We start from the raw sequence: 47,512 nt of genomic DNA on the forward strand, positions 1-47,512 counted from the left end.
CCAATCACATAAGCCGTTAAAAAACGCCTACCATCAATCTTTTGTTCAGTATTATCTAATCGAACACTTGCAATGAGTGCGGATAAAATAACGGCAGATGGGTGACCTCGAACATCTGAATGTACATCATCATAATCTAAACAATGCGCTTGAAAGCCATTAAAAAGTGCTGCTTGCCTTGCGCTAGCCAACTTTTTTTGGCCAATTAACCAAGCTCTCGCATTTCCACCTTCATCCGCTATCCATGCTAGCAATTTATAAACATCATCTTCATGGCAAGCTTGTAAAGCGCAAGCAAAATAATCCGTTACCCCATTGATAGCACAATCAATAACTTGAGGGTCACTGATTATTGGCGTATTTTGGATTAAAAAACTTAACTGTTGACCTAAATTCATGCAAAACTCTCAAACTAAGCAAATACGATAAGCGATTAGGGAAATTAGTTTACTTCGAGACAACTAAAATAACCTATCATCAGCTATAAGTTAAAGACTATGTAGTTATATTCTAATAACCCAAAATCATAATGCGTCAGTCACTAATATAATCATTTGGAGCGATTATTTTATATGTTAAAATGGTTTCAACAAAAACAATCAAATCAAAAATTTAACATCTCATTATGTCAACTTGTTATATCGCCTTAGGCAGTAACCTTGAAGATCCATTGGCACAAGCCAATCGTGCAATTGCGGCATTAAAGCAGCTACCTAACACGACAGTTATGGATATTTCCCCTTTTTATCGCAGCAAACCACTTGGTCCACAAGATCAAAATGATTATCTTAATGCCGTCATTAAACTGACGACAAGCCTATCGCCAATCGCCCTGCTGGATGAACTGCAAACCATTGAAAAAGCGCAAGGACGGGTACGCAAAGAAAACCGTTGGGGAGCAAGAACCTTAGATCTCGATATTTTATTGTATGATGATTTAGTCATGCAAAGTGAAAGGCTAACAATCCCTCATTATCATATGAAAAATAGAGAGTTTGTGCTCTATCCTTTATTTGATATTGCTCCTAACCTAATTTTACCTGACAACGATAAGTTAAAAGATTTAGTTGCCAAATGCCCAAAAAATGATTTAAAAATGTGGAATATTTAATTAATTTTATCAATAACAATTGGTTACATTATTTTTTTATTTAAAGTAAAAAAAAATGATAAAAAAAATTTGCCAATGGCTGAATTATTGCTATAGTTTAGCGCTTTCAAATAATCTGTACTTAAGGGGATTGCTGTGAAAAAGGAACAAAAAGTAAATACATCTTCTCTTAGCCTGCTTTCAATTGCTGGGCTTGAGCCTTATAAAGAGGCACAAGGCGAGGAGTACATGAACCCTAAGCAATTAAAACATTTTAAACTTATTTTAGAAGCTTGGCTTGCTCAACTACAAGGTGAAATGGGTAAAACAGTTACCCACATGCAAGATGAAGCTGCGAACTTTCCAGATCCAGCTGACCGAGCAACGCAAGAAGAAGAATTCAGCCTTGAATTACGCGCTCGAGATAGAGAAAGAAGACTGATTAAAAAAATTGAAAAAACATTAAAGAAAATTGAATCAGACGACTTTGGTTATTGTGAATCTTGTGGCGTTGAAATTGGCATTCGTCGCTTAGAAGCAAGACCAACAGCAGATTTATGTATCGATTGTAAAACGCTTGCGGAACTTCGCGAAAAACAGATGGGCATGTAACGCCTGTTTCATCTATCATTCTCAAATTAGACCTATGCATTACATCGGTCGTTTTGCCCCTTCACCATCAGGACCACTACATTTTGGTTCATTGGTAACGGCGCTGGGAAGTTATCTCCAAGCTAAATCTTGCCTCGGTAAATGGCTGGTTCGTATTGAAGATATCGACCCACCACGAGAAGTCAAAGGGGCATCATCACTGATATTAAAAACTCTTGAAGCACTAAATTTATATTGGGATGATGCAGTTTTATACCAATCATCGTGCAGCGAACGTTACCAAGCTATTTTACAAACGCTAATCGATAATCAACAAGCCTATTATTGTGATTGTACTAGACAGCGAATTCAAAGTCTGCCCCATGGTATTTATGATGTTTTTTGTCGTGAACGGCATTTATCTATTAAGAATAAACAGCAATTTGCGATTCGTTTAAAACAAAATCACCCTATTTTTCAATTTACAGATCAAATTCGTGGCCTACAAACCGTTGAAAAAGCTAGCGCACAAGAAGATTTTATTATTCATCGTAAAGATGGCTTATTTGCCTATAATTTAGTGGTGGTATTAGATGATCATCAGCAAGGCATTACTGAAATTGTGCGTGGATCAGATTTATTACCGGTCACCGCTAAACAAATCTCACTGTATCAACTGTTCGGCTTTCCTGTGCCAAGCTACTGCCATTTACCGCTAGTACTGGATAACAACGGCAATAAACTATCAAAACAAAACCATGCCAACCCGATTTATTTAAACAATCTTAAAGCATTAACCGTTCAAGCTCTGCAATTTTTAGGGCAATGTGTGCCAAAAGATTGGCAAGATGCCACACAACAGCAACTTTTAGATTGGGCAATACAGCATTGGCAACTGATAAATGTACCAAAACAAAATATCCAATTATCCACCAATATAGGATAAATTAGGCGTAATACCGACTTTATGAGCATGTAACAGATGTTTTTCTGGTTTGATCATTAGCGAAGAAAAGATTCTTGCGATTAATTGTCGCTTTTGCGCTGGACTTTGGAGCAAATCACGCAAATCAACGGCTGCATCACCAAACAAACAATAATGCAACTTACCTATTGATGATACACGTAATCGATTACAGTTTTTACAAAAATCTGTTGAATACGGCATAATCAGCCCTATTTTACCTTGATAGTCGCCATGGACATAAACTTTAGCTGGACCTGATAGCGGATTTTTAGATTGCAATTGCCAACCCTGTGCAATTAGCTGTGTTTCAATCAAACTACCAGACTGGTGATAACGATTAAACACATCAAGGCTTTCGCCCGTTTCCATAAGCTCAATAAAACGTAACTCTACTGGGCGACATTTAATCCACGACAAATAATCATCTAAATTATCATTCCTGTTTTTCATCAAAACGGTATTAATTTTGACTTTTTTTATACCCACTTCTAATGATCTGTCCACACATTGTATTAGTTCTTTAAGCTTATCTTGACCGGTAATTAATTTAAATAAATGCGGAGACAGACTATCAATACTAATATTGATCGCATTCAAACCTGCTTGATGCCAATGATGAATATTTTTTAATAAACGAGAACCATTGGTTGTAATGGCGAGTTCTTTCACACTTGGGTAAGCAGAGATCATCGACAAAATATCCATAAAATCACGACGCAAAGTAGGCTCACCACCCGTTAACCGAATTTTACGCACACCAAGTTCAGTAAATGTTGCAACAACATGATTAATCTCACTGAGCGACAAAAATTTATGAGCTTTGTTAGGTCGATAACCATTGGGTAAACAGTACTGACACTGAAAATTACACAGCTCGGTAATCGACAAACGCAGATATTGAAATCGACGCTGATAATTATCAACTAATTGCATATATATTAAACACCTTATCCAAATCGGGAAGCATAGCCATTTCTGTGCTATACCGCGGCTAATCCACCATATGAATTGAAATATCACTTAGGCAAAAGAGCTTCAGAGTTTGATTCAGTCTAGCATAGGCTATATTTTTTGACTATGAGCAAATTGATTTTTATAAAGTATCTATTTATTGAACACTTAAAAACGGTAACGCTTTCCTAAAATAACACCGTCAAAACAACAGATCCCCCTATAAAAATAGATCATTTAACGTTTCGATTTTATTTATTTTTTAATGTTTGGATTAACTTCAAACGCTTATTGGATGGTTTTTCATTTTAGGAAAAAGCTTTTTGCTATCTATTTGCAAAAGCGGAAACTCGTACGCTCTGTCTCCTCAATACCCCGCCTAACACGCGGGGGGCTTGGTTCTTGATGCTTGGATGGATTGTCCTTTATTTGCATCATAAGCTCAAGCACATTCTAAGGATTAAGAACTAAGCAACAAATACTAAGGAGTGGTACAAAGTCCATAGTAATTAGTGTTATTCGGCAAAGCATTGTGGTTACCAATATAACCGCCGCCCATGAACACAGTGAACTGGTAATCACCTCCAGCAGCATCACTTGTCCAGTAGAAGTGGTTCTCAAAGCCCGCGCGGGTGTAAATACCCGTATCTCCCCACTCCGCGGAGAAACCTGCGCCTATTCGACGCTGGTAATGATTACCAGTTGAGTGTGGTGTGGCACTAATGGCTCCTCTGCAATGGGGACCTGAGCCAGAACCACGGCAGGCTGAATTAGTCAGGTCCTTAACCTGTACCATACGATAACCCAAACTACTACACCAAGATAATTGATTTTGAAAAGTATCGAATTTACGTCCACGGTTGACATACCACTTCTGTAACACAAATCCATATCTTACGATCTCCTCGCCACTTCTATTTTTACCCACTAACTCAAAGGTCTGCGGCAACTCTATTTCATTGTCTATTCTACGGGGATGAGGATTGTTTATATGAGCTCTTGCATGTTGACCGTTTAGCGTAACACGATATTCGACATCTCCATCGCTATTAAATATTGGTCTTCTCGCCACGGTAACTGTGATCCCCTTCCCTCTAATTGGCGATTCCCATCTTAAGTCTCTTGCTTCTCCCATTATGATTAAATCAAAATATAATCCATCAGCGCCCGTAGTTGGGAAATTAAGCCCGTATGATGCGGGATTGGTTGATTGAACTAGGAATCCATAATGGGGATTCCATATGTCAGCAGGACCGGCGTACCCGTCTGCACCATATTTAATAACTGGTCTTACGAATTTGATCACTTCTAATGGTGACGGTGGCAGTATTATGGCATCACTACGATTACCCGCTCGCCTATTATTAGCGGGTAATGCCTGCAAACTCCATGAATACGACAATAATAACAGCACCAACGCCAGCGAGACTTTTCGAGATAATTTCGATAATAATTTAAGTGATAACTTCGAAGATATAAACGAGGTTCGTGTAAAAACTCGTCTAATGGGATTATTGGGTAAATTTAAAACATAGGTTTGCCAGTGCCTAGTGCTTGGCGACTGATGCCTAATATAGTAGTGCATTACGATTCACCTGCCAAATAAATTTATATTTTACTTCGTTTTTTTCTGTTCATCCGTTCATTAAATAAGCTACTCCCTTAAAACCGGCGAAATTATAGACGTTTAAAGAACTCTTGGCTAGTTTTTTTAAGTTTCTGTAAAATTTTGTTAATGGTACTTAAATTCAACTCTCGGTTGAAGTGAATTTCTAGAGTGTTGATTTATTTAATTAAAATAATTAGTTAGCTTTTTGACGTTTTAGCTTTTTGGGGAATAAATAGCAACATTGACAATGTCCAAGCTATGGAGGATCAGCAAATCCCCTTAGTAATCTCGCGATTGGCTACAGAATGAGGCCTACTTATATTTAATCTTATCATCCTGATACTCGCATCTTCGCTTTGCTCAAATGTTCAAATTTGTTCTTGACAAAACATAAGCACGCCAAATTTCCTTATGTGGCGTGCTTAACCTCACCGAGGAGTCGGCGGGATTAATGGTTATATTGACTTTTTGAAGCTATAAAAATAGCGTATTTTTCTATAAAAACACTGAGATATCTGATTGAGATTATTGCGATAATTTTAAGTAAATCAATAATTTTTTGAGTGTTTTTTATTATTGCGGTGTTTTTTAGATGCTTTTAGCTTTGTTTTTTATGTTGAATGGATAGGCTTTTATTGCTATTGAGCAGCAAAAGCGCATTATCCGTTAATATAAACTGATTGGTTGCCCCCAAGCTGGGGCAATTTGTCTTTAATTACTTAACGTAAATTAAATACACATTATTCCATCTGTAATTCAAGGATTAAGTGCTAAAATTTAAGGATAAGTGCACAATCCGTACTCGGTGATGGAGGGTTTGAAGCTGTCTACGTTGCCTCCGCCTGAGTTGACAGTGAGCTGATCCGCTCCCGTTACATCGCTTGTCCAGTAGGCATAATCAGTGACAAAACCTGCATCAGCGTAATAGCCCATGTATCCCCACTCGTTGAATAGACCACCATTAATTCGACGATGATAATAGTTGCCAATTGATGACGGCTTGGCGCCTTGGCAACTGCTGTGTATCTCAGCACAATTTGCGTTGGTGACATCCTTTACTTGTATAAGCCTATAACCTAGACTTGCACACCACGTTTCTTGTTTGGAAGATGTTTCGCGTATTTCTCCACGATTGACAAACCACTTTTTCAATACAAATCCATATTTGATCACTGTTTTGCCACTACTATCGTAACCGACCAATTCGAATGTCTGCGGTAAGGTTGGTTTGCTAATTCGACTTGGCTCAGCTGTTTGCTTTTTAGTTTCGCTTGCCATTGGACCTGCTAGGGTAACCCGCACACGGTTACCTATCTCATTAGGTATCATTATGGCGGTTATACCTTCATTCTTGACAGTTGGCCAAGTGAGTGGACCACTCCCTCCTATGTCTAAATCAAAGTATAAACCATTAGCGCCCGTGGTCGGGAAGTTACGATCGTAAGATTTGGGCGTAGTTGATTGAGGAATAAAGCCCTTATTTGGACTCCACATATCTGCTGGGCCAGCATACTCACCAGTATCAATTACGGTAAACCCCGCCTTGATGTAACAAAGTTTTGGTTGCGATTTTGGCGTGATAAAGTAACTTACAGTACTGCCGCTGAAAGTGCTGCTATTAGGCACACCGTACCGTGTAATTAACATACCATCGGTGCTAGTTAACACTACTTTATAAGGTGCTCCGCAAATATCTAAGACATGACTGCGACTAACTTTCTGGTTATATCTATCTGTGAAGCTAACACTTAAACTGCCTGTTGCAGTTACGCCATTTTCTTCCTCTCCATCGCCATCATCATCACCCCAGTAGTTATAGGGGGCATCAATGAGTGCCTTTAATTCTATTGAGTTGGTTGATGTTGGTACAAACATGCCCACATTAGCAAAAGTCTCACCAGCATTGGGTAAGACTATCGGGTCTGTCGGGGTTGAGATATTGGTTGCTGGCGTGATAGTTGTACCATCGGATAACGTGATACCTAACAAACCTTCCGTCGTGCTGGCTTTAGTTTTACCGCCATCAAACGTTAAATACGGTGCTGATCCTTGAATCACGTTTTTGGTAACGGCTGATAATGCTTGTATATTTAATGGATACGTCAATAGCAATAACAAAGTTAAGGTGGATAAGCATAATTGTGAATGTTTCGTTAATTGTAATCGCTGTTGTAAAGCAAAGCCTAGACACTTGTGGCTCCTTATTAACAAGAATTTGTAACAATTTTGTGTATGTCTATTAAATAAGTTGGGAGTAAAAATAATGCTTGTTAGATATTTAGAAATAGTTAAAGCATAATGTTGCCAAATTTGATAAAAAAAGTTGTACTGCATAACATCCTATATATCAAGTTTTTTCTTGATAAATCGTTTTTTTATAGTCATCTTCCCATAAAATGGGTTTAATTAGTTGTAATGTCGGCAGTATAACGTTTAAAAAAATTTTAGCTATCCTTTTGTCTGCAAGTTTTACAAATACATTTATATAATGTACAAAAATTCATATGTAATAACAAAAATTAGTCAATAAACCTATATCGAGTCGATTTATATTTTTTAATAATTGGGAACAAGCAAAAGAAGTAATCGAAAAAAGGTTAACCATTTATACTGCTAAAATACGTTATCAAGTATCACATAACCTAAGGTTAATTGAATATAAAACAAAACTTTCCGGGAGGTGGCTAATGATGGGAATTTGCATGATAAACAAATAGAATAAAAATCATAATAATAAAAAGGACGCCAACCGCGTCCTTTCAATATCGTTTGATTTTTTTAAAACTAAAGCGTCTTTAACCACGCTTTAACATCTTTACCTAAACTTTTGTGGCGCATTGCATATTGTACAAAAGTTTGTACATAACCAAGTTTATTACCACAGTCGTGGCTACGACCCTTGATACAATAAGCATCAACACTATCTTCTTCAAGTAGCATGGCAATTGCGTCGGTCAATTGAATTTCACCGCCAGCACCTAATGGTGTTTTGGCAAGTAAAGGCCAAATCTTTTCAGATAATACATAGCGTCCAACTACCGATTGGTTTGATGGCGCTTCTTCAATTGATGGCTTTTCAACAACGCTATACATTTGTGCTACATGACCAGCAGATAACGTTTCACCACGGCAGTCAACAATACCGTAAGAAGAAACTAGCTCTTTTGGCACTGGCTCTACCATAATTTGGCTATGCTTGGTTTGGTGATAATTGTTGATCATTGCCGCTAAATTATCGCTGGTAAGGTCACTTTCGTATTCATCAATAATCACATCAGGTAAAACCACAGCAAAGGGTTCATCACCAACTAAAGGATATGCACATAACACCGCATGGCCAAGCCCTTTAGCCAAACCTTGGCGAACACTGGTTATTGTAACATGTTTAGGTAAAATACCTTGTACTTCTTGCAATAACTGACGTTTAACACGTGCCTCTAACATGGCTTCTAATTCAAAACTGGTATCGAAATGGTTTTCAATTGAATTTTTTGATGAGTGGGTTACAAAAATAATCTCAGTTATGCCAGCTGCAATACACTCTTTAACCACATATTGAATAAGTGGTTTGTCAACAACCGGAAGCATCTCTTTGGGAATTGCTTTAGTTGCAGGTAACATGCGCGTACCCAAACCGGCCACAGGGATAACCGCTTTTTTGACTTTTCTACTTGCACAACTTTCTAAATTTGACGTCATTTTATTTCCTTAATACAATTAACTAACAATGGCACTATAGGTACCATCACACGGCGACCATTAACAAATGTATTGCTGACTCGCACTGACTTTAACATATAAGCAATCCAAATACAGGTATAAATGATTGCTATAACAATATCTTTTATAAGAGAAAAATTAAATTTAAATTCAAATGGTAATACGATAAGACAATACCAACATCTGTGAATTAGCTTAAAAATAATAAAACTGCTACTAAATATAATAAAAAAATTAGTAAATTTATAACTTTTAGTAAAATATAATATAACCGTTTAAAAGCAAAAATAAACAATTTAGACCTATGTCACCTAAAATAAACAGATCCAAATGAATTGTGTGCATTTCCGAGTAGGAATCCAATAATTGTGTCCATATGTCGATAAAATTAATCACACTTAGTCTAGAAAAAATAACATATCCAATAAAAATAATTCAATACCAACTAAAATTAGCCAACCGCCTAATTCTTTAAGTTCTTTTCCCTTGATCATTTTTGCGCCTGTTTAATGATTGATAAATCATTAGATTCAATGAGTGAAGGATTATCCCTATCTTTGGCTAAAGAATCAATAGCGATATAAACGATTTGGCAATTCTGCAATACGGCTTGTCTTACTACGAATTTGGCTTTACGGTCACGCGCTTCTTTTTGAGCTTTACTGATATAAAGGTCATCGTATCCATCATCATATAAAGAAGCCCTTTCAAACAAATTTGGAGTTCGCCAAAATGTTTCTTTGGGATAATCTCGTACCAAAATTTGATCAGTTAATTTACCTTTTATTCCGGCATAATGACTTGGTAAATGTTTGCTTTCTCGGCTTTGGGCAATATAAACACGTTGATAATTTTGTGTATTTGAGGGGAGTTTTTTTAATAAGAATTCAAGACCTGATAGGTTTGAATACTGGCAATTTTCCAGCGTTAAAGGTGCAGTTCGATAGTTTAACGAACCGCACCCAATAAGTAAAAACAATGTAACTATAGACAAAATACGTAACATTTTTACTCTAAAAATAGTTAAAAAGCGAAAATATTGCTAGACATATATAACCTTAGTTACATTTTATCACTTACTTTTTCGGCGGTATGTGAAATGGCCTTTCCGCCAGATTCAACATCTTGACCAACACCTTTAACTGTGTTACATCCAACAACTAAAGTTGCCATTACTATACCTAATATTAACATTAACACTTTATGGAACATAAAATATACTCCTTTTAGTAACATGTTTATTTTAATGTAGCAAATGCTTCTGCCACACGATCAATATTATGGTGATTTAAACCCGCTACACACATCCTTCCGCTGCCCACCAAATAAACAGCAAAATTATCTTTCAATTGTGTAACTTGCTCTTTATTAAAACCGGTATAACTGAACATGCCTCGCTGTTTAACCAAATAATCAAAATTACGATCAGGTACAGCTTTTTTTAATAATTCAACCAGAGTTGATCGCATGGTTACAATGCGATTTCTCATTGATTCGACTTCTTTAAACCATTGCGCTTTAAGCTCTGGATGATTTAATACATAACTAACTAACTGCGCACCATAAGCTGATGGACTTGAATAATTCTGGCGAACGGTAGCTTGTAACTGCCCTAATACGCACCTAGCGGCTTGACTGTTATCGCATAAAACAGATAATCCGCCAACACGTTCACCATAGAGTGAAAATGTTTTCGAAAATGAGTTACTGACAAATCCACACAATCCTGTGTCTGCCATTTTTCGAATCGCATAAGCATCATCATCAATACTTTCGCCAAAACCTTGATAAGCAATATCCATAAATGGAATAAGATCACGGGCCTTTAACACCTCGATCACTTTATCCCACTGCGTATGTGTTAAATCAGCACCGGTTGGGTTATGGCAGCAAGGATGAAGTAACACAATACTTTTAGCTGGTAATTGATTTAATGTTTCAAGCATTGCTTCAAATTTTACGCCACAAGTTTGCTCATCAAAATAGGGATATTTGTTTACCTTAAACCCAGCACCGCTAAAAATAGCGATATGATTTTCCCATGTTGGATTGCTGACCCATACTTCAGATTTTGGGAAATAGCGAAATAAAAAATCAGCTCCTATTTTAAGAGCACCTGAACCACCTAACGTTTGTATCGTTGCGATACGTTTATCTTTATAAGCCGAATGATCTTCACCAAATAATAGAGACTGAATTGATTGGCAATACGCTGGCAAACCACTCATTGGCAAATATAGCTGTGCACCTCGATTGAGATGATAAATATCATCACGAGCAGTTTTTATACATTGCAATTGGGGAACCACGCTGTCTTCATCATAATAATAACCAATACTTAAATTGGTTTTATTATCTCGGCTATCATTCATAAACTCAGCGACTAACGATAAAATGGGATCCCCTGCATACGATTCTACTTTTTCAAACATGTTCACAATCCAATTGGCACAAAAAACAACAATAAATATCTGTAGATTATTGCACCAACTTTATTGGCAATCAATCATTAAATAACAGTTTAACAATAAATAATTAATTTGATTTTTGGTTAGAAAATATCTGTATTTTTGATAGTAAAAAGTAATAGATGAGATAACTAAAAATATAACGTGTTTTAACCCGCTTTTTATACTAAAACGTAGGGTTTCCTGAAACTTTTTGACAAAAATTAGCACCTTGTGGTGCTAATCAGATAAGCAATTTATTTAGCTGCAATAACTTCAATTTCGACTTTAGCATCTTTAGGAATTCGAGCAACTTGCACGCAAGAGCGAGCAGGGAAAGAGGCATTATTTTCAGTAAAAAATGCTTCGTATACCGCATTTACCGCAGCAAAATCATTCATATCAGCTAAAAAAATCGTTGTTTTTACAATATTACTGACTTGATAACCTGCCGCAGTGATAATCGCTTTAACATTGGCTAAACTTTGTTTGGCTTGTTCTTTCACACAACTTGGCATTTCACCTGTGGCGGGATCCAGTGGGATTTGTCCTGAGGCAAATAACATATTACCTAAATCGACCGCCTGAACATAAGGTCCTATAGCGGCTGGTGCTTTGTCAGTACTAATTACTTTTGCCATACTCGATGTTCTCCTTATTTATAATCTACCCTGCTTTTTTATAACTAAAAATGGTTAAGGTATTCGCTTCTTGTTTGTCCTCATTTCAACAGGATCGCAATTTGCTGTCAAGTCGGCGCAAAATTATGATCGTGGGACTTATTGAAATTTTCTGATATGATAATTACAATTTTTTATTTATTACGAGAGTTAATATGTTCGAGAATTTAACCGACCGTTTATCACAAACATTCCGCAATATCAGTGGTCGTGGACGACTATCTGAAGACAATATTAAAGATGCGTTGCGCGATGTGCGTATGGCATTACTCGAAGCTGATGTTGCCCTGCCAGTGGTTCGTGAATTTATTAATCAAGTTAAAGAAAAAGCCGTTGGATTAGACGTCAGCAAGAGCCTAACACCAGGTCAAGAATTTATCAAAATAGTTCAAGATGAACTTACAAGCGCAATGGGTGAAGTCAATAGTTCGCTCAATTTGGCAACCCAACCACCTGCTGTTATGTTAATGGCAGGGTTACAAGGTGCCGGTAAAACAACTAGCGTTGCTAAACTGGCTAAATTCCTAAAAGAAAAACAGAAAAAGAAAGTACTCGTGGTGTCTGCCGATGTTTATCGACCTGCTGCAATTAAACAGTTAGAAACACTGGCTAAAGCGATTGATGTTGAGTTCTTTCCATCTGATATTACTGAAAAACCGGTCAGTATTGTAAATAAAGCTATTTCTCATGCAAAATTGCAATTCTTTGATGTACTTATTGTCGATACTGCGGGTCGTTTGCATGTTGATAACGACATGATGGATGAAATCAAAGCGCTTCATCAAGCCATTAATCCAATTGAGACATTATTTGTGGTTGACGCCATGACTGGGCAAGATGCAGCCAATACAGCTAAAGCTTTCAATGATGCTTTGCCACTTACCGGTGTAATTTTAACCAAAGTTGATGGTGATGCGCGTGGTGGTGCGGCGCTATCCATTCGTCATATTACCGGTAAGCCGATAAAATTCTTAGGGATGGGTGAAAAAACTGACGCTTTAGAGCCGTTTTATCCAGATCGTATTGCTTCGCGCATCTTAGGTATGGGTGATGTGCTATCTTTGATTGAAGAATTACAGCATAATGTCGATCGTGAAAAAGCAGAGAAAATCGCCAAAAAACTGAAAAAAGGTGATAAGTTCGATTTTAATGACTTTCAAGACCAACTCAAGCAGATGCGTAATATGGGCGGAATGGGTGCTCTGCTAGCTAAATTACCCGGTGTTGGTCAACTTCCTGATCATATCAAAGCGCAGATGGATGATAAAATCACCATCAAAATGGAAGCTATTATTGGCTCAATGACATTAAAAGAACGCGCTAATCCTGAAATCATTAAAGGTTCACGCAAACGCCGTATTGCAAACGGTTCTGGCACCCAAGTGCAAGATGTTAACAAACTCTTAAAACAGTTTGAAGATATGCAAAAGATGATGAAGAAAATGAAAGGCGGTGGCATGATGAAGATGATGCGTCAAATGAAAGGGTTAATGGGTAGCGGTATGGGATTCCCGCCTCGTTAAATCATTACAAACGCTTGTTTCAACGAAAATGAGTGATAGCAAACTATCACTTTTCCGCAAAAATATCGCGCTTATAAACAGCGCGATAATACTTGCCATTGACAAATTTAATTGCTTGGTTTAATAGATTTAACCTTTGTTGGCCTGCTCATTGTAAGTACTGTACCTATCGATGATATAATAATAAACACAATGGCTAGCCACTGATAGTGGGTTAATTGTTCATGCAAAACAATAAATCCAGAAAGTGCGGCAAAAACAGGTGACAAACTCATTAATGTACTAAATGTTTGCGCGGGTAATTTGGGAAGTGCAATCATATCCAAACCATAAGGAATGGCCGATGCTAATAACGAAACCACAAAAATCAGTGGTAGCAATTCCAACGAAAACAGAGTACTGCCTGTTTGCCAGATGCCGATAGGAAATAAAAAGCACGATGCAATGCCCGCCCCAATCGCTACACTTGCTGAGCCATAAATAGCACTTGCTTTGCGTCCAAATAAAATATAGCATGCCCAGCCACTTCCCGCTAATAAGGCAAATAAAATACCCTTTGGATCTAAATTACTTGACGCTTGAGTTAGTGGTAAAAGCATAGCTAGTCCTATAATTGCAATACCTAACCAAATAAAATCAAGCACTTTCCGTGAAGCGCACATCGCCACCATAATAGGTCCAGTCAGTTCAATGGCAACAGCAATACCAAGCGGAATTCTGGCGATTGCGTTATAAAATGCTAAATTCATACACCCAATTGAAATACCATATAAAAATATATATTTCAGTGCTTGTTTTGTCATTGCTTTGCGCCATGGTTTGAAGATTAACACTAACATAATTGCCGAAAAAAATAATCGCCAAGCTGTCATCCCCTCTGGCCCTAACACTGGAAATAGATATTTGGCTATAGACGCACTGCCTTGAACCGAAATCATCGAAATAAAAATTAACAAAACAGGCCAAGACCTTTTTAGCATAAATAATTACCTTAATTGAAGTTTGAAGTTGTTGTATATAAAACTCATGACAAGAAGTTTCAGGAAACCATGCGTTTTAGTATAAAAAACGCATGGTTTTATTGATTTATTGGCTCATTGGTAAGTTAGTTTTCTCTTTTTACTGACAATAAGGCAAGATCTTGTAACGCTTGTTTATAAGGCGAATCAGGTAAAATGGCAATAACGTCAAATGCTTTTTGCGCTTCTTTTTGAGCAGTTTGTAACGTAAAATCTAGCGAACCACATTCGTCCATGATGTTTAAAATGCGATCTAACAATTGTCGGCCATTACCTTGCTCTATTGCTTGACGAATTAATGCTGCATCTTGGGCATTTTTAGTGTGGTGCATAGCATGTAAAAGCGGTAAAGTCGGTTTACCTTCATTTAGATCATCGCCTAAATTTTTACCTAATTTTTCATTACTATCGCCGCTATAATCCAGCAAATCATCGATGATTTGAAAGGCTGTACCTAAAAATTTGCCATATTCTTGTAAAGCGAGTTCTTGCTGCGCATTAGCTCCAGCTAGAACCGCAGCCGAATGTGAGGTTGCCTCAAATAAACGTGCTGTTTTGCGATAAATCACCTCTAAATATTGTTCTTTGGTGATATCAGGATCGTTACAATTAATTAACTGTTGCACTTCGCCTTCAGCAATCACATTGGTTGCCGCCGACATAATCGTCAATACTTTAAAAGATTCGGTACGCACCATCATTTGAAAAGAGCGCGTATATATATAATCGCCAACCAGTACGCTTGCGGCATTGCCAAAAAGTGCATTAGCGGTTGATTTGCCACGGCGTAAATCCGATTCATCAACAACATCATCATGTAATAAGGTCGCTGTATGAATAAATTCAATAAAAGCTGCGGTAATAATATGTTTATCGCCTTGATAGTTGAGCGCTTTGGCGATTAACAATGCGATTACTGGACGTATGCGCTTTCCACCACTGCTAATGATGTAATTGCCTAACTGATTGATCAAAGCCACATCAGAACTGAGTTCTGCTTGTATTGCTTGATTCACTTTGATTAAATCTTCTTTAACAAGATCGAGTATTTGATTCATTGATGCAGTATTCATCAGCCTAACCATTATAAATAACAGATATTTACTTTCTATTATCTGATAAATATCATGATGCAACAAGGTGTCATCTATCATATTTCAAAAAACACTACAAATGATAAGCATTTTCATTTAGAATACTGACCTTAAGTTAAAAATGATTATTATTATGAAGATTAACTTTGATATAGACATCGATAATGCCAAGGTTCCTTTGTGTCCGACGAAAAAACAACCTATAAATGCCTATGCATGTACATCGGTATCTATACTGTCACATCTTGTCTTATTTGCACTGATCTTTAGTTCCGCCTTGTTTGCTAAAAATATTGTTGTTGATGAAGGTGATAATTCAATTAAAGCTATTATGGTCGATATCTCGCAATTGGCTGCACCAAAGCAATCATTAGTAGAAAATACCCCCGAAATTCAAGGCGTGGAAAATAGCGAACGGATCGATAACAAACCAATCGAAGAAATTCCCGTTGAACCTGTTATTGAGCCTGAAGTTGTTAAAGAAGAACAGCCTGAACCTATTCTCGAAAAAATCCCCGATAACACTACTGTTGAGCCCAAAAAGGAAATTGTCGTCAAAAAAGAACCAAAACAAAAGAAAAAGCGTCCTCCTGCTCAAAAATCATCACGTCAACAAGTTAGACAAGAAGTGATTAGTGACAACGTTGCTAATACTGCTGTAGCACCGCAGATTTCAGATAATCGTCAATATTCTGGTAATCCTTCACCAATTCGGCGCAACCAACCCGAATACCCTCGCCGAGCACTGGATATGCGCTTAGAGGGTTATGTGGTTGCGCTATTTGATGTAAACAGTGATGGGCGAGTTGAAAATATTCGAATTATAGAAGCAAAGCCTAATAATATCTTTAATCGTTCCGTGATTAATGCCATGAAAACATGGAAATATAAGCCAATTGCGGCCAAAGACTTGAAAATAAAAATTATTTTTAACCGCGATAAATCAATTAGTTTGAACTAATAACAAGTGATATAGACAGCAATAAAAGAGCCATAACTTCTGTTTAAGAAATTACGGCAATAGCGTGACTAATGAGTAGGTATGTTTGCCATCAATTGTTCAATTTGATGCGGATCTTTAGGCACATTACTGGTCAACACATCATTTCCTGTCTCAGTAATTAAAATATTATCTTCAATGCGAATACCAATACCTTTATATTGTGCTGGTACATCTGCGTCTTGATTAATATAGAGTCCCGGTTCAACGGTTAATACCATTCCTGGCGCTAAAATACGATCTCGACCACTACCAACATCATGCACATCTATGCCTAGCCAGTGTCCTAAACCATGCATATAAAATGCGGTATAAGCTTTATTAGCAATTAACGTTTCCACATCACCATGCATAATGCCTAATTTAATTAAACCTGCTACCATCGTTCTGACCACATGATTATTCACTTCCATGATTGATGTACCGGGCTTAAATAATTGAATCGCTTGATATTGCGCTGCTAACACTATGTCATAAATCTCACGTTGAGCTTGGCTAAATTGGCCATTAACAGGGAAAGTACGAGTAATATCGCCTGCATAGTATTGGTATTCACACCCAGCATCAATTAAAACTAAATCTCCATCCTTCAGCTGCTCACTATTATTTTCATAATGTAAAATACAACCATTATTACCCCCACCAACAATAGTGTTATAAGATGGAAAACGTGCACCATGCCAAGCAAATTCGTGTAATATTTCAGCCTCTAGTTGGTATTCAAACATTAATGGTTTACACTTTTGCATTGCTCTAATATGGGCTTGTGCACTAATTTCACAAGCTTGGCGTAAAATTTTGATTTCAAAATCTGATTTAAACATACGCATTTCATGGACTATCGGTCGCCAATCAATCATGCTGTTGGGGGCAGAAAGATTCATTCGGCTACCTTGTCGTAAAATACGCATGGCACTATCAACAATTTTATCGGCATAGGCATACTGTTGATCGGCATGATAAATCGCCGTTTTGCCATTTAATAAATCGGGTAATATTGTATCTATCTCATCAAAGGAATGCGCCTTATCAACCCAAATTGCGCCTAATGCGGCTTGTTGACCTAAACGGTAACCTGTCCATGTTTCTGCAAGTGCATCTTTTTTACGATTAAATAATACATATCTAGGCGTATTATCATTTTGTTTTACCACAGCAAAAACCGCTTCTGGCTCGGCAAAAAGCGTAAAATACCAAAAATCGCTATTTTGCCGATATGGATAATGGGTGTCATTACTACGCGCGGCTTCAGGAGCAGCAAAAAAAAGTGCAATACTATTTGGCACCATTTGAGCTAATAATCTTTCTCGACGTGCAAAAAGTTCTGTTTTGATATCAGTGTTTATCATGGTAATGACCTTGAAAATGTATAATTATTAATGGATTGTTGGGATGATATCTGGTTCATTAAATTCATCAAAACATAGCATAGAAGTGATGCGAACATACTCTTTAATCTCTTCAAAAGCAAAACCAAGCTCTTGTTGATCTTCATTTTCATCATAACCCAGTGTAACAATTTGCCGTAGGTCATAAATCGCTTCGCCAACATCACCTTTGATATGATTAATTTTAGGTTGCACAAGGCCAATACCAAGTAAGAAATGATTTACCCAGCCAACCAAATCATCAAGCTGTGAATATAAATCTTTGTCACTAAGTAATAATTGAAAGCTAAAATCTTCATCAAAGAATTGTTGTTTGATATGTGTGTAAAGTTGACTAATTTTCTCATCTAATGATGCAGGCATTTTTTGACCATTATTTAACATATCTTCAACCAATGGACGCCAGCTTTCATCATAGTTACCGCCAGCTAATATACCCGACAAAAAACCATGCAACTCAGCTGCGGTAATACCGATTTTATTTTGGATTAGTTGACGATTAAATTCGTCGTAATTGATAATATTTGACATAAACTTCACCCTAATTTTATTACATCATGAAAAAATGCACCCTGCACTTTCTCTGATTATTAGTATATAATTCGTATTCAATTGTAAATAATAAACAGGTTACTGTGCTTTATAAAGGAATTATTTTGAACATTGTGGGATTAATCGTGAAATTGCCTTTGCAATTATTATTTCTTGCAGGATTATTATCATTAACCGCCTGTAGCTCATTGTTCTCGAATAAAGGCATCATTATCCTTGATGTGCAAGATAAAATACACACCGATGTAACCAGTCAAAATTTACCTAAAACTTATAAATTAGGTAATAGTGAACAAGAATTACAGCGATTTGAAACTTTCTGTAGAGAAGAGATCCGCGCATCAAAGCTTGATGGCAGTGAAGAAATCGTTTTTGAAAATATTAAACATGGAATCCATGGACAGGTAGAATTTAAAAAGTGTAGCGATAAAGTCACCCGTATCTACCGATACTGACAAAATATAGCTATCTCTATTAATTAAAGCTAATGCGATTGACCTAATATAAAAGATATATGAAATCTTACTAGCCTTTCAGGCGGTTTTTATTTATATTGGTCGTTGAAATAAAAATATTTGGGAGTCAAATAATATGTACAAACAAGATGTAACCATTACTGCATCTAACGGTCTTCATACTCGCCCTGCTGCGCAATTTGTGAAAGAAGCCAAAAACTTTAATGCAGAAATCACCGTCACATCTAATGGAAAAAGTGCAAGCGCTAAAAGCCTATTTAAATTACAAACATTAGGTTTATCACAAGGCACAACCATTACCATTGCTGCCGAAGGTGAAGATGAAAAAGACGCAGTTGATCATTTAGTAAAATTAATTCCTGAATTGGAATAATAACTCCCGATTAGCTATGAAAGGTTTTAAAATTGAATAAGGATTAAATGTTATGGTCTCAGGTATACTTGTTTCTCCCGGTATCGCTTTTGCTAAAGCGCTATTATTAAAAGAAGAACCTATTGTTATTAGCAATAGACAAATTCTTGATAGCAAGATTGACGCTGAAATTGAGCGCTTTAAAGAAGCTCGAGAAAAATCAAGCGAACAATTACATGCGATTATGGAACGCGCAAAATCCACATTAGGCGAAGATAAAGCTGCCATTTTTGAAGGGCATATTATGCTTCTTGAAGATGAGGATCTTGAGCAAGAAGTGATTTCTCGTATTCAAAGTAAACATTCAAGCGCAGATGCCGCTGTTCAATCTGTTTTTGAAACTCAAGCTAAAGAACTAGAAAATTTAGATGATGAATATCTAAAAGAACGTGCTGCAGATATTCGTGATATCGGTAAACGATTACTCAAAAATATTTTAGGCATTGAAATTGTTGATTTGAGTGCCATTAGCCAACCATGTGTTTTAGTTGCAACCGACTTAACGCCGTCTGAAACAGCTCAGCTAAACTTAGATATGGTATTAGGTTTTATTACTGATGCAGGGGGTCGTACTTCACATACCTCTATCATGGCTCGTTCTTTAGAAATCCCAGCTATTGTTGGAACATCAAATGCAACTCAAGCAATCAAACAAGGTGATTTCGTTATTTTAGATGCGATCAATAATGCTATTTATATCAATCCAGATCACACAACTCAAGAAAAGTTAAAACAAGTTCAAACTAAATATATTAGTGATAAAGAAGAATTGGCTAAATTAAAAGATCTACCGGCTGTAACCCTTGATGGTCACCAAGTAGAAATTTGTGGCAACATTGGTACAGTACGTGATATTGCGGGTGCTGAACGTAACGGTTATGAAGGTGTTGGTCTATACCGCACTGAATTCTTATTTATGGATCGCGAAGCTTATCCTGATGAAGAAGAGCAATTTAAAGCCTATAAAGAAGTAGCCGAATCAACCAATGGTTTATCGGTAATTGTCCGTACCATGGATATCGGCGGCGATAAAGATGTGCCATATATGCATTTACCAAAAGAAGAAAATCCATTCCTAGGCTGGCGTGCAATTCGTATCAGTTTAGATCGTAAAGAAGTTCTTCATGCACAATTACGCGCAATTTTACGCGCTTCAGCATTTGGTAAATTGCGTATTATGTTCCCAATGATTATTTCTGTGGAAGAAATCCGTATATTAAAATCTGAAATCAATATTCTTAAAGAACAATTAAATGCCGAAGGCAAAGCGTTTGATAAAAATATTGAAATTGGTGTAATGATTGAAACGCCAGCAGCGGCTGTGATTGCACATCACTTAGCCAAAGAAGTTGATTTCTTTAGTATCGGAACCAATGACTTAACACAATATACGCTGGCTGTTGATCGTGGTAACGAGCTGATCTCTCACCTTTATAACCCTCTTTCACCTTCAGTATTAACACTGATTAAAAAAGTGATCGATGCCTCTCATAAAGAAGGTAAATGGACAGGGATGTGTGGTGAGCTTGCTGGTGATGAAAGAGCGACAATCTTATTACTTGGTATGGGACTTGATGAATTTAGTATGAGTGCTGTATCTATTCCTAAAATTAAGAAATTAATTCGTAATACGAATTATGAAGAGGCAAAGAAATTTGCTGATGCTGCGCTAGAAAAAGCAACTGCTAAAGAAATTATTGATTTAATTGAAAATTACACTGCTGAAAAGCAAATTTGTTAGGAGACAATGATGGGTCTATTCGATAAAATTAAACAATTTGTATCCGATGATAGTAAAAATAGCATCGAGATTATTGCTCCTTTAAGTGGCGAAATTGTCAAAATCGAAGATGTACCAGATGTGGTTTTTGCTGAAAAAATCGTTGGTGATGGAGTAGCAATTAAACCTTCTGGCAATAAAATTGTTGCACCATTAAGTGGTAAAATTGGCAAAATCTTCGAAACCAATCATGCTTTTGCTTTAGAATCAGATGAAGGCATTGAACTTTTTGTTCACTTTGGTATTGATACTGTGGAACTAAAAGGTGAAGGTTTTACGCGAATTGCCGAAGAAGGCCAACAAGTTAAAGCAGGCGATACCATTATTGAAATTGACCTACCACTACTTGAAAGTAAAGCAAAATCCGTATTAACACCTGTGGTTATTTCTAATATGGAAACAATTGTGGAACTCACCAAACTATCAGGTGCAGTAGAAGCAGGTAAAACACCAATAATGCGAATTAAAAAGTAATAAATATTGCTTTATAAAAAAACCTTCAGCTTAAGCTGAAGGTTTTTTGTTTTATACTTACATACAGGTATTTTCTAAAACATCTTAACGCCATTTTTTGTATTGGTTAATTAAGTTATTTGTAGATTTATCATGTGAATTTACTGGTTTATCATCTGCCAATTCAGGTAAAATCCGACCGGCTAATTGCTTACCTAGTTCAACTCCCCATTGATCAAAACTAAAGATATTTAAAATAATCCCCTGAGTAAAGATCTTATGTTCATACATGGCAACTAACGCACCAAGGCTATAAGGGGTGATTTTTTTCACTAATATTGAATTAGTTGGCTTATTGCCATCAAAGACTTTAAATGGTACCACGGACTTCACTTCGTCAAGGTTTTTACCAGCGGCAATAAATTCTTGTTCAACTTGCTCTTTTGTTTTACCAAAAGCTAAAGCTTCGGTTTGTGCAAAAAAGTTAGATAACAATTTAGGATGATGATCACCAACTGGATTATGACTAATAGCTGGTGCAATAAAATCACAAGGAATAAGTTTAGTACCTTGGTGAATTAATTGATAGAACGCATGTTGACCATTGGTTCCCGGTTCACCCCAAATAATTGGACCGGTAGTATAAGGTGTTTTATTGCCACTTCGATCCACACTCTTACCATTTGACTCCATATTACCTTGTTGAAAATAAGCCGCAAAACGGTGCATATATTGATCATAAGGTAAAATCGCTTCGGTTTCTGCACCACAAAAATTGTTGTACCAAATACCAATTAACGCAAGTAAAGTTGGGATATTTTTATCAATTGGCGCACTTTGGAAGTGTTTATCCATAGCATGCCCACCGGCTAAAAATTGTTTGAAATTATCAAAACCGATTGATAACACTATTGATAAACCAATTGCTGACCAAGATGAATAACGTCCACCGACCCAATCCCAAAATTCAAACATATTGGCGGTATCAATACCAAACTTTTCAACTTCCTTTGCATTAGTTGATAGTGCAACAAAGTGCAAAGCAACCGCTTTATCGTCTTTTGCCGCATCAAGTAACCATGATCGTGCCGTTTGTGCATTAGTCATGGTTTCTTGTGTAGTAAAGGTTTTAGATGCCACTAAAAATAAAGTGGTTTCAGGATTTAAACCTTTAAGTGCTTCAACAATATGTGTACCATCAACATTAGAAACAAAATGCATATTTAAATGGTTTTTATAAGGACGTAACGCTTCGGTGATCATATGAGGTCCCAGATCTGAACCGCCAATGCCAATATTAACAACATCAGTAATCGCTTTACCTGTATAACCTTTCCATTCGCCACTAATGATTTTGTTACTGAATGATTCCATCTTAGCTAAGACAGCATTAACATCATCCATCACATTCTTACCATCAACATAAATTGGGGTATTTGATACATTACGTAATGCAACATGTAATACTGCCCGATTTTCTGTGCGATTAATTTTTTCACCACTATACATAGCATTAATCGCACCAGTTAAATCGCATTCATCAGCAAGTTTATACAGCAATTCTAGGGTTTCTTGTGTTACTCTGTTTTTTGATAAATCAACCAAAAACTCATCGTCAAAAGGAATACTCAGTTTTTCAACTCGGTTAGGCTCCTCTTTTAAAAGTTGAGCAATGGTTTTATCTTTATTTGTTTGGTAACTAGCTTGAAGGGATTTCCAAGAATGGGTAGTAGTTGGATCAATTGACTTTAGCATAATTTATTCCTTAAATAATATTACATTATACCCATAATATAACTATGCCTATCATGATGCAAGATAAGGATCTTGCCGATAAAAATAAGTTTAATGGAGAATAATAGATATTATTTTCTTTTTTAATGGAATAACATGAATTAAGAGCATTAAAAATAAGATATCAGATATTTACAGTATTATATTTTAATATTAGTCATTGATTTAAATATAAAAATTATATTTAAGATTTTAGATATTCAAGACGATTATCAATAATACGCTGATTATTCACTATCTCAAATGACACTAAAATTCCTGCAAAAGTAATGCCAAGGACAATTAATTGTTCATCCACTTCATAATAGTAACGCATATGATCTTCATAGATATGATCTTTAAAAATATAGTTATGATTAAACATATCAGTTAAAACAAACGGACATCCTAATTTAAAATCAAAACCCAGAAAATTTAGAATTTGATTGGCTTTATCAAGCAGGAAAGTATTATTCATAACGTCAGAATCAATGGATAAAACCTCAATCTTATCGTCAATATAAAAAAATATAATGTGATAACCACAAATATTAGCCGTTCCGGGTATCTCAGCATATGAAAAATCTTCTTTGATATAATATTCATTTAGATCTAAAAAATGATTGATATCAAGCGCGCTAAACTTATTTTTATTATACATATGCAAATCCTAAATTTTGTACATTTTCCCGTTAAAATTTGATGTTGATCTTATCCTCATATTCTATAATAAACTTATACTTTGTGATTTTCTATTTAGATTCTGTTTTCATATAAAAGGTTATCTAATCACTTCATCAATGAGTAAAATTGTAGCAAGAAATGTGACCGCAAAAAGATATAAAATTCTTGAAATAGTTTATGGGTAGAATGATTCGCATTGCTTACCGTAATTTGGCAAATGGCTGTCTTTTTACTTGTTAGGTTATATTTTTTGTAAAAAATATTCAGGATTCTATACCGTTTCGTGATTATTTGATAATTTGCAGTATCTATTGGTTAAAATGGGTGATAATCATCGTATCAATCAAACATGTACAAAATCTATCTGCCCGCAAATGAATGGAAGCGGAAAGCGATAAGGACTTTAATGAAAATGCGGTGTTCACTCTTTGGGTTATATTTTTGTAAAAAATATTCAGGATTCTATACCGTTTCGTGATTATTTGATAATTTGCAGTATCCAATTTGTTAAAATGGGTGTAGGAGGCAAATGTGATTAAGACAATATTCGTTGATGTTGATTTTAACGGTATAATTATTTTTGACTACCCAGGAATACAGATCCCTTTTGGTGGGAAAATAGACAATGGGCAAAATATACTTAAAACATTTACAACAACAGACAAAGGCGACTTTGTGCTTGATAAGGGAATTGCGTTACCTATCATGGGCATTGATGATGGTGGTTATGTTGTTCGTTTGTTTTTAAATGAATCTCCCTGTAACGAGGAGAGACGGGTTATATTCAGCGATAAATATTTTTATCTTAATGTTACTGGAAACTTATATATTGCCGACATGTCTGTTTTTTGGGAATGGGAAGAATATACAGGTTGGCATAATGCAGATATTCCGAAGGGAATATATAAAGTTTGTTTGGAAGGCGTAACTTTAAAAAAAAATGGCGATACCTTTTATTGCTATGACTTGATCTTAGAAAAAATAAACAAACTCGGAAAAAGAGAAATTGAACCACGTTCAGATGCTAGACTTTATTAAACAATTGCGAATAAAGTCTTTTCAAGGATTTATCGCTAATGGATATTGAATATCAGAAAATAGAATCCCATTTTTTTGAATTAATTTCTTTGCTGTGTAAAAGTTTTACCGTCGAAGAATTAGATGAAATTAAAGCGCTTATTGATTATGGTGAATAGGGAATAGGTTGTTAATAATGAATAAAGAATGGGAACCGATCTTTCAAATAGAGTTAATAGATATTATTAACAGCTTACACATCAAAAAATTGCATGTCGGCTCATCTGATTCTCTTATTGATGAAACGATGGGAGAACCAGAATTACCTGTAGCAAGACTAAACAGAAAATCAAAAATATTTAATCACCTATATGGCAATGTCAGTATTTTATCTGAAAATAACACGGTAATAAGTGTAAATACCCCAAACTTAGTACAAGATTCAAGTAGAAAATCATGCTGCTTTTTTTAGTGTTTTATACTCAATCGGTGTCATATTATTTATTGATTAATTTTCTTCAAAATATTCGTCACTTATCATCGATAGAATATCGACCTGATTAAGTACATTTTTTAAAAAATTATATCTATTTAATTTATCAGCATTTTTTCCATTGATAAAAGATACTTTTATTAATGTACAGAATTCTTTATTTTCTTCATCTAACCACTCGTCGGATAGCGGGATATAATTATCTGTAATAGTTAATGTGTCCGCATAAAAACCACAGTAAGAGAAGTACACCCCAAAATAAGAGCTATCATGTTCAGAGCAAGTTATATCCCATTTATTATTCAACAATTCACTTATCTCTTTTTTAGATTTATTACTGCCATATTTTAGAAAATATAATTTTTTCATTTATCGCCCGCCACATTTCTCTGGAATTCTGATTCCTTTAGCTTTGACTTCAACTGAAGTCTTAAAGATCATAGCATTTACAGGCCTATCTCCAGATATTCTAGATAATCTTTGTAGAATATTATCTATACCTAATTTTTTAGCCGTATCACTACCCATATTAATTGGTCCAGTTCGTCCAGCATTCCAATCGGGACGAGCTAAGTAAATCTACCAATATCTGGATCATAATAACTAAACGTATTGTAATGTAAGCTAGTTTTTCTGTCTAAATATTGTCCCTGTAATATTTGATATTTTACTCTATTGATTCGTACTTGTTTTCCTAAAGTGGTGTTTTGCATCGTATTTGGTTAACAGTAGACAAATTGATAATGCTGATGTTGTCGATCGGATCATAAGCTAGTTTTTGTTTTTATCTGTTACAGTACATATTTTTTCCATTTATTGTCAGAGTCATCATAAACTTCTTTTTTATCAATACGCCACTCATGATTTGTATAATGCAGAGTATAGCGAAATTGATCTTCAACCCCATGTTGTTCTTGGGTATAAATAGCTGCTTTATTACCTTTTAATTCTTCAATTTTTAATATCTTTTCATCTGGCGAATATTCAGGCGGATTTCCACACCCTAATGAAATTTGCCTACCATATTTTCGTTCTTTTTTTGTGCAAAATTTATTAAATATAAAATTTAAATCATTCATCATTTTTAAACGAATATCATTTGATGAATCATTTTTTACTAATGGATAATAATGAACTTCCCAATGATTCATAGCAATAATAAATTCTTTTAATATATTTTTCGCAATTTCAATATCCATTTAGTTCACCTCATTTTTAAAAACATGATTTAACGCATTTTCCCATCTTGGAAAACTGAGTATTCTATTTCGGTTGGACTGGTACCTCCATTGCCATAACAACGTGGCTGTTTGTTGCTGAACCGTACAAGGTCATTGGACTGATATTTATACTTTCCAAACCAATTAAATACTTTTAAACATTATTAAAAGGGTAAATTAATTTTTTTATTAAGTTTTTCTTCAATAAGCGTAGATAATTCTTTAAATAAAGTTTCCCAAATCTGTATGTACTCTAATTTACTGATAACAAGTTTCATATCAGGAATTTTTCCATTATATATGCCTACATCTGGTCCCTTCTTATATTCAAGTTCTACACCTTTATCTTTAATGTCATAATAGAAGTAAAAATCAGCACCTTGCTCACAAAACCAAATATCACCTTTGCCTGTCCAATTATTTTTTACTCGTTTGACAGATTTAACAATCTCTTCATAACATATTGTTATATCAGGATAAAGATCAAGATTTACTTTGTAATCATCTTTCAATTTAATAAAAAACTCACAATCAACATATCTTCTCAATTCTTCCAATGCATATTGAAAAGGAGTTAGTTCATCATCAATATCATTATCAATATCGCCTATAGGATTTTTATATTTAATATTGAATATTGTTTCCATTTTAATTTCCTGGAATATAAGGATAGGCTGTAATAGGTTGGTCTTACAATATCAGTTATTTTTATCAGTCCATCAGGCTGATAGCTACATTCCCATCGTATTTCACTGTTTACATTGCTAAACTCTTCTGGACAACCGTTCAGATTTGACTTTGATGTATGAATCAAGCTGTCTAGTCACAGCATATGTATATATTTAAACCATCATTAAATGATTTTTCTAAAAAATCAATAAAAGAACTAATCGATTCAAGCTGTAACTTTTTTGTTTTAATAAGCCTTTTTAATTCCTTTATTAAGGGCTGAATTTCTCCATATAACACAGTATTATCAGCATAATAATTATGAAATTTTTTTATTGTTGGGTATTGATTTAATGGTATCGCATTATTGAATAATAAATCATGATCAGATTTTCCAAGTGAAAATATCGGTGTGTTTTCATCTATTTTCTTTTGATTATTTGATGCCATAAAATCCAAAGCCATAAATACCTCATATTTTAACTTGATAGGAACACTATATGCCGATTAACAATCACTAAAACCGTAAATAGTTGCATTCCCATAATATTTTGCTGTTTGCATCGATTAGATTTTCCCGTCGCCATTCAGAAATGGTCGCAGCGGTAGTCATTTTGTCCCTGTTTGCTGTATTTTTTGCTCACCAGTCGTTCATGATGTCATACTGGTATTGATATTCAATAAATTAAATATTTTCATATAATTATATAACAAGATGATTTAATTCTAACATTATAATCTCTATTTGATAATGCAGATTTAGATGCACGATCTTTTCTAAATTTATTAATTATGTTAATAATGAAAAAGCATGATGAAATTCTTCGTTTTTTATCAAATCCTGTATTGTTTTATTTATTACATTATTATCCAAACTTTCAACAATAATCATATCTGATGCCCAAAAATATAAACCATTACAACACTCTTTTGTCTCTTTATACCTACTCAAAATTGAAATTATATTTTCGATAGTGAAAAATGTTGCAACATACCGCTTTCCATTATCTAAACAAACTTCAACATCAACATTATCATTTACCACATTAACATCTTGATCATATTTTAAAATTTTAATATTCATAATTCCTAATTTCCTTTACCAAATACTTTTTAAAACTTCATTAATCACTGATTACTGATTAGCCTTATTAGATTTACTTAATATTTCATACCATCATTTATGCTCATGAAATAAATGATCCTCATTTTAAGCTCTAGTTTGAGAAATTCTATGATCTATAGATTTGTTTCTAATAGTTTTTTATTACCTAAAAAAGTTGTTCTGTTAAATGATCGATTCTTGATTAATGCGATTTTCCTGTAATCTCGGCTTCTTTAACAAATTTATTACTTTCTTTTATTCACGAATGAATTTTTAAACAACTCCCCACAAGGATCTCCCAAGTCAAGGCGGGATAGCTGCATACTGGTACAGATTCAAGTCATCTGCAACCCAATCAGGCCTGGCAGAGTAAATCTATCAATATCTGGATCATAATACCTGAAAGTATTGTAATGTAAGCCGGTTTTTCTGTGTAAATATTGTCTTCAATACCAACAGGGATGAGGTTAACCTTACGACTATTATTTATGAACCATATAAATCATCTAGATCATCTTCACATACTAATTTAGAAATAAATTCATTAAAACTATTGCATAGAAAACGAGTATTCATATCTTGATTATCCGTTAAAGATAAATTGTCTGACCATGTGTCAAGAGTGTAGTAGTATATTTTTCCATTATTAATATCGATGCAGAAATAATTACCGCCCGCGTCAATGGCAAAAGGTAAAAAAGTTTCCGGTAATAACTTTCTACCCCATAAATTTTCTGCTTTGGAAGGCATTAAATAGTTCTTGTTATTATTAAACTTTTTATAGTATTTGATGGGAATTAGTTCATGAATTGCAACCTCTTCAAATTCACCTTCAGGATCAAGCCAAGTATTATTCTCTGGCATTCCACCATTGTGTTGTAACAGGAATTGTCTTAATTGAACAGGAATTTTTATCTTTAAGAGTTTTTCAACCTCATTTAGGTCAGCGGTATTAATTGCTTGTTCAGAGTCATAGAATTTGTTGCTTGCTCTTGGTTTAATATCTTCATATTCAAAGGTTTCTTCTTTATCTTGCTCTTCATCATAAGTTAAAGTGTTTAAAAAATTTTCTAATGAATCAGATAAATAGATACTATTTTTTTTAAAATTTTGTTCTGTATTTAGAGTGTCGTCCCATTCTAATCTGAGGTATTGATATATCGCACCAGTATTAATATTTATACACAAAAAACCATTGCTGTAATCAAGAGCAAAAGGCAATAATTCTTTAGGTAAGTTTTCGTTATCCCAAAATTTCGAAGCTGTTCCTTCTATCAAAAAATCCGGATCATTTCTAAAATCTTTGTTATATTTTATTGGAATAAATATTGAGATTTGGAGTTTATATGGAGGGACAGTTGTTTTCCAAATATCTTTATATACCATTCCGCCATTACAATTAAGGTAAAGCTGTCTTAAAGAATCTGGAATTGTGATACCTAACTTCTTTTCACAAGCATTTAAATCTTTATCAGTCAGTTTTTTTTCGCAGTTATAAAAGTTATCTATATTAATCATATTAATTCCCAAATTATATTGCGTCTTTAATTAACAGAATTTACTTTTTAGCTCTTTTAGCCTCTTTGGTACTCTACCTGTTAACCACCCTTGTTTATATGAATAGTCTACAGCTTGTGTTGAACCATATGTCATCCTTGAAAATTCTTCAAATTGAGAAACTGAGCCTTTATGACTAATTGCTTTATGAGTTTCCTTTTTAATTAATTGCATAGTAGTTTTACCAGTTTTCGGATCAAAATCGTCAACATGATGCCAAGTATATCCTTTGGCATCTTTCTTTTTGATTCCAGCCGCTTTAAATGCAGCAGTAAAATCTCTAGACCTACTCCCTTGCATTTTGATTTGAACAATATTTTTTTGACCTTCTTTTACAGGATATAAGTCTGGAGAACCTGTAAAATCCACTCCTTGTAACGCTAATCCCCACGGATCAATCCAAGTCAACCCATTAGGCGCATACTGATACAGATTAAACCCACCAGCTAAACCAATCGGGTCTGGCTGAGTAAATCTACCTATATCCGGATCATAATACCTGAAGGTATTGTAATGTAAGCCGGTTTCCTTGTCTAAATATTGTCCCTGATATCTGAGGTTTTGCCTTCGCGATGTCTATCTGATTGTTTTTCAATGCGCCGGCCAAGAGCGTCATAGATGTAGTTTTAACACTGGCTGTGTGGCTTTGATTTTTCGATACGTACTTTTCGCTCAGAAAGTGTTTGGCGTGGTGGTGTGCTGAGTAGCACCGGTGGTTTTTAGTCTTGGTAGGGCCTGTAGATGTTTTCAGAACGTGAAATTATTTATTTCAAAACCGGTAATCCATACACGGGTGGGTATAAGCAGGTGTTAAATTGATTAACAGATATTGTTTGATGTAAAACCAAGTGGAATTTTTAATTAACCTTAGTATTATTGTGCTGGTTTCAGGGTATAGCACAAGTACTACTCCTGAAATAAATAAAAGCTGGAAAAAGTATCATACCCTTCCCAGCATGGTTTCAGATATCCTTTAATAATTCTTTTCTAATATTATAGTCACCCAATGGCGCTACACGAGGTAGGGATTCGGCTTCTTTTCCAGATATAGGAATTTCATTTTCCCAAATATCCATTTTTTTACACCACGGTTCTTCTCCATAGGTGAAATATACGCCATTCATATCGGTAGGCACATAGTTTTGTTGATGCCCGATTATTCTCCACTCACCTTCTGATTTCCTATCAAATAATGAGTAGCTGTCTAATATCACTGGTTCAATCAATCGCCGGGCTTGTTTGATTTCTGCCTCAGATATATCAGGAGAATTAGAAATGTTATCAAACAGCTCGGCAACATGACCAATAAAAATTTTGATAATAATTCTGCCAAAACAATATCTCTGTTCATCCAGCTTAAAGCAGAATATGTCTCCTGCCTTGATAAACCGTAGCATGGTGCGTGTTTTTTTATCCCAACCCCATAGTTTGAAATCACTCATCAGCATTTTCCTTTCCTATACGATCATTTATACTATTGCCTTGCATACTATGATAAGCTTCTTTGAATACTATAACTCTGTCATCAGAGGGCTTAGCGCTTATGGTCAAACGAGTTATATTTATTTCCTCTATTTGTAGAAGAAATTTCTTCACCTATAGTACCCGTTATGGTTTATATTTTTCTTCAATATTAAACCTAACAGATCAATCCAAGTCAACCCATTAGGTGCATACTGATATTGATTCAATCTGCTAGCTAAACCTATAGTGTCTGTCTGAATAAATCTAACAATATCAGGATTATAATTTCTGAAAGTATTGCAATGTAAGCCAGTTTTTCTGTGTAAATATTGTCCTTGATATCTGAGATTTTGCTCTATTGATTGATGCTCAATTTCCTAAATGCGCTTACCCCAGAGCTGATAGCTGCATTCTCAGACGATTTCGCTGTTTTCGTTGGTTAGCTCTTTTAGTGTGCCCTAACTGCATATTTCTAATTGTTTATACAATAATGAAGATATACTTCATATTCATCATCATTAATAACCAGTATCCTTTCAGGCTCTAAAAACAATAATGATAAATCAAAAGTTTGATTGTATCTAAATATACTATTTAAAAAATCATCTAGATTATTAATATTTAAGTGAATAGCAATTTTTTCTTCAACTAGTTGAATGCATTTTGAAAAGCCATTATTTTTCAAAGTTTTATTAACAATTTCAATCAGCTTTTTTTTGCTAATTGGGTGATCCAATGTCATTCTACTATCAATTTGCTCAATCTTGAAAAAAAGTTTAAGCTGTTTTTTATACCAAACAAAATCTTCATCATTAACATATGAAATTGTAAATGATTCAATTCCTTTTAATTGGCTAACATATTCTTTTGCTTTTATATAAAGTAATTTTTTTTCGAGTTTATTATTCATAATATATGTGATGATCATTTGTTAACGGATCAATAATCTTTAGATATCGCTCTTCTTTGAAGTCATAGGTCATTGAATTGGCGCCACGTTTTGGTTGACCTGCATGTGTATGAGCACTTTTGGCTCTTGGATCATTTGTATGTTCTACAATGACAAGTTTATGTCCTTGTGCATTTTTATATTCATAATATCTTCCATGTGAACCTAAATCTTCTGAATTTGAAGCCTGTCGTCGATTAAGTTTAGGCCCCCCCCTCCCACGGATCCACCCAAGTTAACCCATTGCATCCTGATACAGATTCAATCCACCCAGCAACCCAATCGGGTCTGGCTGAGTAAATCTAACTATATCCGGATCATAGTACCTGAAAGTATTGTAATGTAAGCCGGTTTCTCTGTCTAAATATTGTCCCTGATACCTGAGGTTTTGCTCTATGGATTCGTGTTCGATTTCATGAATCCGCTTTCCCCATAACTGAAAGCTACATTCCTACAGTAATTCGCCGTTGGCATCGGTAAGCTCTTCCGAACAGCCGTTTCGGTCGGTGTGGAAGTACATTACCCTTTCTGGGTCATTACCTCGTTTATCTATCCGCGCCAATGGTTCGTATCTGTTCTGGTCGGTATAGATATACAGGCTGGTAGGGTGATTTGGGCGGGATGGGATTCTGATTACGCTGTATCTGTTTGTGTTGCACACAGCTGTTGCGGTCGTATTTGAACTGGGTGTTGAGGCGGCCATAGGCGTCGTAGTTAAAGCCGAGTTTGCGTCCAGCGGAACCGATGCGAGTGTGTACCAGTCCGCACGGGTCGCGGTGGTAGTGGTGCTGTAGCCGGCAGGGTCGGTATAGGTCAGTAGCTGGCAGCATTAAATAATATAAAACGCATAGCATAGTTTTATATGCGATTTTTTTTGATAAAAATGTATTTTTATACATTTTCTATCGATTAAGGCACTTCTCCATAATCATTTTTCAAGACATTATATTCTATATTTCAGTTGTCATTCTCAATTCTATAAGAAAATTATACGGCTAGTATTATTCATGTTTACAAATATGTCATTCGATATATTTTCCTAAGTGATAAATATCAGTTGCCTCTTTATTCATTTCTAAAGAACCTAAAGCACCTAAATCCAAACTATATATATTATCAGACTCATTATTTTTCTTGACGTATATAAAATAGCCTATATCACCATTTTGGCCTATTAAAAAATAATTGGGTTCAATGTTTTGTATACTATATACATCATTTCTTTCTTGAATGTTATATATGTTATATATGTATATATATTCTTCTTTTTCAGTGATTAATTCATATGGTTCTTTATCTTGAACCTCTTCTGACAAAAATCTTACATATAAACTTGGAAATTTGATATTGATTTCTTTTTCAAGAATATACAACATTTCTATAATTAATTTCTTTTCCATAAAAAATTTACCATTCAATTAATATTCTATAAGTCAAAAAAAGGATTATTTATGTTATCACTTCTAATTCTATCGAAATATTTGTAAGAATCGTTTAACACTTTTCTTGCTTGTGCTTTAGGTACACCGGCGTCAAGCATTTCTCTGTAACTTATGTTGAATTCTTGTTTTAAGGTTGTATTCCATCCTTCATTAAGTGATCTTCTAGCTCTTTGTGCTTGACTAATGTTAGCATGTGGTAAACCAGAAGATTGTAATAATGTTGCTGGTGCAGCATTGCTTCGATAACTAGTTATATTTCTTTTAGCCCAAGCATCTTGTTTTGGATGATGGCTTTGTACGAACCATCAGATCTAGTGTTTCTATGGCCTAAAGCTCTATTTGCATTAGGAGATAAGTTACCATGTACGTCTACATCACCTTTTTTATAGCCATTTGGAGCTTTATATATTAATCCCCACGGATCCACCCAAGTCAATCCATTAGGCGCATACTGATACAGATTAAACCCACCCAGCAACCCAATCGGGTCTGGCTGAGTAAATCTACCTATATCTGGATCATAGTACCTGAAAGTATTGTAATGTAAGCCGGTTTCTCTGTCTAAATATTGTCCCTGATACCTGAGGTTTTGCTCTATGGATTCGTGTTCGATTTCATGAATCTGCTTTCCCCATAACTGAAAGCTACATTCCCACAGTATTTTGCCGTTTGCATCGGTAAGCTCTTCCGGACAGCCGTTCAGGTCGGCGTGGAAGTAGCGGATATGTTATCTTGGTTGCCGTCTGTATCTATCCGCGCCAGTGGTTCATAGCTGTTCTGGTCGGTATAGATATACAGGCTGGTAGGGTGTTCGGGCCGGTTTCCTGAATCATTCTTAATCCGTCCCACAGGAAGCGGGTACGGTGGTAGGGTTGGTTTTCGCGGTCTAGCTGATGCTTTTAGATACGCCGGCCAAGGGCGTCGTAAACGTAGCCGTAGCGCTGGCTGCGGTCTGTTTGTTCGATGCGTACTTCGCTCAGGCGGTGTTCGGCGTCGTAGTGGTAGTGCTGGGTGGCGCCGATGCTTTGTTTGGTTTGGGTTCGACCGTGCTCGTCATAGCGGTAGTGGTGGCTTCTGAAATGCAGTAGCTGGTTACAGCGAATCAGGTTGTGGTTGCTGTGTTTTTTGCTTACCAGCCGGTCGAGGTTGTCGTACTGGTAGCTGCGTTCGATGAGGATACTGGTAAATCATCTTCAATAGTTGTATTCTTACAAATAGCGTACAATATTAATCCGCATGTTGATATTAAAACTTAAATACGCCTATATATTTAAGTCCGTTATAATTTTCTTTATAAGGTTTTTTAATCGCTACTTCACTTGCTTTATACCAAACTAATGCATTGGCTTTGGTTATGCCTAGTTGGTGACATTTTTCGATAATATTTTGTCTACAATCTAATTCGGGAGAGATTAATTTATCAATTAATTTTCCTACATCAATCTCTTTTTTCAGTGGTTTAGGATAACCAATAAAATCCTCATCATACCAATTGTTGCCTACATCTTTACAAAACCCACAAACTTTATAATCAGGGTCATCTAATTCCTCAGCAACATAATCCAGCTCAAAATATTTATTATATTCCTCAACTGGCATAAAATTGGTTCCTATCCATAGATATTGATCCGATGAAAGATCTTCAGACCCATATGATGGGTATTTAGTATCCGCATTAAATTCACCTATATATTTAAGTCCGTTATAATTTTCTTTATAAGGTTTTTGTACCTCCAAATTTAACCACGGATCATTATTAATGTACCAGAATACCGCATTGGCAGTTGTAATACCTAATTTAGTACAATTTTCATTAATTTTTTTCTTTTCACTTTCATTTACTTTTATTTTATCAATAATCCAATTGATGTTCTGGGATGAAAAAAGCCTATTAGGCATAACAAGCCGTTCTGGCATGTAAACAAGTTCGCCTATATCTGCACAAAATAAGCTTGTTGGTTCATCTGAATCAATCTGTAAATTTTCAATTTCTTCAAAATAGTGTTGATATTCTTCATCTGATGAAAAATTATTACCTATCCATAGCAGAATAGTAACTTTATCAAAATTAAATTTACTCATGCTAACTAATCCTTAATTGACTAACATTTAGATTTATATCTTATATGCTTATTATGCATTGACATTATAGTTCTTTCAGCCTCTCTTTTCGATTTGACACCGCTTAATTTCTTTATTAGATTATCATGAAAATATTTACTAGCATTGCTATTATGATGATCTCCTTGAATTAGGATCCCAGTTTTTTTATTTTCAATATCTACAAAATAAATATCCTTTGTTGATACGGCCATTGCTTTTAATTCCTGAGCAGTAAATCCTAATGATTTAGTCTTAGCTGCTAGCACAACAGGAAATTTTTCATGTTTACCGCCACCATTGCGTAAAGCTCGTTTTACAGCTTCAATGTTCTGATTAATATCATCGACTGTTGCATCATTATCAAACCTCCTCTTAGCCACGGGTTTTTAGCCCATCCCCACGGATCAATCCAAGTCAACCCATTAGGCGCATACTGATACAAATTAAACCCACCCAGCAACTCAATCGGGTCTGGCAGGGTAAAGCGCCCTATATCCGGATCATAATACCTGAAAGTATTGTAATGTAAGCCAGTTTCTCTGTCTAAATATTGTCCCTGATATCTGAGGTTTTGCTCTATTGATTCGTGTTCGATTTCATGAATCCGTTTTCCCCATAACTGAAAGCTGTATTCCCACAGTAATTCGCCGTTGGCATCGATCAGTTCTTTCGGCACTTTCTAGTATTAATGAATAGCCTTTTATTTTGTTAAATATTTATTGACTAAAAATTTTTCTTAATAAATTATGATAATTTTACCCCTAAATACCAATTCAAGACGTATAAAGATTTAGATCTAATATTGTTTAGATCTTACTTATCTGTATTTTCATCTTTACTAAGACTTTTTCTAAATTCATCTAATTTTTTCGGTTCAAAATTATGAATATACATTAATGTCGCTATGCCGGTTTTATTATTTACTTCTCTTAGCCATTCACAAAAATTATCAAATATAATATCGTCACATTCCTCTTGGAATAAAAATCCACCATCCGTATGTGAGTCAATTAATTGCCCTAAAGCACAAATAAATTCATCTTTATTTTTAATGAGCCAACTCATAGGTAGTTTAGTCATAATACCTATTAGCTTTAGTTCATCATCATAATCTAAAAGGGACGGTTTATTTTTCAAAAATTTGTACAGTATATTCTCGTTCATAAATTAATATCCTGATCCATCTAATGGAATATGGGCTGCATTTCTATCACGTTTAAATTCTCTCCATTATTGTTTAGATCTTACTTATTTGTATTTTCATCTTTTCTAATATTTTTTCTAAATTCATCTAGTCCTAGTGCTTTCGGATCAAAATCATCAATATACATTAATGTCGCTATGCCGGTTTTATTATTTACTTCTCTTAGCCATTCACAAAAATTATCAAATATAATATCGTCACATTCCTCTTGTAATAAAAATCCACCATCCGTATGTGAGTCATATAATTGGTCTAAAGCACAAATAAATTCATCTTTATTTTTAATGAGCCAACTCATAGGTAGTTTAGTCATAATACCTATTAGCTTTAGTTCATCATCATAATGTAAAAGGGATGGTTTATTTTTCAAAAAATTGTATAGTATATTCTCGTTCATAAATTAATATCCTGATCCCTCTAATGGAATATGAGCTGCATTTCTATCACGTTTAAATTCTCTCCATTATTGTTTAGATCTTACTTATCTGTATTTTCATCTTTTCTAATATTTTTTCTAAATTCATCTAGTCCTAGTGCTTTCGGATCAAAATCATCAATATACATTAATGTCGCTATGCCGGTTTTATTATTTACTTCTCTTAGCCATTCACAAAAATTATCAAATATAATATCGTCACATTCCTCTTGTAATAAAAATCCACTACCTATCGTATGTGAGTCAGATAAATGCATTAAAGCATCAATAAATTCATCTTTATTTTTAATGAGCCAACTCATAGGTAGTTTAGTCATAATATCCATTAACTTTAGTTCATCATCATAATCTAAATAGGTTGGTTTATTTTTCAAAAATTTGTATAGTATATTCTCGTTCATAAATTAATATCCTGACCCCTCTAATGGAATATGAGCTGCATTTCTATCTCGTTTAAATTCTCCCCATTATTGTTTAGATCTTACTTATCTGTATTTTCATCTTTTCTAAGACATTTTCTAAATTCATCTATTCCTTCCGAACTCAAATCTTTAATATAGATTAATGTCGCTATGCCAGTTTTATTATTTACTTCTTTTAGCCATTCACAAAAATTATCAAATATAATATCGTCACATTTCTCTTGATATAAAAATCCAGTTTCTGTATGTGAGATCTCTAATTCCTCTAAAGCATCAATAAATTCCTTTTTATTTTTAATGAGCCAACTCATAGGTAGTTTAGTCATAATATCCATTAGCTTTAGTTCATCATCATAATCTAAATAGGTTGGTTTATTTTTCAAAAATTTGTACAGTATATTCTCGTTCATAAATTAATATCCTGACCCCTCTAATGGAATATGAGCTGCATTTTTATCACAGTCAAATTCTCCCCATGTTCCATCTGTTCTATAATTCTTATCAATTGTAGTATTCTTAATACTTGCTGTTGGTTCATTTGATGAATTTGATGTTGGCACATTTTGCTTGTGCAGCAGGATCCATGCCATGTCCATGTATTTGATATCCTTCACCTTCATACTTAAATCCACCTTTGGGGAAACGATTAGGATCAGCATAGGAAGTATTTGGTATTCCTCCTTGTATGGCCCATGCATCTATGTCTGCTTTATTCACCCTCCCATTTTTAACTAATTCTGATGGATCAGTTGGGCGTTTGGTAAAACGTCCTGTTTCATTATTACGCGAACGATTCGACTTACTATTAAAACTACAGCTCAACCCAAGTAGATCGACCCAAGTCAATCCATTAGGCGCATACTGATACAGATTAAAGCCACCCAGCAGTCCAATCAGATCCGGCTGGGTAAATCTACCAATATATGGATCATAATGCCTGAAAGTATTGTAATGTAAGCCGGTTTCTCTGTCTAAATATTGTCCCTGATACCTGAGATTTTGCTCTACTGATTCGTGTTCGATTTCATGAATCCGCTTTCTCCATAACTGAAAGCTACATTCCCACAGTATTTCGCCGTTTGCATCGGTAAGCTCTTCCGGACAGCCGTTCAGGTCGGTGTGGAAGTACATTACCCTTTCTGGCTCATTACCTCGTTTATCTATCCGTGCCAGTGGGTCGTAGCTGTTCTGGTCGGTATAGATATACAGGCTGGTCGGGTGATTCGGGCCGGTTTCCTGAATCATTCTTAAGCCGACCCACAGGAAGCGGGTACGGTTGTAAGGTTTGCCTTCGCGGTCTAACTTCTGTTTTTCGATGCGTCTGCCAAGGGCGTCGTAGAGGTAGTGGTGCCCTCTGAAATGCAGCAGCTGGTTACAGCGAATCAGGTTGTGGTTGCTGTAGTCTTCTCTGTATTTGCTGTCCAGCAGGTTGGCAGCGGCATCGTATTGCAGGGTTTCCCAGTATCTCTGGTTGCGGCAGCCTTCGATTCTGCCGGTGCGATCATAGCGATAATCGGTCTGGCCGTATTTGCTGTGCTTTTTGCTTACCAATCGGTCGAGGTTGTCGCGTTCGATATCGCTGATGATGTGGCTGTCGATGTTAATCTGGTGCAGGTGGCCGGAACCGTAATATAGGCTGTTGATGGTACGCCCATCCGGCAGGGTGGTGGTGATGCGGTTGCCCAGTGGGTCGTACACCATCGGTTGACGTTTAGACGGTCACGTAACGTTAATATCCTGATTTTATTTTAATATTGCTATTAATGGCAGTAATTTAGTATGGCCGAAGCATTTGTTATGGCCTTCTGGTTAGGTAAAGCTTACTTTTACAGCTGTGCTAGTAACCTTTATTGTTTCGCTATTTTAAAACTATCGTATTGTATATACCCATAATGATTCTTTTTTTGTTTTAAAAAAATTAGAGGAAGAAAAGTCGATATCATTCTTTTTTGAATATGAAAGTAATAGATCATAGGTAACCCTATCTCTAATTCGCTTTTTATTATATTGTTCTTTGTCTTCAAACCACAAAAGATCACCTTTTTCATAAAAAAGCCATTTATCTTCTTTCATTGCCCTAACTAAGCGGACAGTTTCTCCAGAATCGGTAAAACTCATCTCTATTAAAGGGTAAGCTCCACTTAGTATCCTAAATGATAGATAGCTTGAATGGTTTGCTTCCGTTATACAATAAAGTAAGGAATCCCAACCATCAGATGAATTAGATACAAAGATTAGTTTATTATCATTCACACATGAATAATAAAAAGCTCCTACTGGTGGTAGAGCACCACCTTTTTGAATATTCAAATGTATTTCTTCAATTAGTTTTCTACTTTTTTGAGGCTCATACGGCCAGTTTAATCCATTTTGAATAATACTTTCAATCTCTGTGAGATTACTATTAACTATGGAAAACGCTAACATCTTATTCATATATTGAAAAGCCATTTAAAATATTTCCTGAATTGTCAATTAACCAAAATGTATTTCTGGCATTAGGATCAAGTCTTGGAATTGTATTCTGATGTCCAAGGCTACCCTTTAATGTTGTATCCACTTCAATATTATGGTGTTTACCACCTAAATCAAATTGAATATCTGGCCTATTTTTACCAACTTCATTACCTTTAATATCTACTTGACGTTGATTTTTTCGGATGTTTCTAGCACCTAGCTTTCTAGCATTCTTAATAATATTGTCAATAAAATTATTATGAGCTAATCCACCGTGTTTTTTTCCATTACCATTATTCGGACAAGCAGCCCATCCCCACGGATCAATCCAAGTCAACCCATTAGGCGCATACTGATACAGATTAAAACCACCCAGCAACCCAATCGGATCCGGCTGGGTAAATCTATCTATATCTGGATCATAATACCTGAAAGTATTGTAATGTAAGCTGGTTTTTCTGTGTAAATATTGTCCTTGATATCTGAGATTTTGCTCTACTAATTCGTGTTCGATTTCATGAATGCGCTTACACCATAACTGAAAGCTACATGCCTAAAGTATTTCGCCGTGTGCATCGGTAAGCTGTTCTGGTCGGTATAAATATATACAGGCTGGTAGGGTGATTCGTGGCGGCTTCCTGAGTCATTCTTAAGCCATCCCACAGGAAGCGGGTACGGTTAGGGTTTGCGGTCTATTTAATGATTTTCGATACGCCGGCCTAAGGCGTCGTAAACGTAGCCGTAACACTGGCTGCGGTCTGTTTATTCGATGCGTACCTCTTTCAGGCAGTGTTCGGCATCGTAATGGTACGCTGGTAGTCTTTTTGCGTTGTAAACGGACGCACTTATTTTGGGACTTATGTTATTTTCTTATATATAAATCCTTAGCAATCTATATGTTTGATCAGTTAACTTTTCTGGTTATAGAGCAGATGTTTTGGCTACAATATGCATCTTAAATCTATCAATTGTATAGTTAGGAGGATTTTGTTGGTATCTAAAATTATTTACTCTATATTATGATTCTTTGCAATTACCTATCTAAAAATTTTTCACATGGTTTTGTATCAATTTTAAATTTTTTTTCAACTCTATTACATCTTTTAAGTTTTCTGCTTCACTAGGTATATTTCGAATCAATAAATTTGCATTTTTCTTTAATAGGTTAAACAAATGGAGGCATTCTATTTTACCGCTATATATTACTTCTTTTTTATCATATCTATCTTCTATAAATTCAATATTACAAGTTTCACTAACAAAATGAACCTCAAAATAGAATGGTCCATCCATAAAACTAAAATGAGCTTTAGCTATATTATTTTTTTTAATTTTACAAGCTTCCTTTAACCACCAACTTAATATAATGACAGTAAAATCATCCCATTTCTTTTCTGGAAAAAATATATTTCCGATTTGGAAATATATTTCCGAAAATATTTGAGTTGATACTTTATTTTTTGATACACGAATAGAATCAGGATTAATTATTAAATTAATCATTATAGGACTCCTTTAGGATAAGCAGTTTCAATTTATTACAATGGATATTTGTCCCAGTTATTATCAAACTTATCATATACCTCTTTTTTATCAATACGCCACTCATGTTTTTTGTAATGCAAGGTATAACGAAATTGACTTTTTGCACGATTTTGTTGTTGAGTGTAAATAATTACTTTATTACCTTTGAGTTCTTCTATTTTTAATATCTCTTCATCTGGTGAGTACTCTGGTGGGTTTCCACAAGATAATGCAGCTTGTCGACCATATTTCCGCTCTTTTTTTGTACAAAAATTATTAAATATAAAATTCAAATCTTTAGTCATTTGTAAATAAGCTTCTTCTGAAGAATCACTTTTCAATTTTGGATAGCAAACTATTTCCCAATTATTCATAGCAATAATGAATTCTTTTAATCTATTTTTCGCAATTTCAATATCCATTTAGTTCACCTCATTTTTAAAAACATGATTTAACGCATTTTCCCATTTTGGAAAACTGAGTGATTCTCCCCAAAATATTAGACAGTGCCCACCTCTATCATTTTGTCGTTAAAGCAGCATAGATCTAGAGACAATTTTTTGAACTCAACACGAATCTATTTATTTTGCCTGTTTATATTTATTCCCATCCATGATAATTCATTTGGTTCTGTATACCTATTATGAGGATCAAAATATCGGGGTAGCAATAAATCCTTTGCAGCATAATAGTATAAAATAGTTATAATATTTTTTTGTATTTCTTTTAAAGTCTCCTTATTTTCGCAACCAGTAATTTTATAAATTTCCTTATCACTACAATTTTCTAAGACATAGTTAATACATGATTCATAAATCATTAACCCATCTTCAGATATATCAAGATGAAATTGATTCACGGTTCCTGACGGATTTATATGCTCTAATAAATACATTTTTCTCTCTAAACTTTATATAATCATAATATACTTTTGAACTCATCAAGTTCACTTTGTGTTAATCTTTGCTACAGGTTAGTATTTTAATTCATTCAATGTTGAACGATTTTCTTAGTGTTAGACATGTTATCAACAAATAAATTTTAATTTAATGATTTATTATAATTTATCTTGGTTTTATTTATTAATAGTTCGCTTTAGTAATAGCTCAATCCATGGATTTGTATTTTTTAACAATTGCTTATCTATAGAAAAATCGGCACTTGATTCAATAAGATGTAATAATGTCCACGCTAACCCATAACTTTCATCCTTACCAAAGAGTGTAATTAGTTTAGTGGCTTCTTCGTTTGATAAGGGTGGTTGAATGCTATGTAAAATATTCTGATATTTCTGAATAAAGTCAATATCAGAACACGTTTCTGAAGGCAAAGGTCCCATTTTAATAAGTTCATTAACAGATTGTCTCATAAAGGTTCTAACCATGTTTTCATTAATTTTAGAAAGTTTATTTTGTAGTCTTTAAGAATATCTTTAATAAGTTTATCGATTTAGAACTAACTATGTCGCTTATATCTTTAATATAATTTTGCTTGCTTGCCTGAATAATAATCCAAAATCTTGTATTGTTGTTGTCGCAGCTTGGTATTCATAAGTTATTGGTAAATAGTTTCATGAAGATGATGTTGACCAGCTATATTTTGCTTGCAATGCCCGCCATTATCAATAACAGAAAACAATAAGCTAAATTGTGACATCCAAAGGTTGAATTTAATCAACAACTGAAATAAGGTAGCCCAAATAAAAAATGCTCTATATCATGTCAATCAAAGTCTAAAAATGCATCACTTTTATAATAAAACATGTAAGGCCTAAATAAATCATCTTTAGAATATTTTGGCTATAAGTTATGTGTGTAGATTGACATATTCCTCAAAAAAAATGCTGAATGACGGTGCAAGGATATCTGATATTTTTTTTGAGAAAAGATCATAATTAACTATTTGCCCATAAGTATCTTTTCTACAATCAACACACCAACATACATCGTCATCTTTAAAATAAATAACCGCCATATCTGATGGTAAGGTGTATTCATTGCGACACTGATAAGTGTCATAATAAATTGCTCCTCCAGACTCAGCCAAGGCATCATTATCAACTATGCCTGATATTTCTTCTCCAACAATACCACCGCCACCTACTAATAAAATAAACTCTTTTAATTCATATGGTAACGATAATTTTAGCTTGTTTTCGAGTATATTAATTTGTGATGCATCACAAGCTCCAAGCCAATATACTTCGTCTTGAGCTTCATCATTTAAGCGCTTAATAAGACTGTTAATATCACTCATATAATTACCTCACACAAAATGCAATACACTATTACAGCATTACACAATTAGTTAAATTTTATAATAAGGAAAAACATATTAGGGAAATGTATTGTTATAGTAAAACACTTTGGAAAACTTAGATAGACACAAAAGCGCTAGTCCAGAAAGAGCAACAAGAGGATTTATTTTGCTGACCATACTCGCATTCAGGTAAAATGAATGCTGATAAATAATTTGTCTGTTAGGTTAATTTTGAACTACCATTTTGTGTATTACCAATGATTACGGCAATTTGAAATAGAAAAATTCAATGTTTCTTGCCCAAAATAAATATTAAACGGTATTTACAACTATTACTTTAGTTCATTTTTATATTTTCTTTTATTTATATGGTGACATGAGTCTATTGACTTCCTCAACTGTTAAATTAAAACAATCTATAGTATTTATGTGGATATTTATATTTAACTGTTTATTTATTCGTTTCAACCAATGGTAAAAATCAATAAAAATATTTTCATTATTTTTTGTTAATTCCATAAAACCTGAGTCTCCATGAGATAGTTCTAATGATTCTACGATACATCGAAAAATATCCTTATTTTTGATTAAATCATCAGATTTAAGGTTCATTAATTCTTTTATTATTGATATTTCTGCTGAAATACCCATTATTGTAGGAAGAGATAAAATCTTGTGATTTATTTCTTTTAAATTCATATTAATTACCTTAATAAAATAATCCATCAAGGGAGAACATGCGCACTGTTAGTTTATGTGCTAGTTTATTTGTTTTATCTGTAATCTATCCTTTGTTCCTAGCTTGTATAGCTGTAACAAAAAATATCACTGATATATAATCTTTATTTGTATTGACTAAATCTTTCTATCCAGCCATTTTCTGTTAAAAGTTCACCAGATAAACCATCACTAATGTTAACAATGTTTTTTTCATTTTTACCATTTTTAGATATTAATAATCTCATATTTTCTTCATTTTGTTCTAGCATATTTAATGTATTGTAAATAACACTATCAATAGCAATAACAGCAACTTTTTTTAAAATATCAATTTGATTTCTATCAAATATTTTTAGTTCATTATTTAATTTAACCATATTTTCAGATTTCATTTTACCCTGAACCATTGCTTCAAATTCGAAAATGGCTTGATCTCTAACATAACTAATAATCTTTTGACCAAAAATATCAAGTAATTCTTTATCTAACATATTAATCCTCCTTTTATATAGGCGCACCAAATCAGACAGTTCACAATCACAGTTTTTGTTTGACGCAAACAATTAACCCTTTGTTACAATTTATAGTAAAGCGTTAATCACTGGGATATTTGTCTAAATACCCCCGACTTGATGGATATTTTGTAAAAAAAGAAATTTTATTTTTATCGATAAATTGAATATCAAAAATTCTAGAACAATTTTTTTCCAAACCAATATCATACAAATATAATTTTTTCTCAATTTCATCCAAAAGTGATATTGCCATATCATTAATAATTGCATGACATTCATTAATAAAAAAAATTACTTCTTCCGGAAAATTAGACTCAATAATCACGCCTTCATAATAATAATCAAACTTGTCAATTTTGTTATATTCGATAAGAGCATATCTCTGTTTATCTCTAAATGAAATAATATAGTCTTTCATTATTACCCTCTAAATCCGTTGAAAATACCGAACAGTTTATTTTGTTAGCATTAAAACTATTCACACTTTTTGAACGAATTAATATTGCATTATTTATTTCCAACTTCTCTTTAAATGGAGTATGAATAATAGCAAATCTGATTTTTTAAGATCTGTGATTTTGCTTTTATTTCATCTGTTAGTAATTGAATCAGCACGGTTAACGACAAGAACAGAAGCATTTGGTAGATGTTAATCTTGTTAAAATAGAATAAGTTGCTATTCATAATATTTATTGCAAAATAGCGCCATTGTTCTCCGGTGAAAAATATTTTGGCCAAATGGTATACTTGTCATATATTGCCCCTATAAAACTTGCTTCATTTATTCTCATTGCATTTACATTTGCTCTTTTTAAATTACTTCCATTGAAATTTGCATTAAATAAATCAGCGCCTGATAAATTAGCTCTTTGTAAATTAGCATTTAGTAAAAAAGCGCCATTTAACTTGCAGTTCGACATCTGAGCATTTAATAATGATGCATTGATTAAATTTGAATTCATTAATAATGCATTGGCAAAATCAGCATTATCTAAAATACAATTTGAAAAATTTACACTCCGTAAATTAGCATATTTAAAATTAACATCACGCAATGAATATCCCGTAAATATAGCTGTATGTAATATCGAATTACTAAAATCGAAACCATCAAATGTTGTTACATCAAATTCTTGTGTGCTGCCAGATTCAAAATGAATGGTAATCATTAATAATTCTCCTAGTTACAGAGGTTAACTTTTGTTATAGACATAGATTTAATTTTTAGGATATTACTTGGTGCAAGCATTCCTTACCATAATACCTGAAAGTATGGTAATGTAAGCTGGTTTCTTATAGGATTTTTCGGTTTTAATGACAAGCGTAATTGAGTTGTTGTGTATAGCCGTTTAGATCGGTCTGCTCGATTAATCAGCCAATGTTGCTATATTGGAAAAAAGCTAGGAGCAATTTAAGAAAGAGTAACCATTTCAACTTTTCCATCTAGTAATAAACAGATCACGATTCCTTTTCCTTCCAGTCGAACTCCATCACAAAATTGAGTTACATTCCAATCTTTTATTTTAGACAGCGCTAGCCAATCATCAAGTTTCCAGCTATTTATGCTACCAAGGATGACCATCTTTTTTCTAAAACCATGCATGTCAATATTTATACTTATGTAACTATCCCCTAAAATAGTACAGCAAAAAAGTAGAAAATTCTCTATGATAAAAGTAAAGGGGATTTAATTATGAAAAAAATGACCGAACATCAGATTGTATCTATTTTAAAAGAAGCTGAAGCC

General features: G+C 34.4%; 60 protein-coding genes, 5 pseudogenes and 1 riboswitch (1 of these 66 running past the window's edge). Of the genes and pseudogenes, 12 read left to right on the forward strand and 53 right to left on the reverse strand.

Features of this window, described 5'->3' with window-relative positions:
* On the reverse strand, positions 1–398 hold the 5' portion of the coding sequence (locus tag GYY69_RS09880; RefSeq protein ID WP_174797520.1) for an MmgE/PrpD family protein. Its footprint begins 961 nt before the window's first position; 398 of the gene's 1,359 nt are visible here — the first part of the coding sequence; the start codon lies at positions 396–398; its stop codon lies beyond the left edge, outside the window.
* Positions 399–625: 227 nt separating this feature from the next.
* Here GYY69_RS09880 and folK point away from each other — a divergent pair, with 227 nt between their 5' ends.
* The 3 genes from folK to gluQRS all read left to right on the forward strand — a co-directional run bounded on the left by folK (position 626) and on the right by gluQRS (position 2,627).
* Positions 626–1,111: a 2-amino-4-hydroxy-6-hydroxymethyldihydropteridine diphosphokinase gene (gene folK, locus GYY69_RS09885; RefSeq protein ID WP_174797521.1), complete on the forward strand. Its 486-nt coding sequence runs from the start codon at positions 626–628 to the stop codon at positions 1,109–1,111.
* Positions 1,112–1,246: 135 nt separating this feature from the next.
* Positions 1,247–1,702, forward strand: coding sequence for an RNA polymerase-binding protein DksA (dksA, locus tag GYY69_RS09890; protein WP_065586606.1), 456 nt, complete (start codon positions 1,247–1,249; stop codon positions 1,700–1,702).
* Positions 1,703–1,736: 34 nt separating this feature from the next.
* A complete protein-coding gene (gene gluQRS / locus GYY69_RS09895; protein WP_174797522.1) occupies positions 1,737–2,627 on the forward strand; it encodes a tRNA glutamyl-Q(34) synthetase GluQRS in 891 nt (296 codons plus the stop codon).
* Here the strand turns inward: gluQRS and moaA are convergent.
* The 9 genes from moaA to GYY69_RS09940 all read right to left on the reverse strand — a co-directional run bounded on the left by moaA (position 2,607) and on the right by GYY69_RS09940 (position 12,016).
* A complete protein-coding gene (moaA, locus tag GYY69_RS09900) occupies positions 2,607–3,581 on the reverse strand; it encodes a GTP 3',8-cyclase MoaA (RefSeq protein ID WP_174797523.1) in 975 nt (324 codons plus the stop codon). The two genes, gluQRS and moaA, sit on opposite strands and share 21 nt — an antisense overlap.
* Positions 3,576–3,701, reverse strand: a riboswitch (molybdenum cofactor riboswitch). (Overlaps the previous gene by 6 nt.)
* Positions 3,702–4,080: 379 nt before the next feature.
* Positions 4,081–5,184, reverse strand: coding sequence for a hypothetical protein (locus GYY69_RS09905; RefSeq protein ID WP_174797524.1), 1,104 nt, complete (start codon positions 5,182–5,184; stop codon positions 4,081–4,083).
* A gap of 801 nt (positions 5,185–5,985) precedes the next feature.
* Positions 5,986–7,314, reverse strand: coding sequence for a hypothetical protein (locus GYY69_RS09910; RefSeq protein WP_174797525.1), 1,329 nt, complete (start codon positions 7,312–7,314; stop codon positions 5,986–5,988).
* Between the two features lie 678 nt (positions 7,315–7,992).
* Positions 7,993–8,907: a UTP--glucose-1-phosphate uridylyltransferase GalU gene (gene galU / locus GYY69_RS09915; RefSeq protein ID WP_174797526.1), complete on the reverse strand. Its 915-nt coding sequence runs from the start codon at positions 8,905–8,907 to the stop codon at positions 7,993–7,995.
* Entirely contained in the window at positions 8,904–9,197 is a 294-nt protein-coding gene (locus GYY69_RS13155; protein WP_174797568.1) for a DUF2569 family protein, read from the reverse strand. Before GYY69_RS13155 ends, galU begins: the two co-directional genes overlap by 4 nt.
* Before the next feature lie 221 nt (positions 9,198–9,418).
* Complete coding sequence (locus GYY69_RS09925; RefSeq protein ID WP_174797527.1) at positions 9,419–9,934, reverse strand: hypothetical protein; 516 nt, start codon at positions 9,932–9,934, stop codon at positions 9,419–9,421.
* Positions 9,935–9,990: 56 nt separating this feature from the next.
* On the reverse strand, positions 9,991–10,122 hold the full coding sequence (locus GYY69_RS09930; protein ID WP_202984995.1) for an entericidin A/B family lipoprotein: 132 nt from the start codon (positions 10,120–10,122) through the stop codon (positions 9,991–9,993).
* A gap of 44 nt (positions 10,123–10,166) precedes the next feature.
* Complete coding sequence (locus tag GYY69_RS09935; protein WP_174797528.1) at positions 10,167–11,360, reverse strand: amino acid aminotransferase; 1,194 nt, start codon at positions 11,358–11,360, stop codon at positions 10,167–10,169.
* Positions 11,361–11,632: 272 nt separating this feature from the next.
* Complete coding sequence (locus tag GYY69_RS09940; RefSeq protein WP_174797529.1) at positions 11,633–12,016, reverse strand: RidA family protein; 384 nt, start codon at positions 12,014–12,016, stop codon at positions 11,633–11,635.
* A gap of 194 nt (positions 12,017–12,210) precedes the next feature.
* On the opposite strand from GYY69_RS09940, the gene ffh reads away from it, so the two are divergent.
* On the forward strand, positions 12,211–13,578 hold the full coding sequence (gene ffh / locus GYY69_RS09945; protein WP_174797530.1) for a signal recognition particle protein: 1,368 nt from the start codon (positions 12,211–12,213) through the stop codon (positions 13,576–13,578).
* Between the two features lie 107 nt (positions 13,579–13,685).
* Here ffh and GYY69_RS09950 read toward each other — a convergent pair whose 3' ends face one another.
* Both GYY69_RS09950 and ispB read right to left on the reverse strand, forming a co-directional pair.
* On the reverse strand, positions 13,686–14,558 hold the full coding sequence (locus tag GYY69_RS09950) for an EamA family transporter (protein WP_174797531.1): 873 nt from the start codon (positions 14,556–14,558) through the stop codon (positions 13,686–13,688).
* A gap of 125 nt (positions 14,559–14,683) precedes the next feature.
* Positions 14,684–15,670 (reverse strand): octaprenyl diphosphate synthase, encoded by a 987-nt coding sequence (gene ispB, locus GYY69_RS09955; RefSeq protein ID WP_174797532.1) that lies wholly within the window; start codon positions 15,668–15,670, stop codon positions 14,684–14,686.
* A 154-nt stretch (positions 15,671–15,824) separates the two neighbouring features.
* Here ispB and GYY69_RS09960 point away from each other — a divergent pair, with 154 nt between their 5' ends.
* On the forward strand, positions 15,825–16,652 hold the full coding sequence (locus GYY69_RS09960) for a TonB family protein (RefSeq protein WP_174797533.1): 828 nt from the start codon (positions 15,825–15,827) through the stop codon (positions 16,650–16,652).
* Between the two features lie 68 nt (positions 16,653–16,720).
* On the opposite strand, the gene pepP is transcribed toward GYY69_RS09960, so the two are convergent.
* Entirely contained in the window at positions 16,721–18,037 is a 1,317-nt protein-coding gene (pepP, locus tag GYY69_RS09965) for a Xaa-Pro aminopeptidase (protein ID WP_446718898.1), read from the reverse strand.
* Between the two features lie 30 nt (positions 18,038–18,067).
* Positions 18,068–18,610 (reverse strand): UPF0149 family protein, encoded by a 543-nt coding sequence (locus GYY69_RS09970; RefSeq protein ID WP_160430423.1) that lies wholly within the window; start codon positions 18,608–18,610, stop codon positions 18,068–18,070.
* Positions 18,611–18,756: 146 nt separating this feature from the next.
* Here GYY69_RS09970 and GYY69_RS09975 point away from each other — a divergent pair, with 146 nt between their 5' ends.
* The 4 genes from GYY69_RS09975 to crr all read left to right on the forward strand — a co-directional run bounded on the left by GYY69_RS09975 (position 18,757) and on the right by crr (position 21,773).
* Complete coding sequence (locus tag GYY69_RS09975) at positions 18,757–19,086, forward strand: hypothetical protein (RefSeq protein WP_174797535.1); 330 nt, start codon at positions 18,757–18,759, stop codon at positions 19,084–19,086.
* Between the two features lie 136 nt (positions 19,087–19,222).
* Positions 19,223–19,480, forward strand: a complete 258-nt coding sequence (gene ptsH / locus GYY69_RS09980; RefSeq protein WP_160430425.1) for a phosphocarrier protein Hpr — start codon at positions 19,223–19,225, stop codon at positions 19,478–19,480.
* A gap of 52 nt (positions 19,481–19,532) precedes the next feature.
* Complete coding sequence (gene ptsI / locus GYY69_RS09985) at positions 19,533–21,260, forward strand: phosphoenolpyruvate-protein phosphotransferase PtsI (protein ID WP_174797536.1); 1,728 nt, start codon at positions 19,533–19,535, stop codon at positions 21,258–21,260.
* 9 nt (positions 21,261–21,269) lie between these two features.
* Entirely contained in the window at positions 21,270–21,773 is a 504-nt protein-coding gene (gene crr, locus GYY69_RS09990) for a PTS glucose transporter subunit IIA (RefSeq protein ID WP_065639007.1), read from the forward strand.
* Positions 21,774–21,857: 84 nt separating this feature from the next.
* Here the strand turns inward: crr and pgi are convergent, their stop codons facing one another.
* Positions 21,858–23,507, reverse strand: a complete 1,650-nt coding sequence (gene pgi, locus GYY69_RS09995) for a glucose-6-phosphate isomerase (protein ID WP_174797537.1) — start codon at positions 23,505–23,507, stop codon at positions 21,858–21,860.
* A gap of 223 nt (positions 23,508–23,730) precedes the next feature.
* Complete coding sequence (locus GYY69_RS10000; protein ID WP_174797538.1) at positions 23,731–24,186, reverse strand: hypothetical protein; 456 nt, start codon at positions 24,184–24,186, stop codon at positions 23,731–23,733.
* Positions 24,187–24,740: 554 nt separating this feature from the next.
* Between GYY69_RS10000 and GYY69_RS10005 the strand changes: the two genes are divergently transcribed.
* Both GYY69_RS10005 and GYY69_RS10010 read left to right on the forward strand, forming a co-directional pair.
* Positions 24,741–25,247, forward strand: coding sequence for a hypothetical protein (locus GYY69_RS10005; protein ID WP_174797539.1), 507 nt, complete (start codon positions 24,741–24,743; stop codon positions 25,245–25,247).
* A gap of 175 nt (positions 25,248–25,422) precedes the next feature.
* Positions 25,423–25,698, forward strand: a complete 276-nt coding sequence (locus GYY69_RS10010) for a hypothetical protein (RefSeq protein ID WP_174797540.1) — start codon at positions 25,423–25,425, stop codon at positions 25,696–25,698.
* A 36-nt stretch (positions 25,699–25,734) separates the two neighbouring features.
* On the opposite strand, the gene GYY69_RS10015 is transcribed toward GYY69_RS10010, so the two are convergent.
* The 17 genes and pseudogenes from GYY69_RS10015 to GYY69_RS12710 all read right to left on the reverse strand — a co-directional run bounded on the left by GYY69_RS10015 (position 25,735) and on the right by GYY69_RS12710 (position 34,849).
* Positions 25,735–26,088 carry a hypothetical protein gene (locus GYY69_RS10015; protein WP_174797541.1) on the reverse strand — a complete coding sequence of 118 codons (354 nt, stop codon included), beginning with the start codon at positions 26,086–26,088 and terminating at the stop codon, positions 25,735–25,737.
* Positions 26,089–26,247 carry a hypothetical protein gene (locus tag GYY69_RS10020; protein WP_174797542.1) on the reverse strand — a complete coding sequence of 53 codons (159 nt, stop codon included), beginning with the start codon at positions 26,245–26,247 and terminating at the stop codon, positions 26,089–26,091.
* A gap of 263 nt (positions 26,248–26,510) precedes the next feature.
* Positions 26,511–26,918 (reverse strand): NTF2 fold immunity protein, encoded by a 408-nt coding sequence (locus GYY69_RS10025; RefSeq protein ID WP_174797543.1) that lies wholly within the window; start codon positions 26,916–26,918, stop codon positions 26,511–26,513.
* 185 nt (positions 26,919–27,103) lie between these two features.
* Positions 27,104–27,586 (reverse strand): hypothetical protein, encoded by a 483-nt coding sequence (locus GYY69_RS10030; protein ID WP_174797544.1) that lies wholly within the window; start codon positions 27,584–27,586, stop codon positions 27,104–27,106.
* A 172-nt stretch (positions 27,587–27,758) separates the two neighbouring features.
* Complete coding sequence (locus GYY69_RS10035) at positions 27,759–28,073, reverse strand: hypothetical protein (protein WP_065637501.1); 315 nt, start codon at positions 28,071–28,073, stop codon at positions 27,759–27,761.
* A gap of 325 nt (positions 28,074–28,398) precedes the next feature.
* Complete coding sequence (locus GYY69_RS10040; RefSeq protein ID WP_174797545.1) at positions 28,399–28,692, reverse strand: hypothetical protein; 294 nt, start codon at positions 28,690–28,692, stop codon at positions 28,399–28,401.
* A gap of 330 nt (positions 28,693–29,022) precedes the next feature.
* A pseudogene (locus GYY69_RS13160) lies at positions 29,023–29,156 on the reverse strand (RHS repeat-associated core domain-containing protein); the annotation flags it as partial.
* A gap of 43 nt (positions 29,157–29,199) precedes the next feature.
* Positions 29,200–30,231 (reverse strand): SMI1/KNR4 family protein, encoded by a 1,032-nt coding sequence (locus GYY69_RS10045; protein WP_174797546.1) that lies wholly within the window; start codon positions 30,229–30,231, stop codon positions 29,200–29,202.
* A gap of 30 nt (positions 30,232–30,261) precedes the next feature.
* Positions 30,262–30,834 (reverse strand): annotated as a pseudogene (locus GYY69_RS13165) (RHS repeat-associated core domain-containing protein); the annotation flags it as partial.
* Between the two features lie 398 nt (positions 30,835–31,232).
* On the reverse strand, positions 31,233–31,712 hold the full coding sequence (locus tag GYY69_RS10055) for an immunity 26/phosphotriesterase HocA family protein (RefSeq protein ID WP_174797547.1): 480 nt from the start codon (positions 31,710–31,712) through the stop codon (positions 31,233–31,235).
* Between the two features lie 195 nt (positions 31,713–31,907).
* Positions 31,908–32,090 (reverse strand): annotated as a pseudogene (locus GYY69_RS13170) (RHS repeat-associated core domain-containing protein); the annotation flags it as partial.
* A 116-nt stretch (positions 32,091–32,206) separates the two neighbouring features.
* Positions 32,207–32,644, reverse strand: a complete 438-nt coding sequence (locus GYY69_RS10065) for a hypothetical protein (protein WP_174797548.1) — start codon at positions 32,642–32,644, stop codon at positions 32,207–32,209.
* Positions 32,637–32,909, reverse strand: coding sequence for an HNH/endonuclease VII fold putative polymorphic toxin (locus GYY69_RS13175; RefSeq protein ID WP_446718899.1), 273 nt, complete (start codon positions 32,907–32,909; stop codon positions 32,637–32,639). The genes GYY69_RS10065 and GYY69_RS13175 overlap by 8 nt, the downstream gene beginning before the upstream one ends.
* Positions 32,910–32,927: 18 nt before the next feature.
* A pseudogene (locus tag GYY69_RS13180) lies at positions 32,928–33,305 on the reverse strand (RHS repeat domain-containing protein); the annotation flags it as partial.
* Positions 33,306–33,705: 400 nt separating this feature from the next.
* On the reverse strand, positions 33,706–34,083 hold the full coding sequence (locus GYY69_RS10075; protein ID WP_174797549.1) for an SMI1/KNR4 family protein: 378 nt from the start codon (positions 34,081–34,083) through the stop codon (positions 33,706–33,708).
* Between the two features lie 26 nt (positions 34,084–34,109).
* Positions 34,110–34,379 carry a hypothetical protein gene (locus GYY69_RS13185; protein ID WP_446718900.1) on the reverse strand — a complete coding sequence of 90 codons (270 nt, stop codon included), beginning with the start codon at positions 34,377–34,379 and terminating at the stop codon, positions 34,110–34,112.
* A complete protein-coding gene (locus GYY69_RS12710; protein WP_342354077.1) occupies positions 34,376–34,849 on the reverse strand; it encodes an RHS repeat domain-containing protein in 474 nt (157 codons plus the stop codon). Before GYY69_RS12710 ends, GYY69_RS13185 begins: the two co-directional genes overlap by 4 nt.
* Positions 34,850–35,018: 169 nt before the next feature.
* Between GYY69_RS12710 and GYY69_RS10090 the strand changes: the two genes are divergently transcribed.
* Positions 35,019–35,213 carry a hypothetical protein gene (locus tag GYY69_RS10090; protein WP_174797550.1) on the forward strand — a complete coding sequence of 65 codons (195 nt, stop codon included), beginning with the start codon at positions 35,019–35,021 and terminating at the stop codon, positions 35,211–35,213.
* Positions 35,214–35,370: 157 nt separating this feature from the next.
* Here GYY69_RS10090 and GYY69_RS10095 read toward each other — a convergent pair whose 3' ends face one another.
* The 20 genes and pseudogenes from GYY69_RS10095 to GYY69_RS10190 form a co-directional block, all read right to left on the reverse strand.
* Positions 35,371–36,207, reverse strand: coding sequence for an immunity 22 family protein (locus GYY69_RS10095; RefSeq protein ID WP_174797551.1), 837 nt, complete (start codon positions 36,205–36,207; stop codon positions 35,371–35,373).
* Between the two features lie 20 nt (positions 36,208–36,227).
* Positions 36,228–36,608: a hypothetical protein gene (locus GYY69_RS10100; protein WP_160430444.1), complete on the reverse strand. Its 381-nt coding sequence runs from the start codon at positions 36,606–36,608 to the stop codon at positions 36,228–36,230.
* A gap of 11 nt (positions 36,609–36,619) precedes the next feature.
* Positions 36,620–36,901: pseudogene (locus tag GYY69_RS13190) on the reverse strand (RHS repeat domain-containing protein); the annotation flags it as partial.
* A 140-nt stretch (positions 36,902–37,041) separates the two neighbouring features.
* On the reverse strand, positions 37,042–37,392 hold the full coding sequence (locus GYY69_RS10110) for a hypothetical protein (protein WP_174797553.1): 351 nt from the start codon (positions 37,390–37,392) through the stop codon (positions 37,042–37,044).
* 80 nt (positions 37,393–37,472) lie between these two features.
* On the reverse strand, positions 37,473–37,829 hold the full coding sequence (locus GYY69_RS10115) for a hypothetical protein (protein ID WP_174797554.1): 357 nt from the start codon (positions 37,827–37,829) through the stop codon (positions 37,473–37,475).
* Between the two features lie 80 nt (positions 37,830–37,909).
* The gene (locus tag GYY69_RS10120; RefSeq protein ID WP_174797555.1) at positions 37,910–38,269 is read right to left on the reverse strand and encodes a hypothetical protein; all 360 of its coding nucleotides are present in this window, start codon (positions 38,267–38,269) and stop codon (positions 37,910–37,912) included.
* Between the two features lie 80 nt (positions 38,270–38,349).
* Entirely contained in the window at positions 38,350–38,700 is a 351-nt protein-coding gene (locus tag GYY69_RS10125; protein ID WP_174797556.1) for a hypothetical protein, read from the reverse strand.
* A 124-nt stretch (positions 38,701–38,824) separates the two neighbouring features.
* Positions 38,825–39,991, reverse strand: coding sequence for an RHS repeat domain-containing protein (locus GYY69_RS10130; RefSeq protein WP_202984993.1), 1,167 nt, complete (start codon positions 39,989–39,991; stop codon positions 38,825–38,827).
* 168 nt (positions 39,992–40,159) lie between these two features.
* Positions 40,160–40,741 (reverse strand): hypothetical protein, encoded by a 582-nt coding sequence (locus tag GYY69_RS10135; RefSeq protein WP_174797557.1) that lies wholly within the window; start codon positions 40,739–40,741, stop codon positions 40,160–40,162.
* Entirely contained in the window at positions 40,719–41,270 is a 552-nt protein-coding gene (locus tag GYY69_RS10140) for an RHS repeat-associated core domain-containing protein (protein WP_174797570.1), read from the reverse strand. Before GYY69_RS10140 ends, GYY69_RS10135 begins: the two co-directional genes overlap by 23 nt.
* Before the next feature lie 518 nt (positions 41,271–41,788).
* Positions 41,789–42,250, reverse strand: a complete 462-nt coding sequence (locus GYY69_RS10145) for a hypothetical protein (RefSeq protein WP_160430439.1) — start codon at positions 42,248–42,250, stop codon at positions 41,789–41,791.
* 35 nt (positions 42,251–42,285) lie between these two features.
* Positions 42,286–42,693, reverse strand: coding sequence for an NTF2 fold immunity protein (locus tag GYY69_RS10150; protein WP_160430438.1), 408 nt, complete (start codon positions 42,691–42,693; stop codon positions 42,286–42,288).
* 155 nt (positions 42,694–42,848) lie between these two features.
* Positions 42,849–43,166, reverse strand: a complete 318-nt coding sequence (locus GYY69_RS10155) for a hypothetical protein (RefSeq protein WP_174797558.1) — start codon at positions 43,164–43,166, stop codon at positions 42,849–42,851.
* A gap of 180 nt (positions 43,167–43,346) precedes the next feature.
* Complete coding sequence (locus GYY69_RS10160) at positions 43,347–43,640, reverse strand: hypothetical protein (RefSeq protein ID WP_174797559.1); 294 nt, start codon at positions 43,638–43,640, stop codon at positions 43,347–43,349.
* A gap of 437 nt (positions 43,641–44,077) precedes the next feature.
* Complete coding sequence (locus tag GYY69_RS10165; RefSeq protein WP_174797560.1) at positions 44,078–44,527, reverse strand: SMI1/KNR4 family protein; 450 nt, start codon at positions 44,525–44,527, stop codon at positions 44,078–44,080.
* A 363-nt stretch (positions 44,528–44,890) separates the two neighbouring features.
* A complete protein-coding gene (locus GYY69_RS10170) occupies positions 44,891–45,229 on the reverse strand; it encodes a hypothetical protein (protein ID WP_174797561.1) in 339 nt (112 codons plus the stop codon).
* A gap of 143 nt (positions 45,230–45,372) precedes the next feature.
* A complete protein-coding gene (locus GYY69_RS10175; protein ID WP_174797562.1) occupies positions 45,373–45,741 on the reverse strand; it encodes a hypothetical protein in 369 nt (122 codons plus the stop codon).
* A 103-nt stretch (positions 45,742–45,844) separates the two neighbouring features.
* Positions 45,845–46,183, reverse strand: coding sequence for a hypothetical protein (locus GYY69_RS10180; protein WP_174797563.1), 339 nt, complete (start codon positions 46,181–46,183; stop codon positions 45,845–45,847).
* Positions 46,184–46,454: 271 nt separating this feature from the next.
* On the reverse strand, positions 46,455–46,934 hold the full coding sequence (locus GYY69_RS10185; RefSeq protein ID WP_065639011.1) for a pentapeptide repeat-containing protein: 480 nt from the start codon (positions 46,932–46,934) through the stop codon (positions 46,455–46,457).
* A gap of 242 nt (positions 46,935–47,176) precedes the next feature.
* Entirely contained in the window at positions 47,177–47,347 is a 171-nt protein-coding gene (locus tag GYY69_RS10190) for a hypothetical protein (protein WP_174797564.1), read from the reverse strand.
* Between the last annotated feature and the right edge of the window lie 165 nt (positions 47,348–47,512).

It is taken from the genome of Gilliamella sp. ESL0250 (assembly GCF_013345045.1).
Taxonomy (GTDB): Bacteria; Pseudomonadota; Gammaproteobacteria; order Enterobacterales; family Orbaceae; genus Gilliamella; species Gilliamella apicola_H.

Excerpts from the sequence above, each read along its gene's own strand:
- folK (WP_174797521.1), top strand. The coding sequence starts at position 626 with ATGTCAACTTGTTATATCGCCTTAGGCAGTAACCTTGAAGATCCATTG.
- gluQRS (WP_174797522.1), top strand. The coding sequence starts at position 1,737 with ATGCATTACATCGGTCGTTTTGCCCCTTCACCATCAGGACCACTACAT.
- moaA (WP_174797523.1), bottom strand. The coding sequence starts at position 3,581 with ATGCAATTAGTTGATAATTATCAGCGTCGATTTCAATATCTGCGTTTG.
- GYY69_RS09905 (WP_174797524.1), bottom strand. The coding sequence starts at position 5,184 with ATGCACTACTATATTAGGCATCAGTCGCCAAGCACTAGGCACTGGCAA.
- galU (WP_174797526.1), bottom strand. The coding sequence starts at position 8,907 with ATGACGTCAAATTTAGAAAGTTGTGCAAGTAGAAAAGTCAAAAAAGCG.
- GYY69_RS09925 (WP_174797527.1), bottom strand. The coding sequence starts at position 9,934 with ATGTTACGTATTTTGTCTATAGTTACATTGTTTTTACTTATTGGGTGC.
- GYY69_RS09930 (WP_202984995.1), bottom strand. The coding sequence starts at position 10,122 with ATGTTAATATTAGGTATAGTAATGGCAACTTTAGTTGTTGGATGTAAC.
- GYY69_RS09935 (WP_174797528.1), bottom strand. The coding sequence starts at position 11,360 with ATGTTTGAAAAAGTAGAATCGTATGCAGGGGATCCCATTTTATCGTTA.
- GYY69_RS09940 (WP_174797529.1), bottom strand. The coding sequence starts at position 12,016 with ATGGCAAAAGTAATTAGTACTGACAAAGCACCAGCCGCTATAGGACCT.
- ffh (WP_174797530.1), top strand. The coding sequence starts at position 12,211 with ATGTTCGAGAATTTAACCGACCGTTTATCACAAACATTCCGCAATATC.
- GYY69_RS09950 (WP_174797531.1), bottom strand. The coding sequence starts at position 14,558 with ATGCTAAAAAGGTCTTGGCCTGTTTTGTTAATTTTTATTTCGATGATT.
- ispB (WP_174797532.1), bottom strand. The coding sequence starts at position 15,670 with ATGAATACTGCATCAATGAATCAAATACTCGATCTTGTTAAAGAAGAT.
- GYY69_RS09960 (WP_174797533.1), top strand. The coding sequence starts at position 15,825 with ATGAAGATTAACTTTGATATAGACATCGATAATGCCAAGGTTCCTTTG.
- GYY69_RS09970 (WP_160430423.1), bottom strand. The coding sequence starts at position 18,610 with ATGTCAAATATTATCAATTACGACGAATTTAATCGTCAACTAATCCAA.
- ptsH (WP_160430425.1), top strand. The coding sequence starts at position 19,223 with ATGTACAAACAAGATGTAACCATTACTGCATCTAACGGTCTTCATACT.
- ptsI (WP_174797536.1), top strand. The coding sequence starts at position 19,533 with ATGGTCTCAGGTATACTTGTTTCTCCCGGTATCGCTTTTGCTAAAGCG.
- crr (WP_065639007.1), top strand. The coding sequence starts at position 21,270 with ATGGGTCTATTCGATAAAATTAAACAATTTGTATCCGATGATAGTAAA.
- pgi (WP_174797537.1), bottom strand. The coding sequence starts at position 23,507 with ATGCTAAAGTCAATTGATCCAACTACTACCCATTCTTGGAAATCCCTT.
- GYY69_RS10000 (WP_174797538.1), bottom strand. The coding sequence starts at position 24,186 with ATGTATAATAAAAATAAGTTTAGCGCGCTTGATATCAATCATTTTTTA.
- GYY69_RS10010 (WP_174797540.1), top strand. The coding sequence starts at position 25,423 with ATGAATAAAGAATGGGAACCGATCTTTCAAATAGAGTTAATAGATATT.
- GYY69_RS10015 (WP_174797541.1), bottom strand. The coding sequence starts at position 26,088 with ATGAAAAAATTATATTTTCTAAAATATGGCAGTAATAAATCTAAAAAA.
- GYY69_RS10020 (WP_174797542.1), bottom strand. The coding sequence starts at position 26,247 with ATGGGTAGTGATACGGCTAAAAAATTAGGTATAGATAATATTCTACAA.
- GYY69_RS10025 (WP_174797543.1), bottom strand. The coding sequence starts at position 26,918 with ATGGATATTGAAATTGCGAAAAATATATTAAAAGAATTTATTATTGCT.
- GYY69_RS10030 (WP_174797544.1), bottom strand. The coding sequence starts at position 27,586 with ATGGAAACAATATTCAATATTAAATATAAAAATCCTATAGGCGATATT.
- GYY69_RS10035 (WP_065637501.1), bottom strand. The coding sequence starts at position 28,073 with ATGGCTTTGGATTTTATGGCATCAAATAATCAAAAGAAAATAGATGAA.
- GYY69_RS10040 (WP_174797545.1), bottom strand. The coding sequence starts at position 28,692 with ATGAATATTAAAATTTTAAAATATGATCAAGATGTTAATGTGGTAAAT.
- GYY69_RS10045 (WP_174797546.1), bottom strand. The coding sequence starts at position 30,231 with ATGATTAATATAGATAACTTTTATAACTGCGAAAAAAAACTGACTGAT.
- GYY69_RS10055 (WP_174797547.1), bottom strand. The coding sequence starts at position 31,712 with ATGAGTGATTTCAAACTATGGGGTTGGGATAAAAAAACACGCACCATG.
- GYY69_RS10065 (WP_174797548.1), bottom strand. The coding sequence starts at position 32,644 with ATGAATAATAAACTCGAAAAAAAATTACTTTATATAAAAGCAAAAGAA.
- GYY69_RS10075 (WP_174797549.1), bottom strand. The coding sequence starts at position 34,083 with ATGGAAAAGAAATTAATTATAGAAATGTTGTATATTCTTGAAAAAGAA.
- GYY69_RS10090 (WP_174797550.1), top strand. The coding sequence starts at position 35,019 with ATGCTTTTAGATACGCCGGCCAAGGGCGTCGTAAACGTAGCCGTAGCG.
- GYY69_RS10095 (WP_174797551.1), bottom strand. The coding sequence starts at position 36,207 with ATGAGTAAATTTAATTTTGATAAAGTTACTATTCTGCTATGGATAGGT.
- GYY69_RS10110 (WP_174797553.1), bottom strand. The coding sequence starts at position 37,392 with ATGAACGAGAATATACTGTACAAATTTTTGAAAAATAAACCGTCCCTT.
- GYY69_RS10115 (WP_174797554.1), bottom strand. The coding sequence starts at position 37,829 with ATGAACGAGAATATACTATACAATTTTTTGAAAAATAAACCATCCCTT.
- GYY69_RS10120 (WP_174797555.1), bottom strand. The coding sequence starts at position 38,269 with ATGAACGAGAATATACTATACAAATTTTTGAAAAATAAACCAACCTAT.
- GYY69_RS10125 (WP_174797556.1), bottom strand. The coding sequence starts at position 38,700 with ATGAACGAGAATATACTGTACAAATTTTTGAAAAATAAACCAACCTAT.
- GYY69_RS10130 (WP_202984993.1), bottom strand. The coding sequence starts at position 39,991 with ATGGTGTACGACCCACTGGGCAACCGCATCACCACCACCCTGCCGGAT.
- GYY69_RS10135 (WP_174797557.1), bottom strand. The coding sequence starts at position 40,741 with ATGGCTTTTCAATATATGAATAAGATGTTAGCGTTTTCCATAGTTAAT.
- GYY69_RS10145 (WP_160430439.1), bottom strand. The coding sequence starts at position 42,250 with ATGATTAATTTAATAATTAATCCTGATTCTATTCGTGTATCAAAAAAT.
- GYY69_RS10150 (WP_160430438.1), bottom strand. The coding sequence starts at position 42,693 with ATGGATATTGAAATTGCGAAAAATAGATTAAAAGAATTCATTATTGCT.
- GYY69_RS10155 (WP_174797558.1), bottom strand. The coding sequence starts at position 43,166 with ATGTATTTATTAGAGCATATAAATCCGTCAGGAACCGTGAATCAATTT.
- GYY69_RS10160 (WP_174797559.1), bottom strand. The coding sequence starts at position 43,640 with ATGAGACAATCTGTTAATGAACTTATTAAAATGGGACCTTTGCCTTCA.
- GYY69_RS10165 (WP_174797560.1), bottom strand. The coding sequence starts at position 44,527 with ATGAGTGATATTAACAGTCTTATTAAGCGCTTAAATGATGAAGCTCAA.
- GYY69_RS10170 (WP_174797561.1), bottom strand. The coding sequence starts at position 45,229 with ATGAATTTAAAAGAAATAAATCACAAGATTTTATCTCTTCCTACAATA.
- GYY69_RS10175 (WP_174797562.1), bottom strand. The coding sequence starts at position 45,741 with ATGTTAGATAAAGAATTACTTGATATTTTTGGTCAAAAGATTATTAGT.
- GYY69_RS10180 (WP_174797563.1), bottom strand. The coding sequence starts at position 46,183 with ATGAAAGACTATATTATTTCATTTAGAGATAAACAGAGATATGCTCTT.
- GYY69_RS10185 (WP_065639011.1), bottom strand. The coding sequence starts at position 46,934 with ATGATTACCATTCATTTTGAATCTGGCAGCACACAAGAATTTGATGTA.
- GYY69_RS10190 (WP_174797564.1), bottom strand. The coding sequence starts at position 47,347 with ATGGTCATCCTTGGTAGCATAAATAGCTGGAAACTTGATGATTGGCTA.